Below are 55,511 nucleotides of genomic sequence, written 5' to 3'. Positions count from 1 at the left end.
CTCCTCGACGGCTCCGGCGCCGCGGGTCGACGGTCATGGGAGGCTCACCCTGCCGCTCGCGGGACGGCCCTTGATCAGGTCGTGCAGGGCGGCGGCGACGGCCGCGGGGTCGCCCGCGTTCGCGGCCTCCTCCTCGCCCACGGCGTCGGCGAGCATGCGGGTGTTCATCTCGCCCGGGTCCACCCACCAGACCGCCACGTCGGGCTCCTCGGCGGCCAGCACGTTCGAGAGCTGGTCGAGCGCGGCCTTCGTCGCGCCGTACCCGCCCCATCCCTCGTAGGCGCCGGTGGCGGCGTCGGAGGAGATGTTCACCACCGACCCGCGGCGGCGGCGCAGCGCGGGCAGCGTCGCCTGCGTCAGCCCGAGCGGCGCGACCACGTTGGTCGTCAACAGCTCGTCGAAGACGTCGAGGGGATAGTCGGCCAGGCGGGGCAGCGGGGTGGCGCCGAGCCCGCCGGCGTTGTTGACCAGCAGGTCGAGCTCGGGTACGGCCTGCGCGAGCCGCGCCCGGTGGGTGGGATCGGCCACGTCGCCCGCGATGGCCGTCGCGCCCAGCTCGGCGGCGGCCTTCTCCAGTTCCTCGGCACCCCTGGCGGTGAGGACGAGCCGCCATCCGGCGGCCGCCAGCGATCGAGCGAGCGCGAGTCCGAGCCCGCGGGAAGCGCCGGTGATGAGTGCGGTGTTCGTCATGGAGACGACGGTAGGAAGCGCGCACCCGCACGACATCGGGCGCGCGCCCGAGCCCGTGCTGAGCACTTCGACCTAGGACCGTAGGCTGAGGCCCGTGAGCCCCGAATCCGACATCCTGCGAGCGGTGAGCTCGGCCGTCCTGGCCGTCACCCGGCACCTGTCGGTGCGCGAGGTCCTGCAGGTCATCGTCCGCTCGGCGCAGCAGCTGCTCAACGCCAGATACGCGGCGCTCGGCGTGCCCGACGAGGACGGCTCCTTCGCCGAGTTCGTCGCCGAGGGGATCACCGACAAGCAGTGGGAGGCCATCGGGCCGCTGCCCCGCCAGCATGGCATGCTCGGCGCGATGCTCCGCGAGGGGGTCCCCGTCCGCCTGCCCGACCTGACGAAGGACTCCAGGTTCGAGTACTGGCCCAAGGCCCACCCCGTCATGCGTGACTTCCTCGGCGTGCCGATCCTCGACGGCGGCGAGGTGCTCGGCATCATCTTCCTGGCCAACAAGAAGGTGCAGGGCGGGTTCACCGAGGACGACGAGAAGCTGCTGACGATGTTCGCGGCGCACGCCGCGCTCGCGCTGACCAACGCCCGCCTCTACGAGCGGGGGCGCGAGCTGGCCATGCTCGAGGAACGCAACAGGATGGCCCGCGAGCTGCACGACGCGGTCACCCAGAAGCTGTTCTCGCTCCGGCTGACCGCACAGGCCGCCAACGCCCTGCTGCCCGTCGACCCGGCCCGCGCCGCCGTCGAGCTCGACCGCGTCCAGCGCCTGGCCGGAGAGGCGCTGGCCGAGCTGCGCGCCGTCATCGTGGAGCTGCGGCCCGCCGAGCTCGACAGGCACGGCCTCGCCGAGACGCTGCGCAAGCACGTACGGCTGCTCGACAGGCTCCAGCCGTGCCAGGTGACCTTCGTGGGCGACGAGCTGCCTCCGCTGCCCGCCGAGGTCGAGGTGGCCGTCCTGCGCGTGGCCCAGGAGGCGCTCCACAACGCGCTGCGCCACTCCTACGCCGAACGGGTCGAGGTCAGGCTCACGTACGCGTCAGGCAAGCTGGCGCTCCTGGTGCGCGACGAGGGCGTAGGGTTCGACGACTCCGAGCAGCTGCGGGGGCTCGGGCTGGTGTCGATGGGCGACCGCGCCGAATCCGTCGGCGGCAAGGTGACCGTGACGTCCGTGCCGGGACAGGGCACGGTGGTGCGCATGGAGGTGGGCGTGTGATCCAGGTGCTGATCGCTGACGATCATCCGGTCGTACGGCAGGGCCTGCGCACCTTCCTCGACCTGCAGGACGACATCACCGTCGTCGGCGAGGCGGGGGACGGGGAGGAGGCGGTCTCCCTGGTGGAGGCGCTCCGTCCCGACGTGCTGCTGCTGGACCTCAAGATGCCCGTCCTCGACGGCCTCGGCACGCTCGAACGGCTCGGCGGCTCCCCGACCAGGATCCTCGTGCTGACCTCGGTGAGCGACCGGTCCGACGTGGGGCCCGCGATACGGGCGGGGGCGGCCGGGTTCCTCTACAAGGACGTCGACCCGAACGCGCTCGTCCAGGCGGTGCGGGCGGTACACGGCGGGCAGGTGCTGCTGGCTCCCGAGGCGGCCTCGGCGATGATGGCGGCCGAGGCCGCGCAGGTCCCGCTGACGGAACGGGAGCGGGAGGTGCTCCGGCTGATCGCCGCAGGCCGGTCGAACAAGGAGATCGCCCGGGATCTGGCGGTGGCGGAGAAGACGGTCAAGACGCATGTGTCGAACGTGCTGATGAAGCTCGGCGTCCAGGACCGCACCCAAGCGGCCCTCTACGCCGTCCGCCACGGCCTGGCCTGAACCGTCACCCTCCGATCCTGGTATCCCCGGATGGGCGGCGGCCCCCGGGCGGTGTGTCCCCGAAAAGACCTGGGCCCCCGGACAGGTGTGCTTGTCCGGGGGCCGGTGCCGTCGGGGGTCTTCGACCGGGTTTCACAACCGCGCGAAGCCCCCGAAAGGCGTCAGGTGTCCTTCTTCTCGTTCCGCTCCACCCGCGTCGGGGACGGCGGGTTCCACTTCGGCGGCGGAGGCGGCGGGGGAGGCGTGTAGGTCCCGCTACCCGTGCGCCGCTTCTTCTGCGGCCAGACGATCTTCGTCCTGGTGTTCTTCATGTACAGGTGGCCCTTGAGGCCCATCCGGGCGAGTTCCTCCTGGTCGAGGTCCTCCGCGCCGGTGGGCAGGTCGTAGGCCACCACGCCGAGCTTGGCGTTGGCCGACCCCTTGGTGTCCTTCTTCAGGGTCAGCTGGAAGTTGAGCCAGGTCGTGCCGCCCACCGGTACCTGGTACCGCGGCATGCACAGGAAGACCTGACCTTCCCAGACGCACTGGGTGCCCTTCGGGCCGCCCCACTTCAGCGTCGGCACGACGCCCTTGGGCACGAAGCCGCCGATGCCGAAGTAGTCGGCGTCGTAGGGCCCGAGGTTCTTGGCCTTGATGTAGTACGTGATCTTGCCGCCGCGCTTCGTCGCCTTGTTGTACGAGACGCTCACGCTGAACTTGGAGAATGGATCCTTCTTGGCCGCCGCCACCACAGGGCCGGCCAAGGGCGCGACCGCCGCCGCCGCGGGTGCCGCCGCGGCAAGTGGGGCCAGTGGCGCGATCAGGCCAAGCCCTAAGAACATGCCGACTGCTCGGCGCATCGTGCAGCTCCCCCCTAACGGAACTGGAAATCCCCCATTCTCTAGGCGATTATTGCCCAGAGCAAAGATTTCGCAAAGAGTGATGATCTATCGTGATATGACGTTGCTTGCACACTGTGCAGTGAGCCGGTCACTCTTGCGACTGGGGGGAATCGCACGAGGGGGAGGGCTCAGGTGCCTGACAAGCACCCGTTACAGCCAGGAGACCCAGCCGAGCTGGGCCAGTACCGGTTGCTCGGGCGGCTGGGCAAGGGCGCGCAGGGGATCGTCTACAAGGCCGAGGGTCCTGACGGCGAACTGGTCGCGATCAAGCTCCTCAACACCAGGCTCGACGCCCCCGGCATCGACGCCGAACGGTTCATGCGCGAGGTCGCGGCCGCCAGGCGGGTGGCGCAGTTCTGCACCGCACAGGTGCTCGGCGCGAACATGGACGGCGAGCTGCCGTACATCGTCAGCGAGCTGGTAGAGGGCGTCTCTCTCCAGCGCGTCGTGCAGATGGACGGCCCTCGCTCGGGCGGCGCCCTCTACCGCCTGGCCGTCGGTACGGTCACCGCGCTCGCGGCCATCCACCGCGCCGGAATCGTCCATCGTGACTTCAAGCCGAGCAACGTGCTGCTGGGCCCCGACGGCCCACGAGTGATCGACTTCGGCATCGCCAGGGCGCTCGACTCGTCGATGACGCTCAGCAGCGGGGTCGTGGGCACGCCCGCCTACATGTCCCCCGAGCAGATCTCGGGTGAGCGGGTCGGGCCCGCGAGCGACCTGTTCAGCTGGGCCCTGACGATGACGTACGCGGCCACCGGCGCGCCGGCGTTCGGCCAGGACAGCCTGCCCGCGGTCATCTACCGCGTGATGAACGACGAGCCCGACCTGTCGGCGTTCCCCGACAGCCTGCGGCCGCTGGTGCAGGCGTGCCTGAGCAAGCGGGCGGAGGAGCGGCCCTCCGCGGCCGAAGCGCTGTTCTCGCTGCTGGAGAACCAGGGCGCGGCTGCCGAGCGGGACGCCGAGGTGGCGATGACCACGGGGTCGCAGGTGGCGGCCGAGGAGGTGACGCCTCAGGGGCTGTTCGACTCCCTGCCCGACGGCTGGGCGAAGCCGCAGGAACCCGCCGCCGACGCGCCTGCCGCGGGCCTGTCGCAGGCTGGTCAGGGCCGGCACCCGATCGAGGGTCCGCCTCATCCGGCTCCCCCGAGCCCGGGCGGGGCGCAGGAGGGCCCGTACGGCCGGCCCCCGGTCAACCCGATCCCCGCGCAGTCCACCCCCGGCGGGTGGGTGAGCCCGTCGGACTCCTACCCCGGCGGGTGGGCCAACCCCTCGGGTACGCCGTACGTTCCGCCGCAGCCGCCCGCCCCGCCGTACGGCCAGCCGTATGGACCGCCGCCACAGGCCTTCGTACCGCCCCAGCCGGGCCCCTCCCACCAGGACCACCCGCCACACCAAGGCCCCTCCTATCAGGGCGGCGTTCCCCCGAGGCCGCTGCACCAGGGGCCGCCTCGCGAGGGCCTCCCGCAGCAGGGAGGCCCCCAGCAGGGAGGCCCGCAGCAGGGAAGCCGGCCGCAGGGGCTTCAGAGCCAGGAGCCGCCGCGCCAGGGCCCGCCGTATGCCGGTGGGTCCGGGCCTGGCTCGCCGTACCCGGCCCCGGCGCCAGGCGGTACCCCTCCGCACGGCGGTACCCCTCCGCACGGGGGCGGTGGCCTCCCCGGCGCGGGCTCGCCCGACGCCGGCTCCCAGCGAGCGGGGGCCGGCGGGAGAGCGGGAGCGCAGGGTAAGGCCTCGCCCGCGCGCGACAACGACAACGACGCGTTCTTCAGGGAGACCAGGCCCGAGGAGCAGCGCGCGGAGGACTCGTCGCGCCGCCGCAGAGCGGTGATGGTCGGCGGCGCGCTGGTCGTGGCGCTCGCGCTGGCGGCGGGCGTCCTGCTGTTCGTGCCGCGCGCGTTCGAGGGTCCGGTGGATCCGTCGCCGAGCCCGCTCGCCAACGGGACACCCACGGCGCAGGCCTCTCCTTCCGCCTCCCCTTCGGCGTCGGTGTCCGTCTCGCCGACGGGTTCCGCTCCGCCGACCCCTGCCCCGACGGTCGCGCCCACCGGGCCGCCCGTGGCGCTTCCCGCGCTCGGCAAGCAGGACGGCAAGTCGCTGTCCGGCCACAGCGAAGCCGTCCAGTCGCTGTCGGCGATCAAGATCGGGGACGGTCTGCGGTTCGTGTCCGGCGGGCAGGACGGCGTGCTGCGCGTCTGGGATCCCGTCAAGCGCACCACCGTCAACAAGCTGCGCGGCCACGACAACGACATCTACGCGGTCGCCTGCGTGACCGTCGGCTCCACGCCGATGGCCGTGACCGGGGGCTACGACCACACGGTCCGCCTGTGGAACCTCAAGACCCGCAAGGGCACGGTCCTCGGCAGGCATCCGATCGCGGTGTTCGCGGTCGCGGTGGGCAAGGTGGGCGGCAAGTACGTCGCGGTCACCGGCGACGGCGACGGCATGCTGCGGTTCTGGGACGTGAAGAAGCGCAAGCAGATCGGCTCGGTCAAGGCGCACGCCAAGGACGTCAACTGGCTGAGCGTCGGCCGCGTGGGCGACCGCCCCGTGGTCGTCTCGGCGAGCGAGGACAAGACGCTGCGGGTGTGGGACCTGGCCAAGCGCAAGGCGTACGGCAAGACGTACAAGGGCCACAGCAAGGCGGTGTTCTCCGTCGCGGTGGGCCAGGTGGACGGCAAGGCCGTGGTGGCCTCGGGCGGAAAGGATGAGAAGATCCGCCTCTGGGACCCGAAGACGGGCCGCTCGATCGGCAAGCCCATGTCGGGGCACTCGAGCAACGTGTACTCGCTGTCGTTCGGCTCGGTTGACGGCAAGGCGGTGCTGGCGTCGGGCAGCACCGACGGGACGATCCGCCTGTGGGACCCCGAGAGCCAGAAGGCCCTGGGCCGCTCGGTGAAGGCGCACGGGGGCGGGGTGTACTCGGTCGCGGTCGCCACGGTGGAGGGCGCTCCCGCGGTGGTGTCGGCGGGCAAGGACAAGCGCATCAAGATCTGGCGCTTCGGTTCGGCCCCGTAACGCCCGACGCCGCCCGCGGAATCCCCGGGGCGGGTGCCTGCCGTACGGCTGAGCTCTAGGACCGGGGCTCGAAGACGGCGTGGTGGGCGGAGACGAGCGCGCGGCGGACGGCCGCGTCGAGCGAGCGGAGCGCCACCGCTCGGGCGGCGATCTGCGCGGACGTCAGCCCCCGCTCGTCGGCCATGCGCAGCGCCGTCGACAGGCGGGCGGCCAGCGCCGACACCCGGTGGGCGCGCGGCGGGTACCCGGGCGCCAGCTCGCCCCCGCCGGGCAGCTGACCTGGATGTCCCTGCAGCGGACCCTGCACGCCCGCCAGCGCCTCGGTGGCCTCCCGCATGGCGCCGGTCAGCTCCCGCTCGGCCTCCGCCAGCGACGGCAGGTCGGCCCGCGGCGGCCCCGACTCGTGGACGGCGAGCCGCACCCCCACGTAGGACGAGCCGCGCAGGTCCTGCGCGGGCACGAGCCCGACGACCCGATCCTTCAGCACGGCGATCGCCGCCTCTCCCGCCTCCACCGCGGCCGCGTTGAAGGCCGTTGGCCCGGAAAGTCCCAGCGGATCACCGGGAGCGGGCAGCGCGAGACGGAGTTCGGTGAGACCGTCGACTCGTAGCTCGGCAAGATAGCGGCGCAGCGGCAGCGAACCGACGACGACCGGTCCTGACAACTTCTCGACCTGGTCGGCGGCCTCGTCGAGGCCGACATGTCCGGTCAGCCAGGCGTTGCCCCACGCGACGAGCGACGGTGAGATAGGCGTTTGAGGGCGCACCGGTCCACGATATGCGCTCGCCCTGCAATAGGTTGGTCCCCGAGCGGTCCATAGGGAGGTATCAGCGATGGGTGGTCAGGTGCTGCGGCTCCAGGACGTGGGTGTCCGGCGGGACGGGGCGGCCCTGATACGCGGCATCGACTGGGCGGTCAACGAGGACGAGCGCTGGGTCGTCATCGGACCGAACGGCGCGGGCAAGACGACGCTGCTGCAGGTCGCCGCCACGTTGCTGTTCCCCAGCGAGGGCGCGGTCGAGGTGCTGGGCGAGCGCATCGGGCAGACCGACGTGTTCGACCTTCGTCCGCGCATCGGTCTGGCCAGTTCGGCGCTGGCGGAGAAGGTGCCGGCCGAGGAGAAGGTCATCGACCTGGTGCTGACCGCGTCCTACGCGATCCTGGGCCGCTGGACGGAGGAGTACGACTCCCACGACGTCACCCGTGCGGTCGAGCTGATCGACATGATGGGCGTCGCGCACCTGATCAGGCGGCGTTTCGGCACGCTGTCGGAGGGTGAGCGCAAGCGCGTCCAGATCGCCCGCGCCCTCATGCCGGACCCCGAACTGCTGCTGCTCGACGAGCCCGCCGCGGGGCTCGACCTGGGCGGGCGCGAGGATCTCGTACGGCGGCTCGGGACCCTGGCCGGCGACTACCGTTCGCCCACGATGGTGCTGGTCACGCACCACGTGGAGGAGATTCCCTCCGGGTTCACCCACGCGATGCTGCTGCGTCACGGCTCGGTCGTCACCCAGGGGCCGATCGAGCATGTGATGACCGCCGACAACCTCTCGCGGACGTTCGGGGTGCCGCTGGTCCTGGAGCGCAACTCCCACGGCCGCTGGTACGCCAGGCCTCAATAGCATTTGTACGGATAACGGCTGCTACAAGGGAAAACCAAATATCATCTTCGGGAGCCGGACCTACGACTCTCGGAGAGTGGACATGGGCACCGAGCAGCTGATCGTCGCGCTTGTCGTGGTCGCGGTGGTGGGGTTCGCGCTGGCGAGGACGGTCCGGATCATCCCGCAGGCCACTGCGGCGATCATCGAACGGCTCGGCCGCTACCATCGCACGCTCGCCCCTGGGCTCAACCTCGTCGTGCCGTTCATCGACAGGATCAAGGAGATGATCGACCTGCGGGAGCAGGTCGTGTCGTTCCCTCCGCAGCCGGTCATCACCTCCGACAACCTCGTGGTCTCCATCGACACGGTCATCTACTTCCAGGTGACCAACCCGAAGGCGGCCACCTACGAGATCGCGAACTTCCTCATCGGCGTCGAGCAGTTGACGGTCACGACGCTGCGCAACGTCGTCGGCGGGATGGACCTGGAGCGGACGCTCACCTCCCGCGAGGAGATCAACACCGAGCTGCGCGGGGTGCTCGACGAGGCGACGGGCAAGTGGGGGATCAGGGTCAACCGCGTCGAGCTGAAGGCGATCGACCCGCCCGCGTCGATCCAGGACTCGATGGAGAAGCAGATGCGGGCCGACCGGGACAAGCGGGCCGCGGTGCTGACGGCGGAGGGGCAGAAGCAGGCGGCGATCCTGACGGCCGAGGGCGAGAAGCAGGCGGCGGTGCTCAGGGCCAGAGGCGAGGCGGAGGCGGCGGTCCTGCGGGCTCAGGCCGAGGCGGAGGCCGCGGCGATGCGAGCCAAGGGCCAGGCGGACGCGATCGGGATGGTGTTCAGGGCGATCCACGAGGGCAAGCCTGACGAGCGGCTGCTGGCCTACCAGTACCTGCAGATGCTGCCGGAGATCGCCAAGGGCGACGCCAACAAGCTGTGGATCGTGCCTTCCGAGATGGGCAAGGCCCTGGAGAATCTCGGCGGCCTGTTCGGCGGCACGAAGGACACCAAGGACACCAAGGACACGCAGGAGTAATCCACCCCCCGCGAGCCGCCGCCACGGTGCCCGGTACGCCCCTTCCGACGGCCGCCCGCCTCGACACGCGCCGATGAGTGCCGACCCCGGAGCAGGGCAGATGAGGGCCTACGTCTAGGCTCTGGCGGCAGTGCATACGGAATACGAAAGGGGCGGGACGTGACGCCGTGGGAAGCGGTCGCGATCTGCGCGGCCGGAGTCGCAGCCGGAGCCATCAACGCCGTCGTCGGATCGGGGTCGCTGATCACCTTTCCCACGCTGGTGGCCGTAGGCGTCGACCCTGTCACGGCCAACGTGTCGAACAACATCGGCCTCGTCCCCGGCTCCTTCACCGGCGCGTACGGCTACCGCGCCGAGCTCAAGGGCCAGCGTGACCGTCTGGTCAAGCTGGGCATGGGCTCGGCGCTCGGTTCCCTGGTCGGCGGCCTGCTCCTGCTGGTCCTCGACCCTGACGTCTTCAAGGTCGTCGTCCCCGTCCTGATCGCGATCGCCTGCGTGCTGGTCGTCCTGCAGCCCAAGTTGAACGGCTGGCTGGCCGCGCGCCGGGAGCACGCCCACCCCGACGGCGGCCCGATGCTGTGGCTGGGGGTGTTCGGCGCGGGGGTCTACGGCGGCTACTTCGGCGCCGCCCAGGGCGTGCTGCTCATCGGTCTGCTCGGCGCCTTCCTGACCGAGGACCTGCAGCGGGTCAACGCCGCGAAGAACGTCCTGTCGCTGATCGTCAACGCCACGGCGGCCGTGCTGTTCACGATCATCGCGCCGGTGGACTGGTGGGCGGTGCTGATGGTGGCGCTCGGCGCGACGCTGGGCGGTTTCCTGGGCGCGAAGGTGGGTCGCCGGTTGCCCGCTCCGGTGCTGCGCGGGTTCATCGTGTGCGTGGGAATCGTCGCCATCATCAAACTGGTGTACGGATAAATCCCAGCTAAACGGGTATAAATCAGGGCATGAAGGGTGATCGGGTCGAGATCGTGATCGACGCGGGAGGCACCCCGCGCACCTACGAAGTGATCGCCACCAAAGCGGGCAGGCGCGTCGAAGTCGCCACCAGACGGGGCCTGGTCGAGGTCAGCGAGGTGACAAGAAGCGGCACGGCCGTACGCACCGCGCGCTTCATGTCCAGCAGGATCCTCGCCCTCGTCGAGCACCCCGCCGACGCACCCCGTCCAGCGGGTCAGCGGAAGTCGGCCGCGTGATCGGCGGCCCACTCCGCGAATGACCTCGCGGGGCGGCCCGTCAGCCGCTCCACCGTGTCCGTGACCTCCTCGGGAGCGGTGACGAAACTCCCCCAGGCGGAGACGGCCTCCCGTGCCAGCACGGGATCGCCCCACGCGGCCGCCATCTGCGCCACCGCCTCCTCGGGCGGCAACTCCTCCCACCGCACCTCGCGTCCCACGGCCGAGCCGATGATCCGCACCTGCTCGGCCTGGGTGATCGTGGCGGGCCCGCTCAGCACGGGAGCCTGCCCGACGAGATCGTCCGACAGCAACGCCTTCACCGCGACGGCGGCGATGTCGGCCTCGTGGATCAGCGAACGGGCCGCCGCGCCGTGCACCCACCTGACCGTGCCCTCGCGGACCTGCTCGGCCCAGCCGAGCGTGTTGGACGCGAAACCGCCGGGCCGCAGGAACGTCCACTCCAGCGGTGACGCCTGGATGAGGCGCTCGACGTCCTTGTGGAACATCGTGGAGTCCTCGGGAAGGTTCGCCGACAGGTAGACGACGCCGCGCGCGTGCTCGGCGACGAGGTCGACCACCTTGGCCGCCGTCTCGGCGGCGAAGCCGGGCCAGATGAGCAGGACCCTGTCGACCCCTTCGAGGGCTGCGGCCAGTGAAGAGGGGTCGGTGAGGTCACCCTTGACGACCTCCACCCCCTCGGGGAAGGAGGCCTTGGCCGGGTTCCTGACGAATGCCCTGACCTGGGCGCCTTCGGCGACGAGAAGGTTGACTGCGTGGCGGCCGACGTTGCCGGTCGCTCCGGTGACGAGAATCATGAGAACGACCGTAAAAGTTGAACGAAGGTTTAAGTCAAGGGGCGCACCTGGATGGTGCCGTCCTGCCGTACGCGGGTCTCGAAGGTGGGCGCGGGCGCGGTGGCGGGGCCGTGCTTGACCGAGCCGTCGGTCAACCGGAAGGTGCTGCCGTGCCAGGGGCAGACGACGCACGGCACGCCGTTCTTCATCACGATCCTGCCCTGGTGAAGCGGGCCCGCCAGATGCGAGCACTGGTCGGCGAGCACGGTCACACCGTCGCCGTGACGCATGACGAACAGCTGGATGTAACCGAGCCTGCGGGCCACGGGCCTGCCCTGGGGCAGGTCGTCGAGCTGGCACAGGTCGTGCCAGCCGAGCGGGACCAGGTGCGCGACCTGCTCGGCGTGGTTGGCGCCCGCCGCCTGCCGGTAGGCCAGGTGGCCGCCGAGGTAGCCGCCGACGGCGGCCGCGCCGAGCCCCACGAGCGACAGCGCCTTGCCGCCGCCCTCCCGCCCCGCCAGCCTGAGCAGCAGCGATCCGGAGAACAGGCTCACCGCGGTCAGGTTCACCAGCATGTGGACGAACCCCACCCGCTGCTGCTCGAGGTGCAGCGAGGACCAGTCGGTGATCCCGGCGGCGGCCGTCGGCAGCGCCCCTCCGATCCCCGCGGCGATCAGGGTCCGCGCGGCGCGCGGGTCGGTCTTCGCGAAGTCGAGCAGGGTCGCCGACACCCAGCAGCCGAGCGTCACGGTCGCCAGCGGCGGATGGAGCGGCTTGCCCGTGGGCACGCCGTGCAACCAGTCGCGGAACGTCCCCGGCCTGATCTTCTCGCGTACGGCTTTCGCCAGCATCCTGATCGGCCGGTCCATCGACCTGCTCTTCTCGAGCCTGTCGGCGAGATCGACCGGTCCCGCCAGCCTGACTTTCTCCTTCACGACCGAACCCCTACCCCAGCGGTAAGGGGGTCACTCGGACAGATGACCTCTGCGGACCGAGAGGTCGACCAGTTCGTACGCGTAGGCGCCCAGCGAGGCCGATCCCTCCTCGATGATCTTCACTTTCTCGCGCACCTGGTCGGCCCGCACCTTGAACAGCGGCCACGTGCCACCCTCGGTGTGATGGTTGGCCAGGATCGGGGCGAACCTGTCGAGCGCCTTGGCGAATCGCGCCTCCACCGTCTCGCGCGCCTCGAACTCCTCCCACAGCTCCCTGAAGAGGGTCGCCTGGTCCGGGGGGAGCAGCGCGAAGATCCGGTCGGCGGCGGCGCGCTCGGCCTCCAGTTGCGCCGCCACCGCCGCCGCGTCGTAGATGAACGTGTCGCCCGCGTCGATCTCCACCAGGTCGTGCACGAGCAGCATGGCGACCACGCGCTGGACGTCCGTGCCGGGCGGCGCGTGCTCGCCCAGGATCATCGCCAGCATGCCGACGTACCAGGAGTGCTCGGCGTCGTTCTCCCGCCGCGAGCCGTCCATGAGGCTGTTGCGGCGGATCACCCTCTTCAGTTTGTCGATCTCCAGGGCGAAGGCGATCTGGGTGTTCAGTCGGTCCTCTTCCGGGGCGCTAGTCACGCGCGACACCCTATGCATGACCAACGCGTCCGTCGACCGCAATGATCACGGAGGCCCGTTCTTCGTCACACCGCCTCGACGGTGACGGGGACCCCGTTGAACACGGCGTTGCCGGAAGGGACGTCGATCGCGGCGTCGTCGGTCAGCGTGTTCGCGCTGACCCCCGGATGCTCGGCGGCCACCGCCTGCGCGCTTCCCGCGTGGCCCCAGCCGTGCGGGAGGCTCACCACACCCTGCATGATCGTGTCCGTGGGCTCCAGCGTGACCGTGAGCCGTCCCGTGGCCGAGGTGACCACCGCCTCGCCGTCGAGCCCGAGCCGTGCCACGTCCGCGGGGTTGATCTGCAACGTGCACCTGTTGCTGCCGCCCACCAGCGTGCTGACGTTGTGCATCCAGCTGTTGTTCGAGCGCAGATGCCGGCGGCCGATCAGCACCATCTCGGGAGGAGCGTGCTCCAGCCGTTCCCTCAGTCGCTCCACGTCCTCCAGGAGCTGCGCAGGCGCCAGCTCGACCCGCCCGGAGGCCGTGTGGAGGGCGCCGGGCAGCCGGGGCTCCAGCGGGCCGAGGTCGAGTCCGTGGGGGTTCTCGCGCAGCTTGGCCAGGGAAAGCTCGTAGGGGCCGAGTCGCAGCATCATGTCGAGCCTGCGCTCGGCGCCCGTCTCGCCGTCGAACTGGAGCTCCACATCGGCCTTCTGGAGCGTCTGGTCGATGATGAACTCGTCCAGGTCGCCCTCGAGTCCCGAGGCGATCATCGTGAGCCTGGCCATGATCTCCGACTCCGACGGCCGACCGTCCAGCGGCAGGATGGGCGGCGAGTAGCGCGCGTAGTTGCGCACCGCGAAGCCCAGCAGCGCGAAGTCGTAGTGCCCCGACTGCAGGACCCGCGGCGGCGGCAGAATGACGGTCGCGTGCCTGGTCGTCTCGTTCAGGTACGGGTCCACGCTGACCATGAAGTCGAGCTGCTCGAACGCCTCGCCCAGCCGGGCCCCGTTGGGCGCCGACAGCACGGGGTTGCCCGCCACCGTCACCAGGAAGCGGACCTGACCCTCGCCAGGCGTCTCGATCTCGTCGGCGAGCGTCGCCACGGGCAGCTCGCCGTTGGCCTCGGGCAGCCCGCGCACCCTGCTCTTCCACCTGCCCGTGGTGTACGGCCTGCGGGACCTCGGCGTCTCGGTCGCCGGCATGGGGAACATCGCCCCTCCCGGCCTGTCGAGGTTGCCCGTCAGCGTGTTCAGCACGTCGACCAGCCACTGGGCGAGCGTGCCGAACTCCTGGGTGCAGGTGCCGATCCGCGCGTAGACGGCGGCGGACGGGGCGGCGGCCAGCTCGCGGGCCAGCCGGACGATCGTCTCCTCGGGCACGCCGGTACGGCGGGCGACGACCTCGGGGGTGAAGTGCCTGGCCGCCTGCCTGACCTCCTCCAGGCCGTTGACCTCGCACGACACCGCGGTCAGGCCTTCGGCGAACAGCGTGTGGACCAGGCCGAACAGCAGGTAGGCGTCGGCGCCGGGCCGTACGAACACGTGCTCGTCGGCCAGCGCCGCGGTCCTGGTGCGCCGCGGGTCCACCACGACCACCTTGCCGCCTCGCCGCCTGATCGCCTTCAGCCTGCCGGGGAAGTCGGGCGCCGTGCACAGCGAGCCGTTCGACTCGAGCGGGTTGGCGCCGAGCATCAGCAGGTAGCCGGTGCGGTCCAGGTCGGGGACGGGGATGCGCAGCGGGTGGCCGAACATCAGCCCGCATGCCACGTGCTTGGGCATCTGGTCGGCCGTGCTGGCGGAGTAGACGTTCCTGGTGCCGAGCGCCCTGATGAGCGGCGCGCCGTAGAGCGCGCCCGCCATGGTGTGCGCGCTGGGGTTGCCGAGGTAGACGGCGATCGACTGGCGGTCCTTCACAGCCGGGATGGCGCGGGCGACGGTGTCGAAGGCCTCCTCCCACGTCACCTCGCGCCACTGGTCGCCTTCGCGGACCAGCGGCTTGCTGAGGCGGTCGGGGTCCTCGTCGAGGCGGCCGAGGCTGGCGCCCTTGGGGCAGATGAATCCCTTGCTGAACGGGTCGTCCTTGTCGCCCTTCACGCTGGTGACGTTGCCACCCTCGTCGAGGGTGAGCGTCAGGCCGCAGACGGCCTCGCAGAGGGGGCAGGTGCGGTGCACGGTCGTCATCGCTGCTCCTGAGTTCGTCATCTGAACTCATCTTGTCCCGTACGGCAGGCCGTGGGAAGGCCCGGGAGCCGGGGTCTTCGGGAGCATCTCGTCCCCCGAAGACCCCGGCCCCCCTCCTGGATGGATCAGGCGGGAACGAGCAGTCTGGCGGTATCGGGCGGCTCCTCGATGTCGGCGCGGGTGGATCGCAACGCGACCCATCCGCTCCTGCCGTACAGCCGCTCGAGGCCTGGACTCACCGCACCGGCGGTCGCCTCGCGCCGGATGATCTCGACGATCACCAGATGAGCCCACCTGCGGTGCTTGTGGATCCTGACGTCCCGCGCGAAGCAGGCCGCCTCGATCTCTCCCGCGAAGGCCTCGAAGTCCTCCGCGCAGATGCCGGCTCTGGTGAGCACCAGCGCCTTTTCTCCCATGGCCGTGGGCGTGATCCACAGGACGAGCGGGATCCTGCCCGACCGGGTGTGCATGGTCGTCTCCAGGCAGACCCGCTGCAGCCGGTGACGGGAGGCGACGCACCACACGTGCGCGACGAGCCAGTTACGGCCCGCGCGGGTGGCGGCGGGCATCGAGATCGCGCTGGTGAGCGCGATGAAAGGGACCCATCGGCCGCCCCCGAACGCGCCCGCGACGACCACGACGAGCCCTACGGCGAGCAGCAGTTCGGTGCGGATCCGCCAGAGCCTGGCCAGCGCGCTGGAGCGCTCCGCCGCCGGCAGGTCCGCCACGGCGGGGTGAACCTGGTGCCGAGGATTGCGCGACATCTCACGACACCTCCTCGGGGACCAGCGAGGTGCGCGGCACCTTGAGCTGGTCGAACCTCGGGTCGCGGTACAGGCGGGAGCCGAATCCCGTGCGGCTGACGGTCCAACCGCGCCGGTGGGCGAACTCGTCGGGCTCCATGCAGATGTCCCTGTCGGCCCGTGCGATCCACCCTGCGACCAGGTCCCGGATCCGGGACTTGATTCGGCTGAGTCCCTTGGTACCTTGTGAGTACATAGAAGACCCCTTTCGCGGCATTCTTGAGGTGGACTTCTGGCCGGGCCGGGCGCTGAGTGCTCGACCGTCACCCGGGTGGCAGCCCGTCAGTGTGACGATTCGGGATCGGCGTCGGTCCGGCTTCGTGCTGAATACCTGTGTCGCCTTTATCTGAACGGCGCCGTTGCCGGAAGGGGCGGCCTCGTGGGCCGCGCTTGGAGCGTCTGCGGAAGGCTCCGTGTGCGTATCGTCATCTCGCCTTCCTGGCCTGATCGTCCTCCCGTGACCTGGCCGCGGCAATAGCTCCAGCGGAAGAAAATTCAAATTTCTTCGCAATTCCCGCCGGGAGATGCGGCGCACAAGCTGATGCAACTTGCATGCGACGTTGCAGTGACGCCTGAGACGGGAGCGAAGGTGGCCGCCCGCGTTCGCGGGCTTCTCTCTTGCTCCCACCGTCCTCCCGTGGAAGCCTTATGGCAAGTCTTCGTGCGAGTCCCCGTGCAACTTGCACGGTCTCCATCACACTTTCGTTCCCGATGAGGAGAGCGGACGGTGCCACCAGAGCAGAGCAGCCCGACGGTGCGCAGGCTCAAGCTCGGCCAGGAGCTGCGCCAACTGCGCGAGCGCAGGAGCATGACGGGCGCCAGGGCGGCGAGTGAGCTGGGCTGGTCGCCGAGCAAGGTGAGCAGGATCGAGGCCGCCAAGACCAAGCCGAGCACCGACGACGTCAGGGCACTGGCCAAGCTCTACAAGGTCGACGATCCGAAACTGGACGAGCTGCTCGGATTGTTGGCTGATGCGTATCAGCGGGGCTGGTGGGAAGATTACGAAGGAACCCTGCCCGGGGCGTACACCAGATTCCTCGGGTTGGAGGCGGAGGCCAGGTTCCAACAAGGCTGGGAACCCCAGGTTGTGCCAGGCCTTCTGCAAACCGAGGACTACGCGCGGGAGGTCATCCTGGCCACTCGCGGCATCGTGCGCATCACGCACAGCGGTGTCCGAAGCCGGGTCGAGGCCCGGCTCGCCAGGCAACAGCGCGTCCTGCACAGACCTGATCCGTGCACGCTGCACGTCGTTCTGGACGAGTCGGCCCTGATGCGGCGTTTCGGTGAGCCCTCGGTGATGCGGGCGCAGATGGAACACCTGATAGAGGTGTCCGTCCTGCCTCATGTGTGCGTCCAGGTGCTGCCGCTGGAGTCGCTCCATCCGGTCAACACCGGCGCCTTCATCCATCTGCGGTTCGCGGCTTTCGACGATGTTGTATATCTGGAGCAGCTCTACAACGCACGCTTCGTCGAAGACCTCGAGCTGGTGGCTGGATACGAAACAGCCTTCAACCACATCAGGTCGGAGGCCCTGGACGAGAACGAATCACGCGTCCTCATCCAGCGCAAAGCCATGATGTGGAGAAGGTGACGACGAAGTGTTAACAGGGGCAATGGCGCCCCTTTTACCCATTTGGGGAGAAAATGCACATCGATACCTCCAGGGCGGCCTGGCAGAAGAGCAGCTTCTGCAACGGCGCTTCCACCTGCGTCGAGGTCGCCAGCCTGGCCGACGGCAGCGTCGCGCTCAGGGACGGCAAGGAGCAGGACGGTCCCGTCCTGGTCTTCACCCCGAGCGAGTGGGACGCCTTCACGGCCGGAGTTCGCGACGGCGAATTCGACCTGGCCGCGCTTGCGGCGAGCGCATAAAGAACGGCCCTGGCAGGTTGCTGGCACAACCCTCAGGGCCGCTCACTTCAGCCCGCCCGCAAGACGAGTGCAGAAGATCTTCACATCATGACACACGCCGGCCGCGGCCCCTCCTGACCCACACCAGCACCCCGACCAGCGCCGCTGCCGCCGTGCGCGGCGTCGGCGCAGGCGTGGCCTTCCACACGCCGTCGAGGATTCCGGCGAACCGCGCGTGACGGCGATTCTTCGCAACCGTCATCCTGTGCTCACGCGTTCGCTCCCAGAAACGCCTGCCCGCCTCCGTCGCGAACACATCGTGCCGCGCGTACTCCACCAAAAGGCCTGCGCCCGAGGAGGGCTGACCGGCTCAAGGGACGCGAGCCGGGCCTGGTCACCCGAAGTCCGGCAGCGCGAAGCCTTGTGGTGTCCTCCACGCGAGATCACGCGGTTTTATGCCTGGGAGACCTTCGGGCGGATGAGGAAGACCGAGCTCAACCCGGCAAGGGCGGCGAGTGCCGCCAGGGCGATGGCCGTACCGATGGAGGCCTGTCCTGTGTGTCCCTGCATCAGCGAGATGAACAGCGTGCCGACCGTGGCCACACCGATCACCTGACCCAGCTGCATGACCGTGAGCAGGGCGCCGCTGGCGTCGGCCGCGTAGGCGGCGTCGACCTGCTGGGTGGCCATGTTGGTCACCGCGATCTGCACACCGAGCCCCGCGCCGATGAGCGCGCTGAGGATCGCGTACGGCAGGCCGCCCCCCGAGGCGGCGGCCAGCCCGAGGTAGGCGGGCGCCGCGATGACGTACCCGAACGGCACGAGCGTACGCTGCAGCCGCTGCGGCAGCCTGGGCCAGGCCAGCCCGACGGCGGCGAAGGCCAGCGCGCACGGCACCAGCATCAGGCCGGACATCAGCGGCGTCAGGTGCAGTTCGCCCTGGAGGTGCAGCGCCGAGGTGAACAGGAACGCCCCCCAGGTGGCGGGGCCGAACAGCAGCACCGCGAGTCCGGGCCGCATGCCGGGCGCGCGCAGGACCCTGGCGTCCACCAGGGGACGGCCGCCGCGGGCGGTCACCCAGCGCTCCACGCGGATGAACAGCGCGAAGACCGCGAGACCCGCCGCCATCGACACCCATCCCCACAGTGGCCAGCCGAGGTCGCGGCCGAGCACCAGCGGCACGATGACCAGCAGGACCGCCGAGGAGAGCGTGACCAGGCCGAGCGGGTCCAGTCCCGCCCTGCCGCCGCCCTGGTCGGCGGGGAGCACCCGAAGCCCCGCGACGAGCAGCAGCGCGCCGATCGGCACGAGCACGAGGAAAACGATCCGCCAGCCGACGCCGAATCCCAGCAGGATGCCGCCGAGCGCCTGGCCGACGACGATGCCCCCGCTCACCACCGCCGACCAGAGGCCGAGCGCCCTGCCGCGCGCCTCGCCCTGGTAGTTGCGCTGGATCAGCGTCAGCACCTGCGGCATCATGAGCGCCGCTCCCGCGCCCTGCGCGAAGCGGAAGGCGACCAGCGCTCCTGTGGACGGCGCCAGCCCGCAGCCGAGTGTGGTCAAGGTGAACAGGGCCAAGCCGGTCAGGAAGGTGTTGCGGTAGCCGAACAGGTCGCCGACCCTGGCACCGGTGATCAACAGGACGGCATAGGTGATGGTGTAGCCCGCGACGATCATCTGCAGCCCCGCGCCCGACGAGTGCAGGTCGGCCTCGATCGTGGGGGTGGCGACGTTGACGATGTTGACGTTCAAGATGGCGAGGAACTGGCCAAGCAGGACGATGGCCAGGAGGAGGCCACTGCTCCTTGTCGTGGTCGTCGCTGCGGCCGTGGCCGTGGCCGAGGTTTGGGTCATGCTACTACGGTGCTGGGTGGTGGATACTAGTAAAAAGAGTCCATTTATCCCGGTATTGGTGGCACCCGGATGAGTAAGCGACGCGATGACCTGTCGGCCTTCCTGCGCTCCCGCCGCGAACGGGTGTCGCCCGAGATGGCGGGGCTGCCGCCCGGCACCCGCAGGCGTACTCCCGGCCTGCGCAGGGAAGAGGTCGCCCAGCTCGCAGGCGTGGGCGTCACCTGGTACACGTGGCTGGAGCAGGGCCGGCCCATCAACGTCAGCCTGCAGGTCCTCGACTCCATCGCGCGCACACTGATGCTCGACACCGCCGAGCGCCAGCAGCTCTACCTGCTGGCGGGACACGCCGTCGCCTCCCCCGTGCACGACTCCACCCGTGTCACGCCCGCCATGCAGGAGATCATCGACAGGCTCAGCCCGTTGCCCGCGTCGTTCAGCACGAGCCGCCATGACGTCCTGGCCTGGAACCCGGCCTACGCCGCGCTCTTCCCCGAACTGGTCGGCGCCCCCGAGGAGGAGCGCAACACGCTGTGGCAGTGCTTCGTCAACGCCGAGTGGCGGACCGCGCTCGTCGACAGGGAGCAGGAACTGCACGGCAGCGTCGCCGTCTTCCGCGGGGCCTACACCCGCCACGCCGACGACCCCATGTGGCGCGACTTCGTGAAGCGGCTGTCGGCGGCCAGCCCCGAGTTCGCCAGGCTGTGGGCCACCCACGACGTGGCCGACCCCCGTTCGAGGGAGAAGACGTTCGACAACGACATGGTGGGGCGGCTGCGGTTCACGAGCACCATGTTCAACTGCACGGGCGCCCCCGAGACCCGGATGATCGTTTACACTCCGGTCGACGAGGCCACACATTCGGCCGTGGTGTGGCTCACCGCGCACAGCGAGCGCGCGCATGGCATGCTCGGTGCCTGAAACCGGGAGGGTGAATGAGAGCGAGCCGCGCTGTGGCCGTTGCTGGCGTCGCGATCGCGCTGACCGCCTGTTCGGCGGCGAAAGGCGATCCCGTCACGGATGTGGCGGAGAAGCCGACGATTTCCCCGAGCCTGCTGCAGGAGCCGGAGCGCACGCCGTACACGATCTCCTTCGGTGGTGACGTGCACTTCGAGGGCGTGCTGAGGGGCAGGCTCAACAACCCGCGCACCGCGCTCGGCCCGATCGCCAAGGTGCTCAAGTCGTCGGATCTGGCGATGGTCAACCTGGAGACGGCGATCACCACCGCCGGCACCCCCGCGCCGGGCAAGCAGTACACCTTCCGCGCGCCCGCCTCTGCCTTCACGGCGCTCAAGGCCGCGGGCGTGGACGTGGTCTCGATGGCCAACAACCACGGCATGGACTACATGGAGAGCGGCCTGACCGACTCGCTCGCCGCGATCAAAAGGTCCAAGTTCCCCGTCGTGGGCATCGGCAGGAACGAGACCGAGGCCTACCGGCCCTACCGCGTCACGGTCAACGGCAACCGCGTGGCGATCATCGGCGCCACCCAGGTGCTCGACGCCGAGTTCATCCAGTCGTGGACCGCCTCGGGCGACAAGGGCGGGCTGGCCTCGGCGAAGAACGAGGCCCGCCTGATCCGTGCGGTACGGCAGGCCCGCAAGAGCGCCGACACGGTGATCGTGCACCTCCACTGGGGCACCGAGATGCAGAAGTGTCCCAACCCCGCCCAGCGTCTGCTGGCCCCCAAGCTGGTCAAGGCCGGAGCGGACGTCATCGTCGGCGGCCACGCGCACATCCTGCTCGGCAGCGGCTTCATCGGCAACTCCTACGTCAACTACGGCCTGGGCAACTTCGTCTTCTACAACTGGGGCCCCGAGACCGGCAGGACAGGCGTGCTCACGCTCACGATCGACGGGCGCAAGGTGATCAAGGACAGGTGGACGCCCGCGACCATCCAGGGCGGCGTGCCGATCCCGCTGACCGGGGCGGCCAGGATCCAGGCCGTCTCCGGCTGGAAGGACCTGCGTTCGTGCACGGGTCTGGCCGGGAGCCCGGCCGACAGTTAACTTTGGACCGTGCGTCTAATAGATTCCGGTGAGGTGCGATTAGCCGTCTACGAGCAGGGCGACCCCGCCGGCCCGACGATCCTGTTCCTGCACGGCTACCCCGACGACCACCGCGTGTGGGACCAGGTCGTCCGGCGGCTGGAGGGCGGCCACCACATCGTCCGCTACGACGTGCGGGGAAGCGGTGGGTCCTCCGCGCCCCGCTCCGTCAGCGGCTACCGGCTCGAACGGCTCGCCGCCGACATGGACGCCGTGCTCGACGCCGTCGGCAAGCCCCAGGTGCACCTCGTCGCCCACGACTGGGGCTCCATCCAGGGCTGGTACGTGGCCGGCAGGAGCGACAGGCTCGCCTCCTTCACCACGATCGGCGGTCCCGGGCTCGACCAGACCGCCGCGTTCTTCCGCCAGGCGGGCCGTACCCGGGTGCTCGGGCAGCTGCTGCGGTCCTGGTACATCGCAGGTTTCCAGCTCCCGGTGCTCCCCGAGCTGGTCATGGGCGCGCTCGCCCCCGCGCTCGGCGCCACCGCCGCAGACGCCCGCAACGGGCTCGACCTCTACCGCGCCAACATGCTCAACCGCCTGCGACGGCCCGGCGACCCGCGCGTGAACACGCCCGTGCAGCTCATCGAATGCACCCGCGACCCCTTCGTCTCGCCCTGGCTGCTCGCCTCGCTACGGCAGTGGGCGCCGGTGTTCAGGCGCGAACGGATCGCCGCCGACCACTGGGCGCAGCGCACGCAGCCCGAAGCGGTGGCCAAGCTGGTCGCCGAGTTCGTCGACTCGCGGAACAAAACGTGAGCGGCATTCCACGCGGTTCTACAATCCCGGTTTTCCCGGCGACGCCCGGCGCATTGGGGGCAAGATGAAGTCCGTGTCATCTCTGCCGGTAGACGAGGACGGCACCGAGCTCGCTCCGCTCCGCCGTCAGCCCACGCAGCGCCGTAGCGCTCGCAGGGTCGAGCGGATGCTCGACGCCTGCGCCCACCTGCTCGACGACGTCGGCTACGAAGCCCTCTCGACGACCCGCATCGCCGAACGCGCAGGAGTCGCGATCGGGTCCGTCTACCAGTTCTTCCCCGACAAGCGGGCCATCACCCAGGAGCTGACCCGGCGCAACGTCGAGCTGTTCGTCTCCAGGGTCGGCGCCCGCTTCCTCGACGAGGACTACAGGGGGTGGTGGGACGCCGTCGACGCGATCATCGACGAGTACGTCGCCATGCACAGGAGCGTTCCCGGCTTCAAGAGCCTCCACTTCGGCGACGTCGTCGACCTCAACCTGCTCGACTCCGACTCCGAGAACAACATGGTGATCGCGGGCCGGCTGCGCGGGCTGCTGCTCCAGGAGTACGGCCTGGCCGACAGCGAGGAGCTCGACGTCGCCATCCTGGTGGCCGTCGAGGCGGGCGACGCCGTGCTCAAGCTGGCCTTCCGCCGCGACCCTGCGGGCGCGCCCGACATCATCGAGGCCGCCAAGCAGCTCGTCAGGTCGTTCCTGTCGCGCAGGCTCAGTCCCCGCCGGCCACGCCAGGCGTGATCGGCTCCGACTGATCCCGGCGGGCATGCCGCTCGCCGTCCGTCCCCGGCGCGGGCACGAACGCCCGCGACGGGGGACGTTTCGCCTTCAGACGGGTGGCGGGACCGGGGGAACAGGGACGGGGAAGCGACACCATCTCGATCTTGTTCGCGAGTCGCGCCTCCATCATCGCCACTCTTCGCTCGGCCGACTCCACGGCCTCCATCCGGGCGGAGAAATATCCGGCGGCGCCCGGGATGACGGTCGACAACACGGCTGCACAGGCGATCATGAAGGTGAAATGCTTGGCCATGCCCAGCCCCTTCCGCCCCTGATGACGTGAGCCTTATATGCCCTTGGTCCTGTAGGGACACGCGGTGTGTAGTGGGGTTTGCACGAATCGTTGCCGAAGCTGTGCACTGGCGGTGATGTGCATTGTCCAGGCAAACCGGGGACCACCTCGGTAGTCTCGCGGTGTGGCGCATGTGACCCGTGAGCACCTTGATCGAATGCTCGAGCAGGCCCTTCTGGCGGACGACCATAGTTCGCTGGCCAGGCAGCTCGGCGAGCTCGCCCTCACCTACTCCTCGGGCGACATCTCGCGCGCGGCCATCTTCGCGCTGGCCGCCGAGGAGTGGAAGCAGGCGGGGCAGCCGGACCGGGCGCTCGAATGCTTCCAGCGGGCGGTCGAGGACGGCGGCGAGTCGATGATCGATCCGCGGGCGGGCATCGCCGACACGCTTTTCGAGCTCGACAGGCCAGGGGAGGCGCGCGAGGTCATCGAGGCGCTCAGGGCGGAGGGCACCACGACGCCCGCCACGGCGCACAACATCGCCGAGACGCTCGTGGCGTACGGGGACCTGCAGGGCGGCCTCGAGTGGGCGACCCAGGCGGTGCTCGTGTGCGCCGAGGACGACCCCGAGCACGTCGCCCTGCTCCGCACCCGCTACCGCATCAGGCTCGACCTGGGCCTGCCGGAGGACGAACTCGACTCGCTCGTCTCCTGACCCGCCCGCCGTACTCCGCTCCGGCCTCGTCACGCCGGACTTCCTCGGTCAGGCGCACGTTTGAAGCCGCCCGGCCTCAGGTGAGGGTTTCGCCTTCCCGTCATCCCCGAGGACCTCGGCCGTCGGCGACGGTGCGGGCTCTCAGGCTCCAATGGCAAGGGTTCCCGTCTCCAGGGCCTCCCGAAGGGTCAGGGCGCCGGAGACGGGGAAGGGCCGTGCCCGGGAAAGGGGGCACGGCCCTGATCTATGTGGACCCGCGGACAGGAGGGCGCGCTCCTGTCCGGCAGGCGGAAACGGGCGCTCAGCCCTGGTCGAGGATCGGGCTCAGCTCCGGCACGCGCACGGTGCCTGTCACCCTCGACACGTCGTCCAGCGGCAGCGACCCCTCGGGCACGAGCTCCTTGACCTCCCCGACGACCGCGTCGAGCGGTACGGACGTGTCGGCCGGTGCCTTCACGGAAGTCTTCCCGATCGCCTCGGGCAGCAAGGGCTTGGACACCGGCGGCAGGGCCGGCAGCATCGGGAGGACGGGGAGCTTGTCGGCGTTGGGCAGCGAAGGCAGCCCTCCCAGATCGGGCGAGGCGGCCAGATGCGAGGTCTCAGGCAGGCCCGCCTCGCTGGGCAGCCCTGCGGGGAGCGAGGGATGTCCCGCACCCGCGGCCACGCCGGCCATGTCGGCGACGCTGAAGACCGCGGTCGAGCGGGCCATGCCGGGCAGGCCCAGCTTCTTGGCGAGCTGCTCGGCCGCGATCGCCGCCTCGGAGTTCGCGGGAACGGTCATCGAGGTGTGCGTGGCCTGGGCCCTGAACTCCGCCGCTTCGTCGCAGAACGAGGCCAACGTCGTCCCGTCGTTGATCGCGAGCCGCTGCCCGCAGACTCCCGCCGACGCGGGCCCCGAGACCATGCCCATGCCGGTCGCCAGGACGGCCACCGCAAGGACGCTCCGAATTCTCCGTGATGCGTTCGACATGCACGTTCCCCCGATCGTGTTCGGTGATCCGACGGAAGACGAAGCTAGTGACGACGACACGGCGGGCGGCGCGGCTTGGGCCAACGGTGGTGAAGCCCTTAATGATCGAGACGCGTGCCGCGAACATCTCGTAACACTGGCGCGCGGCGAGGGCGATTACGTATAGCTTCAGCAAAGAGTGGATGGTCCGTGAATGAGGGGATTCCGCAGTGTCGCCGGTCGTCCTCACGCACGCCGCGACCGCCCCGCACCGGGTGGGCGACCTGGTGGCGGCGGTGCTGCGCGACATGGAGGACCTCGCCGTGCGCCGCTTCCCGCAGTGGTTACCGGGTGCCGAGGACATCGCGGGCCCCGGTGGCGCAGGGGTGCGGGCGGTGCGCGTGCTCGCCGTACGGCTGGCGGCAGGGGACGGGCACTTCGGGCCGTTCCTCGCCGACCTGGCCGAGGCGGCGCTGAGAGGCCGCCCCTGTACGGCACGCTTCTCCGCTGAGGTGCGCGCGGCGGGCCTCGGCAGGGTCATCGGGACCGGTTCGACGATCGCGGTCGCGTCGTGCGGCGAGCTGAGCCAGGGCGAGGCGGACGTGCTGTCGGCGGCCTGCCAGTGGCTCGAACGCTGGACGGGCTTGCGCGTCCTGCGCGCCCCCTCGGCCCCGGCCGTGACGGCCGCTGCTCTCCCGGCTCCCGCCCCTCCATCCGCCCCGCCGCGCGCCTCCGACGGACCCGTGCCGCAGGACCGGCTCGCGCCGCCCGATCGAGGCGGGCCGTGGGAGCCGAGGAAGGGGCGGCCACATCACGCGAGCCCCGCCGAGCAGCGCATGGAGAGCGTGCTCAGGCGGTGCGAATGGGCGGCCGGCAGGGAGTGGAACCAGGTCTACGCCTCGCACCCGCTCAGCAACCCGATCAGGGTCGACCTCCTCTGGAGGGAGGCGCGGCTGATCGTCGAGATCGACGACGACAGCCACCTGAGGCAGGAGACGTTCGAGTCGGACCGGCGGCGTGACGTGCGCCTGGCGCGGGACGGCTTTGTGGTGCTGCGCTTCACCAGTCGCGCCGTTCTGACGGACGCGCAGGCAGTGGCCCGCGAGATCGCGGCGTTCGTCAACGAAGGGGTAGGAAATGGCACTGTCGGTTCCGCAGATCTCCGTGATGATCGTCCTCATGGCCGAGGCCGATGAGGTGACCAACCCGGAGCTGAAGGAGCGGTACAACATCACCCTCGACGGCAAGGACCGCCGTCACCTGAACGATCTCAAGCTGGTCGAGAGCCGCAAACGGGGCCGGTCGTTCGCGCACGTGCTGACCGACGACGGGTGGGCGCGGCTGGCCGAGGAGATCCGTGCGGGCGTGAAGGTCACCTCCGGCTCGAACGGCGCCGCGCTGAGAGCGGTGCTGGCCGGGCTCGTGCGTTTCCTGTCTCGCACGGACCAGCGCTTCGGCGACGTCTTCCAGCCCGTGCAGGCGGCCGCGGAGGACGGGGTGCAGGACGTCGAGGCGAGGGTGCGGGCCGTCTACGCCGAGCTGACCCGCGAGCCGGGCGGCTGGGTGAGCCTGACCGACGTGCGCGTTCGGCTGGCCGACGTGCCCCAGAACGTGATGGACGAGGCGCTGCGCAGCCTCAACAGGCAGCCCGACGTCGTCATGGTGCCCGAGGACAACCAGAAGGCGCTCAGGCCGGAGGACCGCAGGGCGGCGCTGGCCGTGGGCGACCAGGACAAGCACTACCTGTCGATCGGCGCGCGATGACGGCGGAATGGGAGGCGCTGGGCGCGCTGCGGCTCAACGCCGTCCACGCTCCTGACGACGTGTGGCGGCCCTCGCCGTACCACGTGGAGAGCCTGCACCCGATGGCCGCGCTCGACCTGCGCCGAGGGGTGACGGAGGCGAAGGAGAGCGCCGACGCCAGCCCGGTCGGGGTGGTGATCCAGGGGCAGCGGGGCACCGGCAAGACCCACCTGCTGGGCTGGGCGCGCGAGCACGCGCAGCGGGAGGGCGGCTACTTCTTCCTGGTCGGCCTGCTTGACGCCAGGAGCTTCTGGGACAGCATCGTGATCGCGATGCTCGACAGCCTCTGGCGTCCGGCCGAGGACGGCCAGTCGCAGCTGCGGCTGCTGCTGAACCGGCTGGCCCAGCTCGCCGACGTGCCCAGGATGGTACGGCGGGCCGTCGATGGCAGGGGCCACCTGGACAGGAGGGCGCTCGATCTGTTCGTGGAGGCGCTGCGCCGCAAGGGTGGCACCGTCCTCAGGGACGCGCACGACACGGCGAGGGCGCTGGTGCTGCTGGCCTCCGACGACCTGGCGGCGCAGGACGCGGGCCAGGCCTACCTGTCGTCCGTCCCCGACGAGGGGCTGGGCAAGGACTGGGGGCTGACCAGCGTCTACCGGTCGCCGCAGGAGGTGGTACGCGACCTGTCGCGGCTCCTGGCGCTGACGGGCCCATCAGTGATCGCCGTCGACCAGGTCGACGCGCTCGTCGCGCAGTCGAGCGCCCGCCTGGTGGACGACGGGCAGGGCGCCGTCGTCGAGCAGGTGGCCGGAGGGCTGATGGCCCTGCGTGACGTCACCAGGCGCACGCTGACCGTGCTGTCGTGCCTGCCGCACACCTGGATGCTGATCCGCGACCAGGCGACCGCCACGGTCCGCGACAGGTTCAGGGAACCGGCCACGCTCAGGGTGCTGAAGGACGCGCAGACCGCGAGGGCCATCGTCGAGCGGCGTTTCGCGGCGGGGTTCGGGCGGGCGGGGTTCGTCCCGCCGTACCCGACGTGGCCGGTGAGGGAGGAGGCCTTCGACAGCGCAGTCGGCCTGACTCCGCGCCAGATCCTCATCAAGATCGACAAGCATGTCCAGAGCTGCCTCGCCGAGGGCGAGATCAGGGAGCTCGACCGGCTGGACGAGCCTGGGGACGGCGGAGGCAGCGGGGCCAGCCCACCGGCCGACGTCGGCCCCTCGGGGCTGGCCGCGCTCGACGCCCACTTCGCCATGCTGAGGGAGAGCGCCGAGGTCGAGCCCGCGCTGGATCCCAGGACCGAGGACGCCGTCATGCCGGGGCTGCTGTCGGCCGGGCTGACGGCCTGGATGGCGGGCAGGGGCGCGGCGGCCCACAGGTACGCCCAGGACCCTCCGCCGAGCAGGAAACCGCCGCTGCACGCCCGCCTGCGCCTGACGCTCGACGAGGCGACGGAGGACGAGGTGCACTGGTGCTTCAGGGGCATCGCCAGCACGAGTCCCGTCGCGGCCCTGCACCGGCTGAGGGCGGCGTGCGTCTCGGCGGGGCTGCGTGAGGGGGTGCCCAGGCGGCAGCTGTTCGTGCTGCGCAACGAGGACTGGTCGGGCGGCCCCAAGACGAAGGAGGCGCTTGCGTCGTTCGAGGCGGCGGGCGGCAGGGTGCTGCGGGTCGACGAGGCGGATCTGCGGACGCTGTCGGCGCTGCGGGCGCTGCTCGACGAGGAGCCTGCGCACCTGCAGGAATGGCTGGCGGCCCGGCGGCCCGCCGACGACGTGAAGCTGCTGGTCGAGGCCCTCACCAGGCCGGCCACGGAGCCGCAGCCGCCTGCCCCGGCGGACGACCTCGACACGACCCGCCCGATCGCCACAGGCCCGTCCGCCACGTCCCTGTCCTCCCCACCTCCTCCTGCCACACCCCCGTCCTCCGCGCCCCCGCGTGCCACTGCCCCGTCCGTCACGGCCCCGCCGGTCGTGGACCTGACCGGCGCGCCCCCGTCCGTCACGGGCCCGTCCGTCGTGGCTCCCGACCAGCCCGCGCCCGTGGACGCGCCCGCGCAGGAACCGGGGAAGGAACGGTCGTCGACCGTCGGCAGGCGGACGGAGGACGACGGGTCGTTGACCCTCGGCAGGGAGACGGGCGCGGGCGCGCCCGTACGCCTCGAACTGGCCGCCCTCAGGAAGCACACGGTCATCTTCGCGGGCTCGGGATCGGGCAAGACCGTGCTGATCCGCAGGCTCATCGAGGAGTGCGCGCTGCAGGGCGTCTCCGCCATCGTGCTGGATCCGAACAACGACCTGTCCCGCCTCGGTACGGCATGGCCGTCGCCCCCGCCCACCTGGGAGGACGGCGACCAGCGCAAGGCCGCCGCCTACCTGGCGAACACCGACGTCGTCGTCTGGACCCCCGGCAGGCAGACCGGCCGCCCCCTCACCTTCCAGCCGCTGCCCGACCTGAGCGGCCTGGCCGACGACCCCGACGAGTTCCGCCTGGCGCTGGACGCCTCGGTCGCCGCCCTCGCGCCCAAGGCCAGGATCGACGGGCCGACGGCCAAGGCGCAGCGCTCCCAGGCCGTGCTGAGGGAGGCGATGGCCTACCACGCGAGGTCGGGCTCGCACGGGCTCGAAGGGCTGATCGCGCTGCTGTCCGAGCTACCCGAGGCGGTCAGCGACCTGGACGGCGCGGCGAAGCTGGCCGCGGAGACGGCGCAGAACCTGCGCGCGGCGGTCATCAACGACCCGATGTTCGGCGGCGAGGGCACCGCGGTCGACCCCGGGGTGCTGCTGACGCCCGAGCGGGGGCGCCGGGCGCGGGTCTCGGTGATCAACCTGGCCGGGCTGCAGGAGGACGGTCAGCGGCAGAGCTTCGTCAACCGGCTGCAGCTCGGGCTGTTCGCCTGGTTCAGGCGGCGGCCGGCGGGCGACAGGCCGCTGGGCGGGCTGCTGGTCATGGACGAGGCGCAGACGTTCGCCCCGCAGGGGAGGACCACCCCCGCCACCGGCAGCACGTTGATGCTCGCCTCGCAGGCCCGCAAGTACGGGCTGGGCCTGGTCTTCGCCACCCAGGCGCCGAAAGGCCTGCACAACCACATCCCCGGTAACGCCGCCACGCAGTTCTTCGGCTTCCTGAACGCGCCGATCCAGATCGCGGCCGCGCAGGAGATGGCCAGGTTGAAGGGCGGAGGGGCGCAGGAGATCGGGCGGCTGAGGGCCGGCCAGTTCTACGTGGCGGCCGAAGGGGCGGGGTTCCACCGGATCAGGGTGCCGATGTGCCTCAGCCACCATCCGGCGTCCCCGCCCACCTCCGAGGAGGTCCTGTCCCTGGCCAGAGCCGACGGCGCCTGACGTCACGAAAAGGCCCCGGACGAGAGCATCCGGGGCCGGGTCGTCGAACAGATCAGGCGCGGGCGATCGTCAGCTCGTCGTCGCCCAGGTCGACCTGGACCGTGTCGCCGTCGATCACCTCACCCGACAGCACCGCCTTCGCGAGCTTGTCCCCGATCGCCGACTGCACCAGCCGCCGCAGCGGCCGCGCGCCGTACATCGGGTCGTAGCCGGTGATCGCCAGCCAGTCGCGGGCCGCGGGCGTGACGTTCAGGGCGAGCCGCCGCTCGGCGAGCCGCCGCGCGAGGCGCTCCACCTGCAGGTCGACGATCTTCGTCAGCTCCTCCGAGCCGAGCGAGTCGAACAGGATGACGTCGTCGAGCCTGTTGAGGAACTCCGGCTTGAACGACGCCCGCACCGCGCCCATCACGGCGTCGCGCTTGGCGCCGTTCTCCAGCTTCGGGTCGACGAGGTACTGCGAGCCGATGTTGGAGGTCAGGATGAGGATCGTGTTGCGGAAGTCGACCGTGCGGCCCTGCCCGTCGGTCAGCCGCCCGTCGTCGAGCACCTGCAGCAGGATGTCGAAGACCTCGGGGTGCGCCTTCTCGACCTCGTCCAGCAGCACGACGGTGTAGGGACGCCGCCGCACGGCCTCGGTGAGCTGTCCGCCCTCCTCGTAGCCGACGTAGCCGGGAGGCGCGCCGACCAGGCGGGCGACGCTGTGCTTCTCGGAGTACTCGGACATGTCGATGCGGGTCATCGCCCGTTCGTCGTCGAACAGGAACTCCGCCAGCGCCTTGGCCAGCTCCGTCTTGCCCACGCCCGTCGGGCCGAGGAACAGGAACGACCCTGTCGGCCTGTCGGGGTCGGCGATGCCCGCGCGGGTGCGCCGTACGGCGTCGGAGACGGCCTGGACGGCCTCGCGCTGGCCGATGAGCCGCCTGCCGAGCTCGTCCTCCATCCGCAGCAGCTTGGCCGTCTCCGCCTCCAGCAGGCGGCCCGCAGGGATGCCGGTCCACGAGGAGATGACCTCGGCGATGTCGTCGGGGCCGACCTCCTCCTTGACCATCTGCTGGTCGGGGGTCTCCTGGGTGGCGGTCGACAGTTCCTTCTCCAGGCGCGGCACCTCGTCGTACAGCAGCCTGGACGCCTCGGCGTAGTTGCCGTCGCGCTGGAAGCGCTCGGCGGCGCCGCGCACCTCGTCGAGCTGCTTCTTCAGGTCGCCGACCCTGTTGAGGCCGTCCTTCTCCCGCTGCCACCTGGCGACGAGGGCGTTGAGCTCCTCCTGCCGGTCGGCCAGCTCGGCGCGCAGTCGTTCGAGGCGCTGGATGGAGGCCTCGTCGGTCTCCTTCGCCAGCGCCAGCTCCTCCATCTTCATCCTGTCGACGTTGCGCTGGAGCTGGTCGATCTCGACGGGACGCGAGTCGATCTCCATGCGCAGCCGCGAGGCGGCCTCGTCGACCAGGTCGATGGCCTTGTCGGGCAGGAAGCGGCTGGTGATGTAGCGGTCGGACAGCGCCGCGGCGGCCACGAGCGCGCTGTCGGCGATCTGCACCTGGTGGTGGGCCTCGTAGCGGCCCTTCAGCCCACGCAGGATCGCGATCGTGTCCTCGACCGACGGCTCACCGACGAACACCTGCTGGAAGCGCCGCTCGAGCGCGGGGTCCTTCTCGATGCGCTCGCGGTACTCGTCGAGCGTGGTCGCGCCGATCATGCGCAGCTCGCCGCGCGCCAGCATCGGCTTGAGCATGTTGCCCGCGTCCATGGCGCCCTCGGCCGCGCCCGCGCCGACCACGGTGTGCAGTTCGTCGATGAAGGTGACGATCTGCCCGTTGCTCTCCTTGATCTCCGAGAGCACGGCCTTGAGGCGCTCCTCGAACTCGCCGCGGTACTTCGCGCCCGCGACCATCGCGCCCAGGTCGAGCGAGATCAGCTTCTTGTTGCGCAGCGATTCGGGCACGTCACCCGCGACGATCCGCTGGGCCAGGCCCTCGACGACCGCGGTCTTGCCGACACCGGGCTCGCCGATCAGCACAGGGTTGTTCTTGGTACGGCGAGACAGCACCTGCACCACACGCCTGATCTCGGAGTCGCGCCCGATCACCGGGTCGAGCTTGCCGCTCCTGGCCCGCTCTGTCAGGTCGACGCCGTACTTCTCCAGCGCCTGGTAGGTGTCCTCGGGCGTCTCGCTGGTGACCCTCGCGTGCCCGCGCACCTTCTCGAACGCGTCGAGCAGCGCCTGCGGCGTGGCCCCGGTCCCCTGCAGGAGCGTGGCCATCTCGCCGCCGTCGGTCGCGAGACCGACCAGCAGGTGCTCGGTCGAGACGTACTCGTCCTCCAGTCGCTTGGCCCGCTGCGCAGCGGTGTTGATCACCGTGAGCAGCTGCCGTGAGCTGGAGGGCGCGCTCACCGTGGCGCCCTGCGCCTTCGGCAGGGCCGCCAGCGCGGTCTCCACCTTCGCGCGCAACGTCTTCCAATCGACGCCGACCGCTTCGAGCAGGGGTACGGCGGTGCCGCCCGTCTGGGAGAGCAGGGCGGAGAGCAGATGCGCCGGTGCGATCTCGGGATTTCCCTCGGCGGCCGCCCGCCGCATCGCGACCGACAGCGCTTCCTGGCTCTTCTGGGTGAGCTTGTAGTCCATGTATTCAGGCCCCCGGTGGCAGCTCGTATCGGATCAGGGCTTTGACCATGGACACCTCGGCTCTGAGTCGGTGGACCTCCTCACGCAGCCTCAGCGCCTCGTTCTCCAGCTCAAGGATCCGTTTGATGCCGGCGAGGTTGATGCCTTCCTCCTGGGACAGGCGCTGCACCTCGCGCAGCTGGATGATGTCTCGCATCGAGTAGAGGCGGCCGCGCCCCGCCGTACGCCCGGGGCAGACCAGTCCCAGGCGGTCGTACTGCCGGAGGGTCTGCGGGTGCAGACCCGACAGCTGCGCGGCCACCGAGATGACATAGACGGGTGTCTCGTCCGACAGGTTGAAGTAGTTGGCGTCCATCGGCCTACTCGCTCCTGGCACGTTGGATGAGGTCGGCCCTCGGGTCCTCGCTCGCGGTGGCCGTACGGAACTCGTTCAGCAGCTCGCGCGACTTGTCGTCGAGCTCCTGCGGCACGAGCACCTCGACCGAGGCGAGCAGGTCGCCCTTGGTGCCGTCCTTACGGGTGGCCCCCCTGCCGCGAACCCTGAAGGTGCGGCCGTTGGGCGTGCCCGCCGGAATGCGCAGAGTGACAGGCATGCCCTTGAGGACGGGCACCTTGATCTCCGCGCCGAGTGCCGCCTCGGTGAAGGTGACGGGCACGGTGATGGTCAGGTTGTCGCCCGACCGCCCGAACACCGCGTGCGGCTTGACGTGGGTCTGGATGTAGAGGTCGCCCGCCGGCCCGCCGTTCTCGCCCGGCGCGCCCTTGCCCTTGAGCTTGACCCGCTGTCCGTCGGCCACCCCCGCGGGGATGCGCGCCTGGATGGTGCGGGTGCTCTTGGCCCTGCCGCTGCCGTCGCACACGGGGCACGGGTCGTCGACGAGGAGACCCCGGCCCTTACAGTCGCGGCACGGCTCGGAGAAGGCGAAGTTGCCCAGGTTACGGCTGGCCGCGCCGGTGCCCTCGCAGGTCGGGCAGACCCGCGGGGTGGTGCCGGCCTTGGCTCCCGTGCCGCTGCACGCCTTGCACGCCGACGACGTGGTCAGCCTGAGCGAGACGGTGTGGCCCTCCACCGCCTCGGTGAAGGTGAGCGTGACCTCGGACTCGATGTCCTGGCCGCGGCGCGGCCTGGTCGTCGTGCCCGTGGTGCGGGAGCCGCCCGCGCCGCCCCTGTTGAACAGTCCCCCGAAAAGGTCGCCGATGCGCTCGCTCGTGCTTCCGCTCTGCTGTCCCGTGCCGCCGAACAGGTCGCCGAAGTCGAACGGGAAACCACCGCCACCGCCGCCTGGCCGCGGCCCGCCCACGCCCGACCCGAACAGCGTGCGCGCCTCGTCGTACTCCTTGCGGCGCTTGCTGTCGGAGAGCACGTCGTTGGCCTCGGAGATCTCCTTGAACCTGGCCTCCTTGGCGGCGTCACCCTGGTTGGCGTCAGGGTGGTACTGCCTGGCCAGCTTCCTGTAGGCCTTCTTGATCTCGTCGGCGGTGGCGGTCTTGGGCACACCAAGGACGGCGTAGTAATCCTTCTCCAGGTAGTCCTTGGTGCTCATCTATGGCGTCCTTTCGGGGGTTTCTTAGTTTTCGTCGGACGCGGCCGGGGCGTCCTCGGGCTCGGCGACCGCGACCCTAGCGGGACGCAGCACCCGGTCGCCGATGCGGTAGCCGAGCTGCAGGACCTCGATGGCGGTCGGCTCGGTCACCTCCGAGGAGTAGCTGTGCATCAGCGCCTCGTGGACGGTCGGGTCGAAGGGCTCGCCCTTCTGACCGAACGAGGTCAGCCCCAGCTTGGTGACGACAGCTTCCAGAGACTCGGCGACCTTGGCGAAACCGCCGGTCAGCTCGCCGTGGTCGCGGGCTCTGCCGATGTCGTCGAGGACCGGCAGCAGCTCGGAGAGTGCCCCGGCGACCGCCTGCTCGCGCACCGCGACCCTGTCGCGCTCGACCCGCCTGCGGTAGTTGGTGTACTCCGCCTGCAGACGCTGCAGGTCGGCGGTGCGCTCGGCCAGGAGACCGGCGTCACCGCCGGCGGCCGGCGCGGCGTCCGCCGGAGGAGCGGCCTGGACCTGCTCCTCCGATACGGTCCTCGCCTTGCCTGTCTTGGGGTCGATCTTGCGGTTGTCGCGGATCACCGGCTCTGTCTCGGGCCCGTTATCGCGCGGGTCAGACATCGTCACTGGTCCTTCTTGGGCTGGTCTTCGTCCACGATCTCGGCCTCGACGACGTCGTCGTCGGCGTTGGCCTCGGCCTTGGCCTGCGCGGTGTCACCCTCGGGGGCGCCACCCGCCTGCTGGTTCTGAGCGTAGATCGCCGAACCCATCTTCTGGCTGACCGTGGCGAGCTTCTCGGCCGAGTTGCGGATCACGTCGGTGTCGGTGCCCTCGAGAGCCTTCTTCAGCTCCGCGAGCGCGTCGTTCACCTCGGTCTTGATCTCGCCGGGAACCTTGTCGTCGTTCTCGCGGAGGAACTTCTCCGTCTGGTAGGCGAGGCCGTCGGCGTTGTTGCGGACCTCGGCCTCCTCGCGACGCTTCTTGTCCTCTTCGGCGTAGGACTCGGCCTCGCGCATCATGCGCTCGATGTCGTCCTTCGGTAGCGCGGAGCCGCCGGTGATCGTCATCGTCTGCTCCTTGCCGGTACCGAGGTCCTTGGCGGAGACGTTGACGATGCCGTTGGCGTCGATGTCGAAGGTGACCTCGATCTGCGGGATGCCGCGCGGAGCCGGCGCGATGCCGGTCAGCTCGAACGTGGCCAGCTTCTTGTTGTACGAGGCGATCTCGCGCTCGCCCTGGTAGACCTGGATCTGCACCGACGGCTGGTTGTCCTCGGCCGTGGTGAAGACCTCGGAGCGCTTGGTCGGGATCGTCGTGTTGCGCTCGATGATCTTCGTGAAGATGCCGCCCTTGGTCTCGATGCCGAGGGACAGCGGGGTCACGTCGAGCAGCAGGACGTCCTTGACCTCACCCTTGAGCACACCCGCCTGCAGCGCGGCGCCGATGGCGACGACCTCGTCGGGGTTGACGCCCTTGTTGGGCTCCTTGCCGCCGGTGAGCTCCTTGACCAGCTCGGACACGGCGGGCATACGGGTCGAGCCACCGACGAGCACCACGTGGGCGATGTCGGCGACCTTGATGCCGGCGTCCTTGATGACCTGGTGGAACGGGCCCTTGGTCCGCTCGAGCAGGTCCGCGGTCAGGCGCTGGAACTCCGAGCGGGTCAGCTTCTCGTCCAGGTGGAGAGGACCCTCGGAGGAGGCGGTGATGTAGGGCAGGTTGATGTTGGTCTCAGCCTGGCTGGACAGCTCGATCTTGGCCTTCTCCGCGGCCTCGCGGAGGCGCTGGAGGGCCATCTTGTCCTTGGCCAGGTCGACGCCGTGCGCGTTCTGGAAGCGCTTGACCAGCTCGTCGACGACACGCTGGTCCCAGTCGTCGCCACCGAGGTGGTTGTCACCGGAGGTGGCCTTCACCTCGACGAAGCCGTGGCCGTCCTCCTGGCCGACGTCGAGCAGGGACACGTCGAACGTGCCGCCGCCGAGGTCGAAGACCAGGATGGTCTGGTCCTTGTCCTTGTCGAGGCCGTAGGCGAGGGCCGCGGCGGTCGGCTCGTTGATGATGCGGAGCACGTTGAGGCCCGCGATCGTGCCGGCCTCCTTGGTGGCCTGGCGCTGGGAGTCGTTGAAGTACGCCGGAACGGTGATCACGGCGTCCGTGATCTTCTCGCCCAGGTAGGCCTCGGCGTCCTGCTTGAGCTTCTGCAGGACGAAGGCGCTGATCTGCTGAGGGGAGAACTTCTTGCCGTCGATCTCCTGGGACCAGTTGGTGCCCATCTCGCGCTTGACCGAGCGAATCGTCCGGTCCACGTTGGTGACGGCCTGGCGCTTGGCCACCTCACCGACGAGGACCTCGCCGTTCTTCGCGAAGGCGACCACGGACGGCGTGGTCCGAGAGCCCTGCGCGTTGGCGATGACGGTGGGCTCACCGCCCTCGAGGATCGAGACGACGGAGTTGGTCGTCCCCAGGTCGATACCTACCGCACGTGCCATGAGTACGTCCTTGTAGTCAAAGTTGAGCTTGGTAGGCTCAACGTACGAACCGCCGGGTGGTTTGTCAAACGAGTTGAGCCTATCCGACTCAACCTGGGTGCGTGCGTCGGCATTCCCGACTTTCGGGAAAACGGATGACTCACGATGCCGAACGAGACGCGCTGCCACGACAGTTCCCCACGCCTCAGACCAGGACGGTCAACCCGCTCCCCGGGGACGGCGTCCGCCGGCTGGTCCGGACCCCGGCAGTACCTCCCGCCGATCCAGGCCCCGGCAGTATCTCCGCCGATCCCCGCCGGAACCTCTACCGGCGACCGTCACCCCGACGGAGGTTGTGCGGTGGGGTGTGTCGAGGTCGGCAATCCTGATCCGCCGGCCCGCCGGCCCGTCAGCCCGCCGACCGGTCGGCCCGCCGGGCTGGTGGGCCAGGCCGTGCAGGCGGCGGCCGACGTTCCCTCGCCTGGGTCACGCTCTTCCGCGCCGAGCCCAGGCGCTGGGTCCGCTGGGTGAGTGTCCGGGTTGTGTGGGCGGCGGCTGAAGGTCGGTTGCCCGCCTGGGTCATGGTTCTCTGGGCGTCGTGTCCCGGCGTCGGGTGCGTTGGGTGAGTGTCCGGGTTGTGTGGGCGGCGGCCGTAGGTTGCCCGCCAGGGTCATGGTTCTCCGGGCGTCGCCATTCCCGGCGCCGGGTGCGTTGGGCGAGCGTCCGGGTCGTGTGGGCGGCGGCTGAAGGTCGGTTGCCCGCCTGGGTCATGGTTCTCCGGGCGTCCTGTCCCGGCATCGGGTGCGCTGGGCGAGCGTCCGGGTCGTGCGAGCCTCGGGCGAAGGTCCCTTGTCTGGGACACGGTTTTCCCACACGGCGTCGCGTCCCGGCATCGGGTGCGCGTGGCGAGCAGGTCGGGTCGTGCGGGCGGAGCCGAGGGTTGCGCCACGGTCATTCTCGCCGGCCTGTCCCCGCGCGGGCGCGCCCGGCAGCGGCGTTGGGACACGCCGACCCGCCCGACGACGCCGTCGAGCGGGTGGACCGGCCGGTGGTACACACGGGACGTCGCCCGCCTACCACTCCAGCTCGCATGAGCTCCGCGGAAATGCGATGCGGCTCCCACGTCTCCTGGCCGCCGCCGCGGGGACGCGGTGCCGTTCCGGCTCGGATGAGCTCCACTGAAACGTCCACTGCTCCGGCTCGGGAGAGACCGGCAGGATCGTGCTACCGCTCGAGCTCGGATCGGCGGAATCGGGCTAGCGCTGCTTGCCGCCGTCGACGATCTTGCGCTTGCCGATCGGGGCCTTCAGCTTGACCGTCGTGGTCTTCTCGATGGCCAGCATGATGCAGGCGACGTTCTTGGCCTTGGCCGCCGTGCCCTCGTAGAGGGTGATGGTCACCCGCTTGGACGTCTCCTTCACCTTCACGCTGTCGAGCACCGTGCACGGCTCGACGCCCGACCACCACACGAGCTTGACCTGACGGCCCTTGGCCTTGGCGTCGGTGAAGGCGACCTTCCGGGTGTTCACGGTGTCGCCTACCGGCTTGACCTGCTTCGGCGGCCGCGTGGGCGACTGGGAAGGCGTGGTGATCACCGGCTGGGCGGTGACGGGTTGGTGGGGGTTGGCGCGGTCTGCCGTATCGGTGGCGGCCGCGCCGCAGCTCACGGTCAGCATCAGGCACCCGGCCACAAGGGCTGTTGTCCGCATATCCGTATGACGGATCTCGCCACGACCCGGTTCACTCTCCGATCATCGCCGCTATGGGCCCCGCCTCCCGCAGGCCGCCTGACCGTCGCAGGGACCGCGCCCTGCGTCGCCCACGGACAGCCTGATCGCGGGGCGGCCCGCCCGGGGCGCTGCCTCACTTTCGGGCGGCTGGACCGTCGCCCGGAACCCGAGGCTTCGGCGAGGTCAGCCCGGAACCCGGGGCCTCGGCGAGGTCAGCCGGAACCCGGGGCCTCGGTGAGGTCGCCTGGAACTCGGGGCTTCGGCGGGATTACCCGGAATCCGGGGCCTCGGCGAGGTCGACCGGGTGGCGCGGGCGAAGGTCGGTGATCGGGGACGGTGCGGGGTCTACGCTGGACACGTGCTGCGTCACGTCCTCCTCACCGCCTCGCGAAGTGAGCGCGCCGAGCGTCTCGTCTCCTCGTCCCCGCTCACCAGGGGAGTGGTCAGCCGCTATGTCGCCGACGACGTCGGAGCCGTCGTCCACGACCTGTCCGACCAGGGCCTGCTGGTCACGGTCGACCACCTCGGCGAGGACGTCACCGACAGGACGCAGGCCGAGCACGAGGTCCGCGCCTACCTGACCCTCCTGGAGCGCCTCCCCGCGGGAGCCGACGTCTCCGTCAAGCTGACAGCCCTCGGCCTGCGCCTGTCGGAGCAGCTCGCCCTCGACAACGCCGCGTCGGTCTGCGAGGCGGCGGCGGCGAAGGGGCTGACGGTCACCCTCGACGCCGAGGAGCACGACACGATCGAGGCCCAGCACTCGATCCACTCGACGCTCCGCAAGGAACACCCCGACGTCGGCGTGGTCGTCCAGTCCTACCTGCGCGACGCGCAGGAGCGCTGCGCAAGGGTCGACAGCGCGAGGGTCCGGCTGTGCAAGGGCGCGTACGTCGCGCCCGAGGCGTTGGCCTTCACCTCGCCCAGGGACATCGACCGCAGCTACGTCCGCTGCCTCAGGACGCTCATGGCCGGCACCGGCTACCCGATGGTCGCCACCCACGACCCGCGCCTGATCGAGATCGCCGCCGCGCTGGCGATACTGCACGGGCGCGACACGACCGGGTTCGAGTATCAGATGCTGTACGGCGTCCGCCCCGCCGAGCAGCTCCGCCTGGCGGGGATCGGCTCGCAGGTCAGGGTGTACGTGCCGTACGGCGACGACTGGTACGCCTACCTCATGCGCCGCCTCGCGGAACGGCCCGCCAACCTCGCCTTCTTCGCCAGGTCCCTGCTGTCCAAGGCCTGAGCCCGAATCGGCTGTCCAAGGCCTGAGCCCGAATCGCGGGGCCGGACGTCTCGCAGGCACGCGCCCATGCGCCTGCCGCACCTGAGGAGGACCCTGGCGTGACGAACCGTCGGCGGGAGGTCGTCGGCGTTGGGATGCCGCCACCTGGGCGCGGGCTTTCGCCGCATAGGTAGGCTGCCCGCATGATTGCGATTCTGGGAACCGGCAAGATGGGCGAGGCCCTGCTGTCGGGGCTGCTGCGGGCCGGGTTCAAGCCGGGCGACGTCCTGGCGACCGCGCGCAGGGAGGAGCGGGCCCAGGCGCTTCGGGAGACGTACGGCGTGCGGACCGTGTCGAACACCGAGGCGGCCAAGGTCGCCGACACGCTGATCCTCGCGGTCAAGCCGCAGGACATGGCCGCCCTGCTGTCCGAGATCGCCCCCTACGTGCCGGCCGACAGGCTCGTCATCTCGGCGGCGGCCGGCATCACGACCGGCTTCGTCGAGCAGCGGCTCGGTGTGGACGTGCCGGTGGTCAGGGTCATGTCGAACACGCCGATCAGGTTCGACGAGGCGATGAGCGTGATCTCGGCGGGGGCCTACGCGGGCGAGGAGCACCTGCAGCGCACCGAGAGCCTGCTCAAGCCGGTGGGCAAGGTGCTGCGGATCCCGGAGTCGCAGCAGGACGCGGCGACGGCGCTGTCGGGCAGCGGGCCCGCGTACTTCTTCTACCTCGTCGAGGCGATGGTGGACGCGGGGATCCTGCTGGGGATGCCGCGCGCCGCGGCGCTGGACATGGTCACGCAGTCGATCGTGGGTGCGGCGATCATGCTGCGCGACTCGGGGGAGCACCCGGTGATCCTCCGCGAGGCGGTGACCTCGCCCGGCGGGACGACGATCGCCGCGATCGCCGAGTTGGAACGGCACAGCGTCCGCGCGGCCTTCCTCGCCGCCATCGAGGCCGCCCGCGACCGAGGCCGCCAGCTCGCCTCCGGCTGACCGTCCAGCTCCACGCCCGCAGGGGAGCGGCCGGGCGATGCCCTCAACAGGCCATACCGGCTGTGAGAGGGGTACGGCGGGCGGTCGACTGACCCTCCCTCTACGCTAGGCGGCGTGACGGTTCGTCGCGGTATCCCCCCGCTGCTCGTCCTGTTAGCGGTTACCGGCTGCACAGCCGATGAACCGCCTGCCTACCAGCTCGCCCAGGTGCAGCGAGCCCCGGTCACCGAGGTCGTCGAGGCGCCCGCCACCATCGGCGCCAGGGCCGCCGCCACGCTGCGCGCGCCCGCGCAGGGCACGGTGAGCAAGCTGTACGTGCGCGACGGCGAGAAGGTCGCCAAGGGCCAGATCCTCGCCAGGATCCGCTCGCCGCAGGCGACCGACCAGCTCGACCAGGCGCGCAAGGCGGCGCGACCCGTGGCTGCTCCCTCGACGCCCCGCATGGCGAGCATCGACACCAGCGCCTTCGACCGCAAGGTGGCCAGGCACTTCGCCAGGGCGAGGGCGGAGGCGCGCAAGGTGGACGACGCGGCCGCGCGCAGGCAGCTGCTGTCGGCCATCGACATGGCCGAGACCCAGCACAAGGCGAACAAGCAGGCGCTGTCGCAGATCACCGCCTCGCTCAGCCGTACCGTCAGCGGCTTCACCAGCGGGCTGACCGCCTCGATGTCGTCGCTGCAGGCCGCCTCGCGCACGCAGGCGAAGGCAGCGGTCAAGGCGGCCGAGTCCACGGTGAAGGCGCTGACGATCAAGGCGCCCTTCGGCGGCGTCGTCACGCTCGGACGTCCTTCGGGTGGGGGCGGGTCCAGCGCGTTGAGCGGGCTGCTGGGGCAGATCCCCGGCGGCGCGGCGCAGCAGCTTCCTGCCGTGCCGTCCGGCGGGTCCTCGGGTGGTGGCGCGGCGGTCGCTGTCGGCGTGCCCGTCTCGGCGGGCGACCCGATCGTGACGGTCACCGACGTGTCCAAGCTGACGCTGTCGGCCGACATCGACGAGACCGACGTGCTGCTGGTGAAGCCGGAGACCCGCGCTGAGGTGGAGCTCGACGCGGTGCCCGGCGCGACCTACACCGCCACGGTGACCGGCGTCGGCATCCAGCCCATGGAGGCCACGACGGGCGGCGTCAGCTATCCCGTGCAGCTGTCCCTCGGCGCCGGTGCCTTCGACGACGGCTCTGCGGCGCCGACGCCCAAGCCCGGCATGAGCGCGGTCGCCAGGCTCACCGTCCGCGAGTCGCCGTCCGCCGTGGCCGTGCCCGCCTCGGCGATCGTCTCCAGCGGGCGTGAGAGCGTGGTCTGGGTCTCGGCCGGCGGTACGGCCCAGCGGCGCGTGGTCAAGCTCGGCGCCCAGGGCGATGCCATGGTGGAAGTGGCGAGCGGGCTGGCCGTCGGCGAGCGCGTGGTGGTCAAGGGCGCCGACGCCGTACGGCAGGGTCAGCCGCTGTCATGACCCCCGCACTGGAGGCCGTCGACCTCGCACGCTCCTACCAGCTCGAAGGCGTCTCCGTCGACGCGCTGAGGGGAGTGAGCCTGCGGATCGACCAGGGCGAGTTCGTGGCGATCATCGGGCCGTCCGGCTCGGGGAAGTCCACCCTGATGCACCTGCTCGGCTGCCTCGACCGGCCGACGTCCGGCGCGCTGCGGGTGAACGGGACGGAGATCTCCGCTCTGACTGACACCGCGCTCGCCTCGCTGCGGAACAGGACGATCGGGTTCGTCTTCCAGTCGTTCCACCTGCTGGGACGGACGTCGGCGCTGGACAACGTGGCGCTGCCGCTGGTGTATCGCGGGGTGGGGAAGGTCGAGCGGCGGGCGCGCGCCCGACGGGCGCTGGAGGCGGTGGGGCTGGGGCACCGGCTCGACCACCGGCCGTCGCAGATGTCGGGCGGGGAGCAGCAGCGGGTGGCGATCGCGCGGGCGCTGGTGGGGGAGCCTTCGGTGCTGCTGGCCGACGAGCCGACGGGGAACCTGGACACCCGCAACGGGGACGAGGTGATGGCCATCCTCGACCGGTTGAACGCCGACAGCGGGGTGGCGATCGTCCTGGTCACCCACGAACCCGAGGTCGCGGCCCACGCGCGCCGCCAGATCCACGTGCGCGACGGTCTCATCGAACTCGACACCGCCAACCGCCAGGGGGCCTCGGCAGGCGGCGTCGCCCCCGAAGACCACCGTGAGGAGGGAGACGGGTGAGGGGCGCGGAGGCGTTCTTCATGGCGCTGGAGGCCCTCAGGGTCAACCGGCTGCGCAGCACGCTCACCATGCTCGGCGTGATCATCGGCGTCCTGGCCGTCGTCATCCTCGTCGCGATCGGCTCGGGCGCCAAGAACGCGATCGAGCGCGAGATCTCCGGCCTGGGCAGCAACATCATCCTCGTCGTCCCCGGCCAGCTCAGCGTGGGCGCGGCCCCGACGCAGAGCAGGATGAACCTGTCCGACGCCGCCTACGTCCGCAGGGTCGTCGGTGATCCCGGCAAGGTCACCGTCTCCGTCCAGTCCGGTGAGACCGTTCGCGTCGGCAGGACGGATGCGTTCGTCACCATCGTCGGCACGGACGAGAACCTCCCCAACATCTTCCAGCGCCCCCTCGACCGCGGCCGCTACCTGACCGAGACCGACGTCGACACCCGTCGCAGGGTCGCGGTGCTCGGCGCGGAGGTGGCCGACGAGCTGTTCGGCGACATCGACCCCGTGGGCCGCCAGATCACCGTCTCGGGTGCCCGCTTCCGCGTCGTCGGCGTCTACGCCACGGTGGGCGCGACGTTCGGGGTGGCCCGCGACAAGGAGGTGCACGTTCCCGTCACCACCGCGCAGCGGCTGATCGGCGCCGACAAGATCAACGGCATCGCGGTCGGCGCCTCGGGCCCCGACGAGATCGAGCCGCTCCAGCAGAAGGTCGTCGACGCCCTGAGCCGGCGCTATCCGGGCGAGCGCTTCTCCGCTGTCACCCAGACGCAGCTGCTCGGCACCATCGGCAGCGTCCTCGGCATGCTCACCGGCGTGCTCGCCGCCATCGCGGGCATCTCGCTGCTCGTGGGCGGCGTGGGCGTCTCCAACATCATGCTCGTCAGCGTCCGCGAACGCACCCGCGAGATCGGCCTGCGCAAGGCGCTGGGCGCCCGCCAGCGCGACGTCCTGGCCCAGTTCCTCATCGAGGCCGTGCTGCTGACCACCATCGGCGGCGTGCTCGGCATCCTGCTCGGCGTGGGCGGCGCGCTGGCCATCCAGGCGTTCACGCCCGTCCCCGCGGCGATCACCTGGTGGTCGGTCGCGCTGGCGTTCGGGGTGTCCGCCGCCGTCGGCGTCTTCTTCGGAGTGGCCCCCGCCCGCCGGGCGGGCCGCCTGGACCCGGTGATCGCCCTGCGCGCGGAGTGACCCTCCGCGGGGAGAGCCCAGCGGAGGGTCCATGCCGAGTCAGGCGTCGCGCTTCTTCAGCAGGACGGCGGCGAGGACCAGGGTGACGGCGATCCAGCCCAGGTAGACGGCGAACCCCGTCCACGGCGCCAGCCCGCCCACGGGGTTCACCTCGGTGATCCGTATCCCCGCGTTGGAGGTGAAGTGGTCCCGCACGACCCGTCCCCACTCGCCCGGCAGCATCACCGTCATGGTGGGCAGCACCATGATCAGCGCGATGGCGGTGACGATCGCGCCGGGGGTGTGCCTGATCAGCGCGCCGAGGGCCAGCCCGAACAGCCCGCTCGCGGTCAGGTACAACCCCGCGCCGACGACCGCGCGGAAGACGCCGGACTCGGTCAGGGCCACCGACAGCCCCTCCCTGGCGAAGATCACCTGACTCGCGAAGAACGCGCCGAACGAGGCCGCCGTGCTGACCACGAAGGCCACGGCCGCGAAGACCACGACCTTGCCGGTCAGCAGCCCGAGCCGCCAGGGGACGGCTGTCAGCGTGGTGCGGATGGCTCCCGTCCGGTACTCGCCGCTGATCACCAGCACGCCCAGCGCCGCCAGCGCCAGCGAGGCGAACGACAGGCCGCTCAGGCTCGTGCCGACGAGCTCCAGGCCCTCCTTGGCGCCACTCTGTCCTGTCACCGCCACCGCTCCCAGGACGCCGAGCGCGAGCATGAGCACGCCTGCCGTCCCCAGCGTCCACATGGTGGAGCGGACGGACCGGATCTTGGTCCACTCCGAGCGCAGCACGTCGATCATGAGGTGTACTCCAGACTGTCCTTGGTGAGCTCCATGTAGGCGGCCTCCAGCGTCGGCTGCACGAACGTCAGCTCCTCCAGCGCCAGCCCCCGCTGCGCGGCGAGCGTGCCGATCTCCAGCGGGGACGTTCCCGCCACCCGCAGGTGGTCGTGGTGCCGTTCGGCGTGCGGCAGCAGGGCCGCCACCTCCGCCAGGTACGGCGAGCGCACCTTCACGTATCCCTGGGAGCTGCGCCCGATGAACTCCTCGACGCTGGTGTCGGCGATCAGCGTGCCCCTGCCGATCACGATCAGGTGGTCGGCGGTCTGCGCCATCTCGCTCATCAGATGGCTGGAGACGAAGACGGTGCGTCCTTCGGCGGCCAGCTTCCTCATCAGCGTGCGGATCCACAGGATGCCGTCCGGGTCGAGCCCGTTGACCGGCTCGTCGAACAGCAGGATCTCCGGGTCGCCGAGCAGCGCGGCCGCGATGCCGAGCCGCTGCGACATGCCGAGAGAGAACCCGCCCACCCGTCGCCTGGCCACCCCGGTGAGCCCGACCAGCTCCAGGCACTCCGCCACCCGCGAGGCGGGGATCCCGTTGCTCTGGGCGATGGCCAGCAGGTGGTTGCGGGCGCTGCGCCCGCCGTGGACGGCCTTCGCGTCCAGCAGCGCGCCGATCCTGCGCAGAGGGTGCTTGAGTTTCGCATACGGCACGCCGTGGACGGTGACGGCCCCGTCCGTCGGATGGTCGAGCCCGAGGATCATCCGCATGGTGGTCGACTTGCCGGCTCCGTTGGGCCCGAGGAACCCGGTCACCCGTCCGGGAGCGACGTCGAAGGACAGTCCCGCCACGGCCGTGGTCTGGCCGTACCGTTTGGTCAGATTGGTCGCCCGTATCGCTGTCATGCCTTCTAGGCTCGCGGCGGGAAACGCCGGTTCCTTCCTGCTGCGGGACGGTTTCGCGGGCGAAGGAGTGGGAGGACGGTCCTACTCCCCAGGGCTGACGAGCCCCCGCTCGTAGGCGACGATCACCGCCTGCGCCCTGTCCCGCACGCCGATCTTGGCGAACAGCGCGGTCACGTGGTTCTTCACGGTGCTCGGCGAGACGTCGAGCCGCTGGGCGATCTCGCCGTTGGACAGGCCCTTGGCGATGAGCACGAGCACGTCCCGCTCCCTCGCGGTGAGCCCCTCGATCTCGGCGCGGGGGCGGCCGCCCCTGACGTAGGTGTGGATCAGCCCGGTGAGCAGGCGCGGGGCGACGACCGCCTCGCCGCCGTGGACGACCCTGACGGCGTCGACGAGCTCTTCGGGCGAGACGTCCTTCGGCAGGAAGCCGTCGGCTCCCGCCCTGAGCGCGGTCACGACGTTCTCGTCCAGGTCGAACGTGCTGAGCATGAGGACCTTGGTCCGCGCGAACTCGGCGACGATGGCCGCGGTCGCCTCGATGCCGTCCATCCCCGGCATGTGCAGGTCCATGACCACGACCTCGGGGCGCAGATCGCGGCAGCGCTCCAGCGCCTGCGCGCCGTCGTTCGCCTCGCCGACGACGGAGATGTCGGGCTGCGCGTTCAGCATGAGCCGGTACCCGGTCCTGACGAGGGCGTGGTCGTCCACGAGCAGCACGGTGATCACAGTGGCAGCCTCGCATGGACCTCGAAGCCGCCCGCCTCGCGGGGACCCGTGCGCAGCCGCCCGCCGCAGAGCGCCACCCGCTCGGCCATCCCCGCCAGCCCGAAGCCGCCAGGGGAGGAGCCTGGAGAGGAGGTGCTCACCGCGGTCCCGTCGTCCAGGACCTCGACCTCGACCGCCCGCTCCTCGTAGCTGATCCGTACGGTGGCCCGCGCCCCGCTCGCGTGCTTGCGCGTGTTGGTGAGCGCCTCCTGAACGATCCGGTAGACCGCCAGATCGATCGCCGCGGGCAGCGGCACCGGTGAGCCTTCCACGGCCAGGCTCGCGGGCAGCCCTGCCGCGCCGGCCTGCTCGACCAGGGTCGGCAGTCCCGCCGCGCCCGCTCCCGTCGCCTCGCCGCCTCCTGGGCCGTCGGCTCTGAGGACGTCGAGCAGGTGCCGCATCTCGGTCAGCGCCTGCCTGGCGGTCTGCTCGGCCGACAGCAGCGCCTCGCGGGCCTCGGGCGGCTCGGGGGGCATGACCGCCCTCGCCCCGCCGACCAGCGCGTTGATCACGCTCAGGTGGTGGGCCACGACGTCGTGCAACTCGCGGGCGATGCGGCGGCGCTCCGCGCGGACCGCCTCGTCGGCGCGCTCCCTGTTCGCGCGCTCGCGCAGCTCCGCCCTCGCTCTCACGAGCTGGCCGACGCCCACTGCCACCGGGTAGACCGTGATGGCCAGGCTCTGCGTCGGCGCCTGGAGGACGAGGGCGACGCCGTAGGCGGCGGTGAGGGCGGCCGTGGTGACCAGCGTCCTCCTGCCCGCGGTGTAGCGGCCGAGGCTGTAGAGGGCGATCATCGCGCTGGTGACGGTCGGGTTCGCGGAGAAGGTGAGCGTGTCCACGATGTCGAGCGCGACGACGGCCACGGCGACGGGGACGGGGTGGCGGCGCCGTACGAGGAGGGGAAAGACGGACACCAGCAACATCGCCGCGCTTGCCGCGACGGGCGGGGCGTCGGCGACGGTGGTGACGATCCCGAGCACGGCGATGGCGCCGAGCACGGCGACCAGCGTCGCGTCGAACACCTCGGGGCGGCCGAAGAACCGCCATATCGCCCGCCCTACGCGCATGGCCTGAACCCTAAGCCAGCTCGTGGCGCTCCGGGCTGCTCCGGCCCCGTTCTCCCCAGGCGGACCCGGCACGGCCGACTGCGGTAACGTCGGCGCATGAGCGAGTCGGTGCGAGTCGTCTGGGACGACGCCCTCACTGCCTATGATTTCGGCCCAGGTCACCCCCTCGCTCCCGTCAGGGTCGAGCTGACCATGGCGCTGGCCCGCGAGCTGGGCGTCCTCGACAGGACCGAGGTCGTCGGCTGCGTGCCCGCCACCGACGACGAGCTGGCCCTCGTCCACAAGCGCGACTACATCGAGGCCGTCAAGCGAGTCTCGGCGCACGGCGGCCCCGACCTGACCGCAGGGCTGGGCACTCCGGACAATCCCGCCTTCAAGGGCGTCCACGAGGCCTCCGCGCTCATCGCCGGCGCCTCGCTGGCCGCCGCCCGGTCGGTCTGGGAGGGTGCGGCCGAGCACGCCGTCAACATCGCGGGCGGCCTGCACCACGCCATGGCCAACGTCGCCAGCGGCTTCTGCGTCTACAACGACCCGGCCGTGGCGATCGCCTGGCTGCTCGCCCAGGGCGCGTCGAAGGTCGCCTACGTGGACGTCGACGTCCACCACGGCGACGGCGTCCAGGCGCTCTTCTACGACGACCCGCGCGTGCTGACCATCAGCCTGCACGAGAGCCCCCGCACGCTCTTCCCCGGCACGGGATGGCCGGAGGAGACCGGCGTGGACGGCAGCGCCGCCAACGTGGCGCTGCCCGCCGGCTGCGGCGACGAGGGCTGGTTGCGCGCCTTCCACGCCGTCGTGCCGCCACTGCTGAGGGAGTTCGCCCCCGAGATCCTGGTGACGCAGCACGGCTGCGACAGCCACGCGCTCGACCCGCTCGCGCACCTGATGCTGAGTCTCGACGGCCAGCGCACCGCCTACGAGGCGCTGCACCGCTTGGCGCACGAGACCGCGGGTGGGCGCTGGATCGCCACGGGTGGCGGCGGCTACGAGCTGGTCCAGGTGGTGCCGAGGGCGTGGACGCACCTCATCGCCGAGGTGTCGGGCCATCCGATCGACCCGTCGACCAGGACGGGCGAGGCCTGGCAGGCGCTGGTCCGCGAGCGGACGAGGGAGACTCCGCCCCTCACGATGACCGACGGCAGGCATCCGGCGGTCAGGGAGCTGTTCGGCGTCTACGACCCCGACGACGCCGTCGACCGGGCGATCATGGCGACGAGGCACGCCGTGTTCCCCTTCCACGGCCTCGACCCCATGCCCTGACGCGCGCGGCACGTCGCGGGAGGCGCTCACGGCGCCTCTCCGGCCCTCCCCGTGCCCGACGCGCGCTCGTGGACGTCGGCCTCGAACTCCTCCAGCAGGCTCTCGCACGTGGCCAGCCACTGCTCGCACTCGCCGCGGCCGTGGCCGCCGAACCAGTCGCGCTCCACCACCCTGGCGAACCAGCGGTGGATCTTCTCGAGGTCCTGCCTGATCTCCTCGGCCTTCTCGAAGGAGTAGTTCTCGCGGAAACGCTCGAACTCGATCTCCTTCACGAACGTCGTCCTGCACTCCTCGGCGATCTCGCCGTACTCCTTGGCCGCCATCTCTCTGAAGCTCTCCACCAGCGCGGCGTCCTGTTCGTGGTCGCCCGACGGGACCCTGAAGAAGTAGGAGGTGCCGTCCAGGCTCCGGATCCGCTGCCTGATCTGGTCGAGGTCTCCGGCGACCTCGCCCGTGTCGGGCAGGACGCAGACCGCCTGCTGCAGGTAGAGCGCGCCCAGGCGCTTGAGCTCGCGCCAGACCGAGACCCGCGCGCGTGAGGGCTCGCTCGGCACCTTGTAGGTGAGCAGCAGCCAGAAGGCCGGCGCCACCGGCCGTCCTGACGCGGCGGCCTCGGGGCGGGGCCGGGTCCTCCCTCTCCTCCGTGTGGTGGAGGCAGAAGCAGGCGACGTCATCGGCACTCCTCCTGAAGGAAGTGTCCAACACTACCGGCGAGCCGACAGGAATTTCGTGACCTAAGCGGTGGTTCAGACCATTTGTCGAGGCGTTAGGCTCCGACAGGTGGGAGGGAGAGTCCATTGCTGACCCGCGACGAGCTCCGCGAGCACCTGATCAGGACGCGCATCGCCGGAGATGTGGCCACCAGCAGGGAGAACAACCTCGACCACTACAGGTCCGTCGCGAACCGCGACCCCTACTTCCTCTTCGGTCTGACCGGCCTCGAGAACTGGTCCTACCGTGACGTCCTCGCCCAGATGGCCAAGTCGGCCGGCGTCGTCGCCGACCCGGGCCACCGTGAGGGCCAGGACACCATCGACCCCGAGCGCACGATCGACGCGCTCGACCTCATGGCCGAGCGGATCGCCGCCGTGCTGAGCAGGCCCTCGCCGCGGGTGCTGTTCGCGACGGGACACCCGACCGGGCTGCTGGCCATCCACCTGCCGCTGGCGGCCGCCGTGGCGGCCAGGGGGGCGACCCTGCTGACCCCCGCCGAAGGATGGACCTACTGGGGAGCGGGCTTCGGCAGGAAGCGTAAGATCCGTTATCTGGGCGATGTGGCGATGCTCGACGACAGGGGCGGCTTCGTCCACACGCACGATTCGGCGCCGATGGAGGCCATGCTGGCCGAGCTCGGCGACGCGCGTCCCGACCTCGTGGTCGCCGACCACGGCTGGGCGGGCGCGGCGGGGCAGGCGGGCGTGCCGACCGTCGGCTTCGCTGACAGCAACGATCCCGCCCTCTTCCTCGGCGAGGCGGAGGGGAAGATCGACGTGGTGGTCCCACTTGATGACAATGTGCTACCACGCTATTACGCGCCGTTGACCGATCGTCTCGTCACACGAGTCTCACACGCCCTTTGAGTTTAATTCGGTCCTCCCTATACCGTCTTTTCGCGCCTGCATTCCAAGAGGCTCGTCGTCCCTTTGCCAACTTTTGAGGGGGGCTGGGCGACTCTTATGTGTACGAACATGGACAGTTCCAACGTCCAGGCGAGGGGCACGGCCCGGCTGCTGGCCAGCGATTTTGCTGGTTCCGCTGACAGGTGGCTCCGATAACTGGGAAAGTAGGGGGTTTGCGCACTCGGAGTCCCGACTTACGCTGACGGCAGTACACGTGCGTGAGCAATGGCACCAGTGGGGATAACCCGGAAACACGTGCGGAAGAGGCGTCCGATGGGTGCAGGCGAAAGACCTCTCAGCGAGGTGAAGTTCCTGACCGTTGCTGAAGTGGCCACGGTCATGCGGGTGTCCAAGATGACGGTGTACCGGTTGGTGCACTCCGGCGAGCTCCCGGCCATCAGGGTCGGCCGCTCGTTCCGAGTTCCCGAGCAGGCGGTCCACGACTACCTCAGGGAGGCTTACATCGAGGCTGGCTAAGCCTGAGAGGTAGCGGTGTGATCGGTGGTCACATCGCGAGTGTTGTCACACGGTTACCCCCAGGGGGCGATCTACCGTGGATCGCCGGTAGTCTGTTGACCGGTGTGCGCTCGCACACCGAGTCAGCCTTGCTATCAGTTACCTGGGGGTCCCGTGGGCTCTGTGATCAAAAAGCGCCGCAAGCGGATGGCCAAGAAGAAGCACCGCAAGCTGCTGAAGAAGACGCGCATCCAGCGTCGTAACAAGAAGTAGACGCAGTCTGTGAGGCGCCGATGACCCACACCGTGCTTGTCACCGGGGTCTCGCGCCACATCGGCGCCCGGGTGGCGAGCGTTCTCGCGGCGGACCCGGACATCAGTCGCGTCATCGGAGTGGACACCGTGCCGCCCCCCTCGCTGACCCGAGATGGCGGCATCTCCCTCGGCCGGACGGAGTTCGTCCGGGTGGATCTTCGCAGCCCCGACATCGCTCAGGTGATCGCGGCTGCGGACATCGACATCGTTGTGCACATGAGCCTCGTCAGCGCTCCTTCGGGGAGCGCGGGCCGAGCGTCCATGAAGGAGCACAACGTCATCGGCACCATGCAACTGCTCGGTGCCTGCCAGCGGTCGTCGAGCGTGCGCCGCGTGGTGGTCCGTTCCACCACCGCGGTCTACGGCTCGTCGCCGATGGATCCGGCGGTGTTCACCGAGGACGTCGAACCTCACGACAGTCCGTCCCACGGCTATGCCAAGGACGCGGCCGAGGTCGAAGGCTATGTCCGGGGCTTCGCGCGCCGCCGTCCCGACCTCACGGTCTCGACGCTGCGCTTCGCCAACTTCATGGGTCCAGGCGTCGACTCGCCCCTGACGCGCTACTTCAGCCAGGCCGTCATGCCGACCGTGTTCGGCTTCGACCCCAGGCTGCAGTTCGTCCACGAGGACGACGCGGTCGAGGTGCTGCGAAGGATGGCCCTGGAAGATCACCCCGGCACGTACAACGTGACCGGGGAAGGCGTGCTTCTGCTGTCGCAGTGCGCCCGCCGGGCTGGAGCCTTCGCCCTTCCGCTCCTCGCCCCCGCCTTCCGCATGCTGGGCGAGGCCGCCCGCGGTACCGGCCTGGTCGACTTCTCACCCGAGCAGCTGCGCCTGCTGTGCCACGGCAGGGTCGTCGACGGCGCCAAGCTCGCGGCCGAGCTCGGTTGGAAGCCCAAGTTCACCACCGCCGCGGCGTTCGAGGACTTCCTGCGATCGAGGAAAGGTGTCAGGCGTTGAGCGCCTCTCCCGAAGAGCGCCGGGTGATTCCCATCACCGAGGCGCCCTCCTACGCCGGCGGGGACGACGACGCCGTCGCCCGCCTGCTGGCCTTCGTGCGCCGCCGCCTCACCGGCGAGTACGAGGTGGACGAGTTCGGCTACGACGCCGAGCTCACCGACAAGGTACTGCTGGAGCTGATCAGGCCGCTCTACCACCGGTGGTTCCGCGTCGAGACCTCTGGCCTGGACAACATCCCCTCCGACAGCGGCGCGCTGATGGTCGCCAACCACTCGGGCACACTCCCCGTCGACGCGCTGATGATGCAGGTGGCGATCCACGACGAGGCGGGGCGCGCGCTGCGGCTGCTCGGCGCCGACCTCGTCTACCAACTGCCCGTGCTCGGCCAGCTGTCCCGCAAGACCGGCCACACCCTGGCCTGCCGCGAGGACGCCGACCGCCTGCTGCGCAAGGGCGAGCTCGTCGGGGTGTTCCCCGAGGGCTTCAAGGGCGTCGGCAAGCCCTTCTCCGAGCGGTACAAGCTGCAGCGCTTCGGCAGGGGCGGCTTCGTCGCGTCCGCCATCCGCGCGGGCGTGCCCATCGTGCCCACGGCGATCGTCGGGGCGGAGGAGATCTATCCCAAGATCGGCGATCTCAGGTTCCTCGCTCGGCTGCTCGGCCTGCCGTACCTTCCGATCACTCCGCTCTTCCCGTGGTTCGGGCTGCTCGGGCTGATCCCGCTGCCGTCGAAGTGGATGATCGAGTTCGGCGAGCCGATCAGGACCGACACCCTCGAGCCCGCCGCGGCCGACGACCCGATGCTCGTCTTCGAGCTCACCGACCACGTCCGCGAGGTCGTCCAGCAGATGCTCACGGCCCTGCGGCTGCGTCGCGGCCACGCCTTCTTCTGACCTCCTTCTCACCTGGGTACGGCCCGCCGTACCGCAGCGCGTGAACCCGGATGGCGCCGGACGGAGAGATACCGGGGACCGCGCTGATTCCACGAAGGGGGCGGCCTGTTGACCGCGCCATCTCCCGTCAGGCTCAGGGACGACGAACTGATCCGAGGCTCCCTGGCCGACCCCGAACAGTTCGCCGAGCTGTTCGACCGCTATTCGGGAATGCTGTATCGCTACGTCTCCCGGCGTCTGGGCCCTGAGCCCGCCGAGGACCTCGTCGGAGAGACGTTCCTCGTCGCGTTCTCGAAGCGGAACAAGTACGACCAGTCCTACGTGGACGCCAGGCCGTGGCTGTTCGGCATCCTCACCAAACTGCTCTCACGCCACCACAGGAGCGAGGCGGCCCGATACCGGGCGCTGCTGCGCCTGCCACAGGACGGCGTGGCCGAGTCGCCCGCCGAGCGGGTCGTGACCGGCGTGACGGCGCAGGCGACCAGGCCGTTGCTGGCCAGCGCCCTGGCCGCGCTGCCCGCGAGGGACAGGGACGTGCTGCTGCTGGTGGCCTGGGGCGACCTGGCCTACGAGGAGGTGGCGCAGGCGCTGTCCATTCCGGTCGGAACCGTGCGCTCCCGGCTCAACCGAGCGCGCAGGAAGGTCCGCGCGGCGCTCGGCGACACCAACCCGATGCTGGAGGAGGCGTGACCATGGACGATCTGAGGATGCTTCGCGACTTCGGCGACGAACTGGAGCACGAGCCGCCCGCCTCGCTGGTCCGCCAGCGGGCGCGCTTCACCGAGCGGCCGCGCCGCAGGTTGAGGCTCGGCGGCTGGCCCATGCTCGGCCTCGCGGCCGTCGCGACGGCGGCGGCCGTGGCCGTGCCCATGGTGATGCTGCAGGGCGGCGGCCGGCTGACGGCGGGAACGGTGGCCCCTCCGGCGGGCGCGCGCCCGGCCAAGGCAGGCCAGGCGATCAACGTGCTGCTCGTCGGCTCCGACACCCGCCAGGGCGAGGGCAACGCGAAGTACGGCCGGATCGCGTCCACGATGGATTCGGGCCGCAGGGCCGACACGATGATCCTGCTGCACCTGTCGGCCGACGGGCGGCGAGCGGTCGCGGTCAACCTGCCCCGCGACTCGATGGTGCAGCTGCCGAGCTGCGACGGACGGCCGGGCGGGCTGAACATGCTCAACGCCTCGCTCGACATCGGCGGCCTGCGGTGCGTGTGGACCAGCGTCGAGAAGCTCACGAAGGTCAGGGTCGACCACGCCGTCGAGATCGACTTCGCCGGGTTCAAGAAGATGGTCGACGCCATCGGCACCGTCAGCGTGAAGGTGCCCAGCCCCATCGACGACAGGAAGGCGAAGCTGAAGCTGCCCGCGGGCGATCACAGGCTCAACGGGGAGCAGGCGCTGGGCTACTTCAGGCTCCGGTCCTACGACGATGGCAGCGATCTGTCGCGTATCAAGCGGCAGCACCGGTTCCTGGCCGCGATGGCGAACGAGGTGAGGAGCAGCCCGACCAAGCTCGCCGCGTTCATCCAGGCGGCGGGTGAGGCGCTCACCACCGACGAGGGGCTCGGGGTCAGGGAGATGACCGACATCGCGCGGGGCATGTCGGAGGCCGACCTTTCCTTCACCACCGTTCCAGTCGAGCCCCACCCCGACGATCGCAACCGCCTCAGGTGGAAGCAGCCCGAGGCGGGCCGGCTGTTCCAGGAGATCGCCCACGACCAGCCTATTGGACGATAAGTCCAGTAGAGGTTATCGTCTGCGGCATGAGAGCGTGGGCGGCGGCGGCAGGGGTGCTGACAGGTGTGGCCATCGGGGCGGTCGTGCGCGCGCGGCGCGCCCCTCACCTGGCGACGGCGCGCGGACGCGTCCTCGCCGTCACCACCTCTGACGGCGTACGGCTGGCCGTCGACGTCGACGAGCCCGCGGCCCCGTCGTACGCCGTGGTGTTCGCCCACGGCTGGGTCCTCAACAGGCACTCCTGGCACTTCCAGCGGGAGGCGCTGGCAGGGCGCGCCATGCTCGTCTTCTACGACCAGCGAGGGCACGGCGACTCCAGCGCGGGCGCCGCGGACCGCTGCACGATCGAGCAGCTCGGCGAGGACCTGCACGCGGTCATCGAGGCCGTGGTGCCTGCCGGGCTGCCCGTGGTGGTCGTCGGCCACTCCATGGGCGGGATGACGGTGATGGGGCTGGCCGCGGCCCGCCCCTCGCTGTTCGGGTCGCGCATCGTCGGCGCGGCGCTCGTGAGCACGTCGCCTGGCCGGTTGGGGGAGAGCACGTTCGGGCTGCCCGGACCGATCGGCAGGCTCGCGCCGCGCGTCACCCCGCTGCTCATGAAGCGGCTGCGGGACCCGCTGATCAACCCGGTCACGACGCTGCCTCTCACCCGCCACATGGCCTTCGGGCCGCGCAGGGAGCACCTGCGATTCGTCAACAGGATGATCGCGGCGACGCCGGCGACGGTGATGGCGGGCTTCTTCCACGGCATGGTCGCCCACGACAAGCTCGCGGCGTTACAGGCGCTCGCGTCGGTGGAGACCCTGGTGCTGGTCGGCGCCCTCGACCGGCTCACGCCTCCCGTCCACAGCCGCAGGATCGCCGGCGCCCTGCCCTCCGCCAGGCTGGTCGTGGTCCCGGGCGCGGGGCACATGGTCGGGCTGGAGAACCCGACGGCGGTCGGCGTCGAACTCGCCGCCCTCCTGGAACGCTGCTCCTTGCGCCTCGAGAAACCGGCCTCCCTGGG

Annotated in this window: 55 protein-coding genes; 31 read left to right on the top strand and 24 right to left on the bottom strand. The window is 70.4% G+C overall.

Going from position 1 to position 55,511, the window contains the following annotated elements; translation table 11 throughout:
* Positions 1-33 precede the first annotated feature (33 nt).
* Positions 34-690 carry an SDR family NAD(P)-dependent oxidoreductase gene (locus tag AC3EO4_RS43345; RefSeq protein ID WP_431901530.1) on the bottom strand — a complete coding sequence of 219 codons (657 nt, stop codon included), beginning with the start codon at positions 688-690 and terminating at the stop codon, positions 34-36.
* 94 nt (positions 691-784) lie between these two features.
* Between AC3EO4_RS43345 and AC3EO4_RS43340 the strand changes: the two genes are divergently transcribed.
* Both AC3EO4_RS43340 and AC3EO4_RS43335 read left to right on the top strand, forming a co-directional pair.
* On the top strand, positions 785-1,900 hold the full coding sequence (locus AC3EO4_RS43340) for a GAF domain-containing sensor histidine kinase (RefSeq protein ID WP_379578069.1): 1,116 nt from the start codon (positions 785-787) through the stop codon (positions 1,898-1,900).
* A complete protein-coding gene (locus AC3EO4_RS43335; RefSeq protein WP_431901527.1) occupies positions 1,897-2,502 on the top strand; it encodes a response regulator in 606 nt (201 codons plus the stop codon). Before AC3EO4_RS43340 ends, AC3EO4_RS43335 begins: the two co-directional genes overlap by 4 nt.
* A gap of 161 nt (positions 2,503-2,663) precedes the next feature.
* On the opposite strand, the gene AC3EO4_RS43330 is transcribed toward AC3EO4_RS43335, so the two are convergent.
* Positions 2,664-3,323, bottom strand: coding sequence for a hypothetical protein (locus tag AC3EO4_RS43330; RefSeq protein WP_379578065.1), 660 nt, complete (start codon positions 3,321-3,323; stop codon positions 2,664-2,666).
* Positions 3,324-3,515: 192 nt separating this feature from the next.
* On the opposite strand from AC3EO4_RS43330, the gene AC3EO4_RS43325 reads away from it, so the two are divergent.
* Positions 3,516-6,398: a protein kinase domain-containing protein gene (locus AC3EO4_RS43325; RefSeq protein WP_431901524.1), complete on the top strand. Its 2,883-nt coding sequence runs from the start codon at positions 3,516-3,518 to the stop codon at positions 6,396-6,398.
* Between the two features lie 55 nt (positions 6,399-6,453).
* On the opposite strand, the gene AC3EO4_RS43320 is transcribed toward AC3EO4_RS43325, so the two are convergent.
* The gene (locus AC3EO4_RS43320) at positions 6,454-7,164 is read right to left on the bottom strand and encodes a hypothetical protein (protein ID WP_379578061.1); all 711 of its coding nucleotides are present in this window, start codon (positions 7,162-7,164) and stop codon (positions 6,454-6,456) included.
* Between the two features lie 67 nt (positions 7,165-7,231).
* Between AC3EO4_RS43320 and AC3EO4_RS43315 the strand changes: the two genes are divergently transcribed.
* From AC3EO4_RS43315 to AC3EO4_RS43300, 4 genes are all read left to right on the top strand, one after another.
* Positions 7,232-8,020 (top strand): ABC transporter ATP-binding protein, encoded by a 789-nt coding sequence (locus AC3EO4_RS43315; RefSeq protein WP_379578059.1) that lies wholly within the window; start codon positions 7,232-7,234, stop codon positions 8,018-8,020.
* Positions 8,021-8,102: 82 nt separating this feature from the next.
* Positions 8,103-9,041 (top strand): SPFH domain-containing protein, encoded by a 939-nt coding sequence (locus AC3EO4_RS43310; RefSeq protein ID WP_431901523.1) that lies wholly within the window; start codon positions 8,103-8,105, stop codon positions 9,039-9,041.
* A gap of 159 nt (positions 9,042-9,200) precedes the next feature.
* Entirely contained in the window at positions 9,201-9,956 is a 756-nt protein-coding gene (locus tag AC3EO4_RS43305) for a sulfite exporter TauE/SafE family protein (RefSeq protein WP_379578055.1), read from the top strand.
* Between the two features lie 29 nt (positions 9,957-9,985).
* On the top strand, positions 9,986-10,234 hold the full coding sequence (locus AC3EO4_RS43300; protein WP_358128851.1) for a hypothetical protein: 249 nt from the start codon (positions 9,986-9,988) through the stop codon (positions 10,232-10,234).
* On the opposite strand, the gene AC3EO4_RS43295 is transcribed toward AC3EO4_RS43300, so the two are convergent.
* The 6 genes from AC3EO4_RS43295 to AC3EO4_RS43270 all read right to left on the bottom strand — a co-directional run bounded on the left by AC3EO4_RS43295 (position 10,213) and on the right by AC3EO4_RS43270 (position 15,739).
* On the bottom strand, positions 10,213-11,031 hold the full coding sequence (locus tag AC3EO4_RS43295) for an NAD(P)H-binding protein (protein ID WP_379578053.1): 819 nt from the start codon (positions 11,029-11,031) through the stop codon (positions 10,213-10,215). The genes AC3EO4_RS43300 and AC3EO4_RS43295 overlap by 22 nt on opposite strands.
* Positions 11,032-11,060: 29 nt before the next feature.
* Positions 11,061-11,945: a Rieske (2Fe-2S) protein gene (locus AC3EO4_RS43290; RefSeq protein WP_379578051.1), complete on the bottom strand. Its 885-nt coding sequence runs from the start codon at positions 11,943-11,945 to the stop codon at positions 11,061-11,063.
* A 30-nt stretch (positions 11,946-11,975) separates the two neighbouring features.
* Positions 11,976-12,596, bottom strand: a complete 621-nt coding sequence (locus AC3EO4_RS43285; protein ID WP_379578049.1) for an HD domain-containing protein — start codon at positions 12,594-12,596, stop codon at positions 11,976-11,978.
* A gap of 47 nt (positions 12,597-12,643) precedes the next feature.
* Positions 12,644-14,740 carry a molybdopterin-dependent oxidoreductase gene (locus AC3EO4_RS43280; protein WP_431901518.1) on the bottom strand — a complete coding sequence of 699 codons (2,097 nt, stop codon included), beginning with the start codon at positions 14,738-14,740 and terminating at the stop codon, positions 12,644-12,646.
* A gap of 125 nt (positions 14,741-14,865) precedes the next feature.
* Entirely contained in the window at positions 14,866-15,504 is a 639-nt protein-coding gene (locus AC3EO4_RS43275) for a hypothetical protein (RefSeq protein WP_379578045.1), read from the bottom strand.
* Position 15,505: 1 nt separating this feature from the next.
* A complete protein-coding gene (locus AC3EO4_RS43270) occupies positions 15,506-15,739 on the bottom strand; it encodes a hypothetical protein (RefSeq protein ID WP_431901515.1) in 234 nt (77 codons plus the stop codon).
* 531 nt (positions 15,740-16,270) lie between these two features.
* On the opposite strand from AC3EO4_RS43270, the gene AC3EO4_RS43265 reads away from it, so the two are divergent.
* Complete coding sequence (locus AC3EO4_RS43265) at positions 16,271-17,134, top strand: helix-turn-helix domain-containing protein (RefSeq protein WP_379578041.1); 864 nt, start codon at positions 16,271-16,273, stop codon at positions 17,132-17,134.
* 53 nt (positions 17,135-17,187) lie between these two features.
* A complete protein-coding gene (locus tag AC3EO4_RS43260; RefSeq protein WP_379578039.1) occupies positions 17,188-17,412 on the top strand; it encodes a DUF397 domain-containing protein in 225 nt (74 codons plus the stop codon).
* Between the two features lie 85 nt (positions 17,413-17,497).
* On the opposite strand, the gene AC3EO4_RS43255 is transcribed toward AC3EO4_RS43260, so the two are convergent.
* Positions 17,498-17,707 (bottom strand): DUF6082 family protein, encoded by a 210-nt coding sequence (locus AC3EO4_RS43255; RefSeq protein WP_379578175.1) that lies wholly within the window; start codon positions 17,705-17,707, stop codon positions 17,498-17,500.
* Positions 17,708-17,844: 137 nt separating this feature from the next.
* Positions 17,845-19,245 (bottom strand): MFS transporter, encoded by a 1,401-nt coding sequence (locus AC3EO4_RS43250; RefSeq protein WP_379578037.1) that lies wholly within the window; start codon positions 19,243-19,245, stop codon positions 17,845-17,847.
* Between the two features lie 69 nt (positions 19,246-19,314).
* On the opposite strand from AC3EO4_RS43250, the gene AC3EO4_RS43245 reads away from it, so the two are divergent.
* The 4 genes from AC3EO4_RS43245 (at position 19,315) to AC3EO4_RS43230 (ending at position 22,785) form a co-directional block, all read left to right on the top strand.
* Positions 19,315-20,163: a helix-turn-helix transcriptional regulator gene (locus tag AC3EO4_RS43245; RefSeq protein WP_431901512.1), complete on the top strand. Its 849-nt coding sequence runs from the start codon at positions 19,315-19,317 to the stop codon at positions 20,161-20,163.
* Between the two features lie 14 nt (positions 20,164-20,177).
* The gene (locus tag AC3EO4_RS43240) at positions 20,178-21,251 is read left to right on the top strand and encodes a CapA family protein (RefSeq protein ID WP_431901510.1); all 1,074 of its coding nucleotides are present in this window, start codon (positions 20,178-20,180) and stop codon (positions 21,249-21,251) included.
* Between the two features lie 33 nt (positions 21,252-21,284).
* Positions 21,285-22,049 carry an alpha/beta fold hydrolase gene (locus AC3EO4_RS43235; protein ID WP_431901507.1) on the top strand — a complete coding sequence of 255 codons (765 nt, stop codon included), beginning with the start codon at positions 21,285-21,287 and terminating at the stop codon, positions 22,047-22,049.
* A 64-nt stretch (positions 22,050-22,113) separates the two neighbouring features.
* Positions 22,114-22,785, top strand: a complete 672-nt coding sequence (locus AC3EO4_RS43230) for a TetR/AcrR family transcriptional regulator (protein ID WP_379578030.1) — start codon at positions 22,114-22,116, stop codon at positions 22,783-22,785.
* On the opposite strand, the gene AC3EO4_RS43225 is transcribed toward AC3EO4_RS43230, so the two are convergent.
* Entirely contained in the window at positions 22,757-23,077 is a 321-nt protein-coding gene (locus AC3EO4_RS43225; protein ID WP_431901504.1) for a hypothetical protein, read from the bottom strand. The genes AC3EO4_RS43230 and AC3EO4_RS43225 overlap by 29 nt on opposite strands.
* 196 nt (positions 23,078-23,273) lie before the next feature.
* Between AC3EO4_RS43225 and AC3EO4_RS43220 the strand changes: the two genes are divergently transcribed.
* On the top strand, positions 23,274-23,771 hold the full coding sequence (locus tag AC3EO4_RS43220; RefSeq protein ID WP_379578028.1) for a tetratricopeptide repeat protein: 498 nt from the start codon (positions 23,274-23,276) through the stop codon (positions 23,769-23,771).
* 301 nt (positions 23,772-24,072) lie between these two features.
* On the opposite strand, the gene AC3EO4_RS43215 is transcribed toward AC3EO4_RS43220, so the two are convergent.
* Complete coding sequence (locus tag AC3EO4_RS43215; RefSeq protein ID WP_379578027.1) at positions 24,073-24,702, bottom strand: hypothetical protein; 630 nt, start codon at positions 24,700-24,702, stop codon at positions 24,073-24,075.
* A 248-nt stretch (positions 24,703-24,950) separates the two neighbouring features.
* On the opposite strand from AC3EO4_RS43215, the gene AC3EO4_RS43210 reads away from it, so the two are divergent.
* From AC3EO4_RS43210 to AC3EO4_RS43200, 3 genes are read left to right on the top strand one after another with little or no spacing between them, the layout of a single operon-like run.
* Positions 24,951-25,916 carry an endonuclease domain-containing protein gene (locus AC3EO4_RS43210; protein ID WP_431901501.1) on the top strand — a complete coding sequence of 322 codons (966 nt, stop codon included), beginning with the start codon at positions 24,951-24,953 and terminating at the stop codon, positions 25,914-25,916.
* Positions 25,858-26,484 carry a hypothetical protein gene (locus AC3EO4_RS43205; protein WP_431901500.1) on the top strand — a complete coding sequence of 209 codons (627 nt, stop codon included), beginning with the start codon at positions 25,858-25,860 and terminating at the stop codon, positions 26,482-26,484. The genes AC3EO4_RS43210 and AC3EO4_RS43205 overlap by 59 nt, the downstream gene beginning before the upstream one ends.
* Positions 26,481-29,810 (top strand): helicase HerA domain-containing protein, encoded by a 3,330-nt coding sequence (locus tag AC3EO4_RS43200; protein WP_431901499.1) that lies wholly within the window; start codon positions 26,481-26,483, stop codon positions 29,808-29,810. Before AC3EO4_RS43205 ends, AC3EO4_RS43200 begins: the two co-directional genes overlap by 4 nt.
* A gap of 52 nt (positions 29,811-29,862) precedes the next feature.
* Here AC3EO4_RS43200 and clpB read toward each other — a convergent pair whose 3' ends face one another.
* From clpB to AC3EO4_RS43170, 6 genes are all read right to left on the bottom strand, one after another.
* Positions 29,863-32,430, bottom strand: coding sequence for an ATP-dependent chaperone ClpB (gene clpB, locus AC3EO4_RS43195; protein WP_379578020.1), 2,568 nt, complete (start codon positions 32,428-32,430; stop codon positions 29,863-29,865).
* Positions 32,431-32,434: 4 nt separating this feature from the next.
* The gene (locus AC3EO4_RS43190; RefSeq protein WP_379578018.1) at positions 32,435-32,785 is read right to left on the bottom strand and encodes a heat shock protein transcriptional repressor HspR; all 351 of its coding nucleotides are present in this window, start codon (positions 32,783-32,785) and stop codon (positions 32,435-32,437) included.
* 4 nt (positions 32,786-32,789) lie between these two features.
* Entirely contained in the window at positions 32,790-33,974 is a 1,185-nt protein-coding gene (gene dnaJ / locus AC3EO4_RS43185; RefSeq protein WP_379578016.1) for a molecular chaperone DnaJ, read from the bottom strand.
* Positions 33,975-33,998: 24 nt separating this feature from the next.
* Entirely contained in the window at positions 33,999-34,592 is a 594-nt protein-coding gene (grpE, locus tag AC3EO4_RS43180) for a nucleotide exchange factor GrpE (RefSeq protein ID WP_379578014.1), read from the bottom strand.
* A gap of 2 nt (positions 34,593-34,594) precedes the next feature.
* Complete coding sequence (gene dnaK, locus AC3EO4_RS43175; protein WP_379578012.1) at positions 34,595-36,460, bottom strand: molecular chaperone DnaK; 1,866 nt, start codon at positions 36,458-36,460, stop codon at positions 34,595-34,597.
* A 1,235-nt stretch (positions 36,461-37,695) separates the two neighbouring features.
* Positions 37,696-38,115, bottom strand: a complete 420-nt coding sequence (locus tag AC3EO4_RS43170) for a hypothetical protein (RefSeq protein WP_379578010.1) — start codon at positions 38,113-38,115, stop codon at positions 37,696-37,698.
* Between the two features lie 412 nt (positions 38,116-38,527).
* On the opposite strand from AC3EO4_RS43170, the gene AC3EO4_RS43165 reads away from it, so the two are divergent.
* The 5 genes from AC3EO4_RS43165 (at position 38,528) to AC3EO4_RS43145 (ending at position 43,762) form a co-directional block, all read left to right on the top strand.
* Positions 38,528-39,415: a proline dehydrogenase family protein gene (locus AC3EO4_RS43165; protein ID WP_431901496.1), complete on the top strand. Its 888-nt coding sequence runs from the start codon at positions 38,528-38,530 to the stop codon at positions 39,413-39,415.
* A gap of 182 nt (positions 39,416-39,597) precedes the next feature.
* Positions 39,598-40,392: a pyrroline-5-carboxylate reductase gene (gene proC / locus AC3EO4_RS43160; RefSeq protein WP_379578006.1), complete on the top strand. Its 795-nt coding sequence runs from the start codon at positions 39,598-39,600 to the stop codon at positions 40,390-40,392.
* A 114-nt stretch (positions 40,393-40,506) separates the two neighbouring features.
* Positions 40,507-41,838, top strand: coding sequence for an efflux RND transporter periplasmic adaptor subunit (locus tag AC3EO4_RS43155; RefSeq protein WP_379578004.1), 1,332 nt, complete (start codon positions 40,507-40,509; stop codon positions 41,836-41,838).
* On the top strand, positions 41,835-42,581 hold the full coding sequence (locus AC3EO4_RS43150; RefSeq protein WP_379578002.1) for an ABC transporter ATP-binding protein: 747 nt from the start codon (positions 41,835-41,837) through the stop codon (positions 42,579-42,581). Before AC3EO4_RS43155 ends, AC3EO4_RS43150 begins: the two co-directional genes overlap by 4 nt.
* The gene (locus tag AC3EO4_RS43145) at positions 42,578-43,762 is read left to right on the top strand and encodes an ABC transporter permease (RefSeq protein ID WP_379578000.1); all 1,185 of its coding nucleotides are present in this window, start codon (positions 42,578-42,580) and stop codon (positions 43,760-43,762) included. The genes AC3EO4_RS43150 and AC3EO4_RS43145 overlap by 4 nt, the downstream gene beginning before the upstream one ends.
* A gap of 39 nt (positions 43,763-43,801) precedes the next feature.
* Here the strand turns inward: AC3EO4_RS43145 and AC3EO4_RS43140 are convergent, their stop codons facing one another.
* From AC3EO4_RS43140 to AC3EO4_RS43125, 4 genes are all read right to left on the bottom strand, one after another.
* Complete coding sequence (locus tag AC3EO4_RS43140) at positions 43,802-44,551, bottom strand: ABC-2 transporter permease (protein ID WP_431901491.1); 750 nt, start codon at positions 44,549-44,551, stop codon at positions 43,802-43,804.
* The gene (locus AC3EO4_RS43135) at positions 44,548-45,438 is read right to left on the bottom strand and encodes an ABC transporter ATP-binding protein (protein WP_379577996.1); all 891 of its coding nucleotides are present in this window, start codon (positions 45,436-45,438) and stop codon (positions 44,548-44,550) included. Before AC3EO4_RS43135 ends, AC3EO4_RS43140 begins: the two co-directional genes overlap by 4 nt.
* Before the next feature lie 81 nt (positions 45,439-45,519).
* A complete protein-coding gene (locus AC3EO4_RS43130) occupies positions 45,520-46,164 on the bottom strand; it encodes a response regulator (RefSeq protein WP_379577994.1) in 645 nt (214 codons plus the stop codon).
* Positions 46,161-47,270, bottom strand: coding sequence for a sensor histidine kinase (locus AC3EO4_RS43125; protein ID WP_431901489.1), 1,110 nt, complete (start codon positions 47,268-47,270; stop codon positions 46,161-46,163). Before AC3EO4_RS43125 ends, AC3EO4_RS43130 begins: the two co-directional genes overlap by 4 nt.
* 96 nt (positions 47,271-47,366) lie before the next feature.
* Here AC3EO4_RS43125 and AC3EO4_RS43120 point away from each other — a divergent pair, with 96 nt between their 5' ends.
* Positions 47,367-48,530, top strand: coding sequence for an acetoin utilization protein AcuC (locus tag AC3EO4_RS43120; protein ID WP_431901486.1), 1,164 nt, complete (start codon positions 47,367-47,369; stop codon positions 48,528-48,530).
* Positions 48,531-48,556: 26 nt separating this feature from the next.
* Here the strand turns inward: AC3EO4_RS43120 and AC3EO4_RS43115 are convergent, their stop codons facing one another.
* On the bottom strand, positions 48,557-49,120 hold the full coding sequence (locus AC3EO4_RS43115) for a Chromate resistance protein ChrB (protein WP_431901484.1): 564 nt from the start codon (positions 49,118-49,120) through the stop codon (positions 48,557-48,559).
* Between the two features lie 207 nt (positions 49,121-49,327).
* Between AC3EO4_RS43115 and AC3EO4_RS43110 the strand changes: the two genes are divergently transcribed.
* The 8 genes from AC3EO4_RS43110 to AC3EO4_RS43075 all read left to right on the top strand — a co-directional run.
* Positions 49,328-50,110, top strand: coding sequence for a phosphatase (locus tag AC3EO4_RS43110; RefSeq protein WP_379577986.1), 783 nt, complete (start codon positions 49,328-49,330; stop codon positions 50,108-50,110).
* Positions 50,111-50,422: 312 nt separating this feature from the next.
* Positions 50,423-50,626, top strand: a complete 204-nt coding sequence (locus tag AC3EO4_RS43105; RefSeq protein ID WP_026214222.1) for a helix-turn-helix domain-containing protein — start codon at positions 50,423-50,425, stop codon at positions 50,624-50,626.
* Positions 50,627-50,779: 153 nt separating this feature from the next.
* Entirely contained in the window at positions 50,780-50,878 is a 99-nt protein-coding gene (locus AC3EO4_RS43100) for a 30S ribosomal protein bS22 (protein WP_018654693.1), read from the top strand.
* A 20-nt stretch (positions 50,879-50,898) separates the two neighbouring features.
* Entirely contained in the window at positions 50,899-51,879 is a 981-nt protein-coding gene (locus AC3EO4_RS43095; RefSeq protein WP_431901475.1) for an NAD-dependent epimerase/dehydratase family protein, read from the top strand.
* Positions 51,880-51,902: 23 nt separating this feature from the next.
* Positions 51,903-52,769: a lysophospholipid acyltransferase family protein gene (locus AC3EO4_RS43090; RefSeq protein ID WP_379577982.1), complete on the top strand. Its 867-nt coding sequence runs from the start codon at positions 51,903-51,905 to the stop codon at positions 52,767-52,769.
* 108 nt (positions 52,770-52,877) lie between these two features.
* Positions 52,878-53,459 (top strand): RNA polymerase sigma factor, encoded by a 582-nt coding sequence (locus AC3EO4_RS43085; protein ID WP_379577980.1) that lies wholly within the window; start codon positions 52,878-52,880, stop codon positions 53,457-53,459.
* Between the two features lie 2 nt (positions 53,460-53,461).
* Positions 53,462-54,505: an LCP family protein gene (locus AC3EO4_RS43080; protein ID WP_431901472.1), complete on the top strand. Its 1,044-nt coding sequence runs from the start codon at positions 53,462-53,464 to the stop codon at positions 54,503-54,505.
* Between the two features lie 26 nt (positions 54,506-54,531).
* A partial coding sequence (locus AC3EO4_RS43075) for an alpha/beta fold hydrolase (RefSeq protein WP_431901469.1) occupies positions 54,532-55,511 on the top strand: 980 nt, incomplete at its 3' end.

It is taken from the genome of Nonomuraea sp. bgisy101, assembly GCF_057708945.1.
This window is presented reverse-complemented; position numbering and strand designations above follow the sequence as displayed.

Excerpts from the sequence above, each read along its gene's own strand:
- AC3EO4_RS43310 (WP_431901523.1), top strand. The coding sequence starts at position 8,103 with ATGGGCACCGAGCAGCTGATCGTCGCGCTTGTCGTGGTCGCGGTGGTG.
- AC3EO4_RS43245 (WP_431901512.1), top strand. The coding sequence starts at position 19,315 with ATGAGTAAGCGACGCGATGACCTGTCGGCCTTCCTGCGCTCCCGCCGC.
- AC3EO4_RS43270 (WP_431901515.1), bottom strand. The coding sequence starts at position 15,739 with ATGTACTCACAAGGTACCAAGGGACTCAGCCGAATCAAGTCCCGGATC.
- AC3EO4_RS43105 (WP_026214222.1), top strand. The coding sequence starts at position 50,423 with ATGGGTGCAGGCGAAAGACCTCTCAGCGAGGTGAAGTTCCTGACCGTT.
- AC3EO4_RS43150 (WP_379578002.1), top strand. The coding sequence starts at position 41,835 with ATGACCCCCGCACTGGAGGCCGTCGACCTCGCACGCTCCTACCAGCTC.
- dnaK (WP_379578012.1), bottom strand. The coding sequence starts at position 36,460 with ATGGCACGTGCGGTAGGTATCGACCTGGGGACGACCAACTCCGTCGTC.
- AC3EO4_RS43170 (WP_379578010.1), bottom strand. The coding sequence starts at position 38,115 with ATGCTGACCGTGAGCTGCGGCGCGGCCGCCACCGATACGGCAGACCGC.
- AC3EO4_RS43220 (WP_379578028.1), top strand. The coding sequence starts at position 23,274 with ATGCTCGAGCAGGCCCTTCTGGCGGACGACCATAGTTCGCTGGCCAGG.
- AC3EO4_RS43315 (WP_379578059.1), top strand. The coding sequence starts at position 7,232 with ATGGGTGGTCAGGTGCTGCGGCTCCAGGACGTGGGTGTCCGGCGGGAC.
- AC3EO4_RS43230 (WP_379578030.1), top strand. The coding sequence starts at position 22,114 with ATGAAGTCCGTGTCATCTCTGCCGGTAGACGAGGACGGCACCGAGCTC.
- dnaJ (WP_379578016.1), bottom strand. The coding sequence starts at position 33,974 with ATGAGCACCAAGGACTACCTGGAGAAGGATTACTACGCCGTCCTTGGT.
- AC3EO4_RS43240 (WP_431901510.1), top strand. The coding sequence starts at position 20,178 with ATGAGAGCGAGCCGCGCTGTGGCCGTTGCTGGCGTCGCGATCGCGCTG.
- proC (WP_379578006.1), top strand. The coding sequence starts at position 39,598 with ATGATTGCGATTCTGGGAACCGGCAAGATGGGCGAGGCCCTGCTGTCG.
- AC3EO4_RS43140 (WP_431901491.1), bottom strand. The coding sequence starts at position 44,551 with ATGATCGACGTGCTGCGCTCGGAGTGGACCAAGATCCGGTCCGTCCGC.
- AC3EO4_RS43295 (WP_379578053.1), bottom strand. The coding sequence starts at position 11,031 with ATGATTCTCGTCACCGGAGCGACCGGCAACGTCGGCCGCCACGCAGTC.
- AC3EO4_RS43260 (WP_379578039.1), top strand. The coding sequence starts at position 17,188 with ATGCACATCGATACCTCCAGGGCGGCCTGGCAGAAGAGCAGCTTCTGC.
- AC3EO4_RS43225 (WP_431901504.1), bottom strand. The coding sequence starts at position 23,077 with ATGGCCAAGCATTTCACCTTCATGATCGCCTGTGCAGCCGTGTTGTCG.
- AC3EO4_RS43275 (WP_379578045.1), bottom strand. The coding sequence starts at position 15,504 with ATGTCGCGCAATCCTCGGCACCAGGTTCACCCCGCCGTGGCGGACCTG.
- AC3EO4_RS43080 (WP_431901472.1), top strand. The coding sequence starts at position 53,462 with ATGGACGATCTGAGGATGCTTCGCGACTTCGGCGACGAACTGGAGCAC.
- AC3EO4_RS43345 (WP_431901530.1), bottom strand. The coding sequence starts at position 690 with ATGACGAACACCGCACTCATCACCGGCGCTTCCCGCGGGCTCGGACTC.
- grpE (WP_379578014.1), bottom strand. The coding sequence starts at position 34,592 with ATGTCTGACCCGCGCGATAACGGGCCCGAGACAGAGCCGGTGATCCGC.
- AC3EO4_RS43200 (WP_431901499.1), top strand. The coding sequence starts at position 26,481 with ATGACGGCGGAATGGGAGGCGCTGGGCGCGCTGCGGCTCAACGCCGTC.
- AC3EO4_RS43330 (WP_379578065.1), bottom strand. The coding sequence starts at position 3,323 with ATGTTCTTAGGGCTTGGCCTGATCGCGCCACTGGCCCCACTTGCCGCG.
- AC3EO4_RS43250 (WP_379578037.1), bottom strand. The coding sequence starts at position 19,245 with ATGACCCAAACCTCGGCCACGGCCACGGCCGCAGCGACGACCACGACA.
- AC3EO4_RS43285 (WP_379578049.1), bottom strand. The coding sequence starts at position 12,596 with ATGCATAGGGTGTCGCGCGTGACTAGCGCCCCGGAAGAGGACCGACTG.
- AC3EO4_RS43300 (WP_358128851.1), top strand. The coding sequence starts at position 9,986 with ATGAAGGGTGATCGGGTCGAGATCGTGATCGACGCGGGAGGCACCCCG.
- AC3EO4_RS43095 (WP_431901475.1), top strand. The coding sequence starts at position 50,899 with ATGACCCACACCGTGCTTGTCACCGGGGTCTCGCGCCACATCGGCGCC.
- AC3EO4_RS43190 (WP_379578018.1), bottom strand. The coding sequence starts at position 32,785 with ATGGACGCCAACTACTTCAACCTGTCGGACGAGACACCCGTCTATGTC.
- AC3EO4_RS43120 (WP_431901486.1), top strand. The coding sequence starts at position 47,367 with ATGAGCGAGTCGGTGCGAGTCGTCTGGGACGACGCCCTCACTGCCTAT.
- clpB (WP_379578020.1), bottom strand. The coding sequence starts at position 32,430 with ATGGACTACAAGCTCACCCAGAAGAGCCAGGAAGCGCTGTCGGTCGCG.
- AC3EO4_RS43125 (WP_431901489.1), bottom strand. The coding sequence starts at position 47,270 with ATGCGCGTAGGGCGGGCGATATGGCGGTTCTTCGGCCGCCCCGAGGTG.
- AC3EO4_RS43280 (WP_431901518.1), bottom strand. The coding sequence starts at position 14,740 with ATGACGACCGTGCACCGCACCTGCCCCCTCTGCGAGGCCGTCTGCGGC.
- AC3EO4_RS43135 (WP_379577996.1), bottom strand. The coding sequence starts at position 45,438 with ATGACAGCGATACGGGCGACCAATCTGACCAAACGGTACGGCCAGACC.
- AC3EO4_RS43205 (WP_431901500.1), top strand. The coding sequence starts at position 25,858 with ATGGCACTGTCGGTTCCGCAGATCTCCGTGATGATCGTCCTCATGGCC.